The sequence below is a fragment of the Streptomyces sp. NPDC044061 genome (assembly GCF_056434305.1).
Genome location: NZ_JBWKFL010000018.1, coordinates 159,807 through 215,638, shown reverse-complemented (window position 1 = coordinate 215,638; position 55,832 = coordinate 159,807). Strand labels below are relative to the sequence as shown.

General features: G+C 69.9%; 50 protein-coding genes and 4 pseudogenes (1 of these 54 only partly in view). 29 read left to right on the top strand and 25 right to left on the bottom strand.

Annotated elements, in window-relative coordinates; all coding sequences use genetic code 11:
- Positions 1 to 55: 55 nt before the first annotated feature.
- The gene (locus tag AC07CM_RS28885) at positions 56 to 526 is read right to left on the bottom strand and encodes an ATP-binding protein (RefSeq protein WP_478879369.1); all 471 of its coding nucleotides are present in this window, start codon (positions 524 to 526) and stop codon (positions 56 to 58) included.
- Positions 527 to 790: 264 nt separating this feature from the next.
- Between AC07CM_RS28885 and AC07CM_RS28880 the strand changes: the two are divergent.
- From AC07CM_RS28880 to AC07CM_RS28865, 4 genes and pseudogenes are all read left to right on the top strand, one after another.
- A pseudogene (locus AC07CM_RS28880) lies at positions 791 to 1,261 on the top strand (IS5 family transposase); the annotation flags it as partial.
- Between the two features lie 11 nt (positions 1,262 to 1,272).
- Positions 1,273 to 2,029, top strand: a pseudogene (locus tag AC07CM_RS28875) (IS630 family transposase); the annotation flags it as partial.
- Positions 2,030 to 2,168: 139 nt separating this feature from the next.
- Positions 2,169 to 2,855, top strand: coding sequence for an alpha/beta hydrolase (locus AC07CM_RS28870; RefSeq protein WP_478879368.1), 687 nt, complete (start codon positions 2,169 to 2,171; stop codon positions 2,853 to 2,855).
- A 499-nt stretch (positions 2,856 to 3,354) separates the two neighbouring features.
- Positions 3,355 to 3,588, top strand: coding sequence for a hypothetical protein (locus AC07CM_RS28865; protein ID WP_478879367.1), 234 nt, complete (start codon positions 3,355 to 3,357; stop codon positions 3,586 to 3,588).
- A 211-nt stretch (positions 3,589 to 3,799) separates the two neighbouring features.
- On the opposite strand, the gene AC07CM_RS28860 is transcribed toward AC07CM_RS28865, so the two are convergent.
- The 3 genes from AC07CM_RS28860 to AC07CM_RS28850 all read right to left on the bottom strand — a co-directional run bounded on the left by AC07CM_RS28860 (position 3,800) and on the right by AC07CM_RS28850 (position 6,954).
- A complete protein-coding gene (locus AC07CM_RS28860) occupies positions 3,800 to 5,167 on the bottom strand; it encodes an autotransporter outer membrane beta-barrel domain-containing protein (RefSeq protein ID WP_478879366.1) in 1,368 nt (455 codons plus the stop codon).
- A 714-nt stretch (positions 5,168 to 5,881) separates the two neighbouring features.
- A complete protein-coding gene (locus tag AC07CM_RS28855; protein WP_478879365.1) occupies positions 5,882 to 6,298 on the bottom strand; it encodes a YeeE/YedE thiosulfate transporter family protein in 417 nt (138 codons plus the stop codon).
- A complete protein-coding gene (locus AC07CM_RS28850) occupies positions 6,298 to 6,954 on the bottom strand; it encodes a YeeE/YedE family protein (RefSeq protein WP_478879364.1) in 657 nt (218 codons plus the stop codon). The genes AC07CM_RS28855 and AC07CM_RS28850 overlap by 1 nt, the downstream gene beginning before the upstream one ends.
- A 1,761-nt stretch (positions 6,955 to 8,715) precedes the next feature.
- On the opposite strand from AC07CM_RS28850, the gene AC07CM_RS28845 reads away from it, so the two are divergent.
- The 5 genes and pseudogenes from AC07CM_RS28845 to AC07CM_RS28825 all read left to right on the top strand — a co-directional run bounded on the left by AC07CM_RS28845 (position 8,716) and on the right by AC07CM_RS28825 (position 13,002).
- Positions 8,716 to 9,732, top strand: a complete 1,017-nt coding sequence (locus AC07CM_RS28845) for a serine/threonine-protein kinase (RefSeq protein ID WP_478879363.1) — start codon at positions 8,716 to 8,718, stop codon at positions 9,730 to 9,732.
- Between the two features lie 176 nt (positions 9,733 to 9,908).
- Positions 9,909 to 10,283: pseudogene (locus AC07CM_RS28840) on the top strand (transposase); the annotation flags it as partial.
- A 117-nt stretch (positions 10,284 to 10,400) separates the two neighbouring features.
- Positions 10,401 to 11,171, top strand: a complete 771-nt coding sequence (locus AC07CM_RS28835) for a calcium-binding protein (RefSeq protein ID WP_478879362.1) — start codon at positions 10,401 to 10,403, stop codon at positions 11,169 to 11,171.
- 616 nt (positions 11,172 to 11,787) lie between these two features.
- Complete coding sequence (locus tag AC07CM_RS28830; protein WP_478879361.1) at positions 11,788 to 12,468, top strand: DUF4328 domain-containing protein; 681 nt, start codon at positions 11,788 to 11,790, stop codon at positions 12,466 to 12,468.
- Between the two features lie 315 nt (positions 12,469 to 12,783).
- The gene (locus AC07CM_RS28825; RefSeq protein ID WP_478879360.1) at positions 12,784 to 13,002 is read left to right on the top strand and encodes a hypothetical protein; all 219 of its coding nucleotides are present in this window, start codon (positions 12,784 to 12,786) and stop codon (positions 13,000 to 13,002) included.
- Between the two features lie 564 nt (positions 13,003 to 13,566).
- Here AC07CM_RS28825 and AC07CM_RS28820 read toward each other — a convergent pair.
- Positions 13,567 to 15,180 carry a YibE/F family protein gene (locus AC07CM_RS28820; protein WP_478879359.1) on the bottom strand — a complete coding sequence of 538 codons (1,614 nt, stop codon included), beginning with the start codon at positions 15,178 to 15,180 and terminating at the stop codon, positions 13,567 to 13,569.
- Positions 15,181 to 15,307: 127 nt separating this feature from the next.
- On the opposite strand from AC07CM_RS28820, the pseudogene AC07CM_RS28815 reads away from it, so the two are divergent.
- From AC07CM_RS28815 to AC07CM_RS28795, 5 genes and pseudogenes are all read left to right on the top strand, one after another.
- Positions 15,308 to 15,484 (top strand): annotated as a pseudogene (locus AC07CM_RS28815) (cobalamin biosynthesis protein CobW); the annotation flags it as partial.
- Between the two features lie 132 nt (positions 15,485 to 15,616).
- Positions 15,617 to 16,624 (top strand): permease, encoded by a 1,008-nt coding sequence (locus AC07CM_RS28810; RefSeq protein ID WP_478879393.1) that lies wholly within the window; start codon positions 15,617 to 15,619, stop codon positions 16,622 to 16,624.
- Positions 16,621 to 17,352, top strand: a complete 732-nt coding sequence (locus tag AC07CM_RS28805; protein ID WP_478879358.1) for a TIGR03943 family putative permease subunit — start codon at positions 16,621 to 16,623, stop codon at positions 17,350 to 17,352. Before AC07CM_RS28810 ends, AC07CM_RS28805 begins: the two co-directional genes overlap by 4 nt.
- 722 nt (positions 17,353 to 18,074) lie before the next feature.
- Positions 18,075 to 18,926: a YncE family protein gene (locus AC07CM_RS28800; RefSeq protein ID WP_478879357.1), complete on the top strand. Its 852-nt coding sequence runs from the start codon at positions 18,075 to 18,077 to the stop codon at positions 18,924 to 18,926.
- A 305-nt stretch (positions 18,927 to 19,231) separates the two neighbouring features.
- On the top strand, positions 19,232 to 20,095 hold the full coding sequence (locus AC07CM_RS28795) for an LLM class flavin-dependent oxidoreductase (protein ID WP_478879356.1): 864 nt from the start codon (positions 19,232 to 19,234) through the stop codon (positions 20,093 to 20,095).
- A 65-nt stretch (positions 20,096 to 20,160) separates the two neighbouring features.
- Here the strand turns inward: AC07CM_RS28795 and AC07CM_RS28790 are convergent, their stop codons facing one another.
- Positions 20,161 to 20,703, bottom strand: a complete 543-nt coding sequence (locus AC07CM_RS28790) for a hypothetical protein (RefSeq protein ID WP_478879355.1) — start codon at positions 20,701 to 20,703, stop codon at positions 20,161 to 20,163.
- Between the two features lie 101 nt (positions 20,704 to 20,804).
- Positions 20,805 to 21,824: a hypothetical protein gene (locus AC07CM_RS28785; RefSeq protein WP_478879354.1), complete on the bottom strand. Its 1,020-nt coding sequence runs from the start codon at positions 21,822 to 21,824 to the stop codon at positions 20,805 to 20,807.
- 123 nt (positions 21,825 to 21,947) lie between these two features.
- Here AC07CM_RS28785 and AC07CM_RS28780 point away from each other — a divergent pair, with 123 nt between their 5' ends.
- Entirely contained in the window at positions 21,948 to 22,520 is a 573-nt protein-coding gene (locus AC07CM_RS28780) for a TetR/AcrR family transcriptional regulator (RefSeq protein ID WP_478879353.1), read from the top strand.
- A 239-nt stretch (positions 22,521 to 22,759) separates the two neighbouring features.
- A complete protein-coding gene (locus tag AC07CM_RS28775; protein ID WP_478879352.1) occupies positions 22,760 to 24,319 on the top strand; it encodes a metallophosphoesterase in 1,560 nt (519 codons plus the stop codon).
- A 21-nt stretch (positions 24,320 to 24,340) separates the two neighbouring features.
- Here AC07CM_RS28775 and AC07CM_RS28770 read toward each other — a convergent pair whose 3' ends face one another.
- The gene (locus AC07CM_RS28770) at positions 24,341 to 24,880 is read right to left on the bottom strand and encodes a hypothetical protein (RefSeq protein ID WP_478879351.1); all 540 of its coding nucleotides are present in this window, start codon (positions 24,878 to 24,880) and stop codon (positions 24,341 to 24,343) included.
- 277 nt (positions 24,881 to 25,157) lie between these two features.
- On the opposite strand from AC07CM_RS28770, the gene AC07CM_RS28765 reads away from it, so the two are divergent.
- Together AC07CM_RS28765 and AC07CM_RS28760 are read left to right on the top strand one after the other, a co-directional pair.
- On the top strand, positions 25,158 to 25,409 hold the full coding sequence (locus tag AC07CM_RS28765) for a hypothetical protein (protein ID WP_478879350.1): 252 nt from the start codon (positions 25,158 to 25,160) through the stop codon (positions 25,407 to 25,409).
- A gap of 12 nt (positions 25,410 to 25,421) precedes the next feature.
- On the top strand, positions 25,422 to 26,606 hold the full coding sequence (locus AC07CM_RS28760; protein ID WP_478879349.1) for a flotillin family protein: 1,185 nt from the start codon (positions 25,422 to 25,424) through the stop codon (positions 26,604 to 26,606).
- 134 nt (positions 26,607 to 26,740) lie between these two features.
- Here AC07CM_RS28760 and AC07CM_RS28755 read toward each other — a convergent pair whose 3' ends face one another.
- Positions 26,741 to 27,181 (bottom strand): SHOCT domain-containing protein, encoded by a 441-nt coding sequence (locus tag AC07CM_RS28755; protein ID WP_478879348.1) that lies wholly within the window; start codon positions 27,179 to 27,181, stop codon positions 26,741 to 26,743.
- 131 nt (positions 27,182 to 27,312) lie between these two features.
- The gene (locus AC07CM_RS28750) at positions 27,313 to 27,897 is read right to left on the bottom strand and encodes a hypothetical protein (RefSeq protein WP_478879347.1); all 585 of its coding nucleotides are present in this window, start codon (positions 27,895 to 27,897) and stop codon (positions 27,313 to 27,315) included.
- 199 nt (positions 27,898 to 28,096) lie between these two features.
- Here AC07CM_RS28750 and AC07CM_RS28745 point away from each other — a divergent pair, with 199 nt between their 5' ends.
- Complete coding sequence (locus AC07CM_RS28745) at positions 28,097 to 28,924, top strand: slipin family protein (protein WP_478879346.1); 828 nt, start codon at positions 28,097 to 28,099, stop codon at positions 28,922 to 28,924.
- Here AC07CM_RS28745 and AC07CM_RS28740 read toward each other — a convergent pair.
- Complete coding sequence (locus AC07CM_RS28740) at positions 28,869 to 30,059, bottom strand: MFS transporter (RefSeq protein WP_478879345.1); 1,191 nt, start codon at positions 30,057 to 30,059, stop codon at positions 28,869 to 28,871. The two genes, AC07CM_RS28745 and AC07CM_RS28740, sit on opposite strands and share 56 nt — an antisense overlap.
- Positions 30,060 to 30,161: 102 nt before the next feature.
- Between AC07CM_RS28740 and AC07CM_RS28735 the strand changes: the two genes are divergently transcribed.
- On the top strand, positions 30,162 to 31,172 hold the full coding sequence (locus AC07CM_RS28735; protein ID WP_478879344.1) for an ArsR/SmtB family transcription factor: 1,011 nt from the start codon (positions 30,162 to 30,164) through the stop codon (positions 31,170 to 31,172).
- Positions 31,159 to 31,665 carry a glutathione peroxidase gene (locus tag AC07CM_RS28730; RefSeq protein WP_478879343.1) on the top strand — a complete coding sequence of 169 codons (507 nt, stop codon included), beginning with the start codon at positions 31,159 to 31,161 and terminating at the stop codon, positions 31,663 to 31,665. Before AC07CM_RS28735 ends, AC07CM_RS28730 begins: the two co-directional genes overlap by 14 nt.
- Positions 31,666 to 31,788: 123 nt before the next feature.
- On the opposite strand, the gene AC07CM_RS28725 is transcribed toward AC07CM_RS28730, so the two are convergent.
- The 3 genes from AC07CM_RS28725 to AC07CM_RS28715 form a co-directional block, all read right to left on the bottom strand.
- On the bottom strand, positions 31,789 to 31,980 hold the full coding sequence (locus AC07CM_RS28725) for a DUF397 domain-containing protein (protein ID WP_478879342.1): 192 nt from the start codon (positions 31,978 to 31,980) through the stop codon (positions 31,789 to 31,791).
- Between the two features lie 191 nt (positions 31,981 to 32,171).
- Positions 32,172 to 33,029 (bottom strand): helix-turn-helix domain-containing protein, encoded by an 858-nt coding sequence (locus AC07CM_RS28720; protein ID WP_478879341.1) that lies wholly within the window; start codon positions 33,027 to 33,029, stop codon positions 32,172 to 32,174.
- Between the two features lie 242 nt (positions 33,030 to 33,271).
- The gene (locus AC07CM_RS28715; protein ID WP_478879340.1) at positions 33,272 to 34,027 is read right to left on the bottom strand and encodes a GOLPH3/VPS74 family protein; all 756 of its coding nucleotides are present in this window, start codon (positions 34,025 to 34,027) and stop codon (positions 33,272 to 33,274) included.
- A 181-nt stretch (positions 34,028 to 34,208) separates the two neighbouring features.
- Here AC07CM_RS28715 and AC07CM_RS28710 point away from each other — a divergent pair, with 181 nt between their 5' ends.
- Together AC07CM_RS28710 and AC07CM_RS28705 are read left to right on the top strand one after the other, a co-directional pair.
- On the top strand, positions 34,209 to 36,623 hold the full coding sequence (locus tag AC07CM_RS28710) for a D-alanyl-D-alanine carboxypeptidase (RefSeq protein WP_478879339.1): 2,415 nt from the start codon (positions 34,209 to 34,211) through the stop codon (positions 36,621 to 36,623).
- Positions 36,624 to 36,809: 186 nt separating this feature from the next.
- Positions 36,810 to 38,747, top strand: a complete 1,938-nt coding sequence (locus tag AC07CM_RS28705; protein ID WP_478879338.1) for an MFS transporter — start codon at positions 36,810 to 36,812, stop codon at positions 38,745 to 38,747.
- A 27-nt stretch (positions 38,748 to 38,774) separates the two neighbouring features.
- Here the strand turns inward: AC07CM_RS28705 and AC07CM_RS28700 are convergent, their stop codons facing one another.
- Complete coding sequence (locus AC07CM_RS28700; protein ID WP_478879337.1) at positions 38,775 to 39,623, bottom strand: hypothetical protein; 849 nt, start codon at positions 39,621 to 39,623, stop codon at positions 38,775 to 38,777.
- A gap of 88 nt (positions 39,624 to 39,711) precedes the next feature.
- Here AC07CM_RS28700 and AC07CM_RS28695 point away from each other — a divergent pair, with 88 nt between their 5' ends.
- Both AC07CM_RS28695 and AC07CM_RS28690 read left to right on the top strand, forming a co-directional pair.
- Positions 39,712 to 40,497 (top strand): SDR family oxidoreductase, encoded by a 786-nt coding sequence (locus tag AC07CM_RS28695; protein ID WP_478879336.1) that lies wholly within the window; start codon positions 39,712 to 39,714, stop codon positions 40,495 to 40,497.
- A 159-nt stretch (positions 40,498 to 40,656) separates the two neighbouring features.
- A complete protein-coding gene (locus AC07CM_RS28690) occupies positions 40,657 to 42,216 on the top strand; it encodes a sodium:solute symporter family protein (RefSeq protein ID WP_478879335.1) in 1,560 nt (519 codons plus the stop codon).
- 5 nt (positions 42,217 to 42,221) lie between these two features.
- Here the strand turns inward: AC07CM_RS28690 and AC07CM_RS28685 are convergent, their stop codons facing one another.
- The 3 genes from AC07CM_RS28685 to AC07CM_RS28675 all read right to left on the bottom strand — a co-directional run bounded on the left by AC07CM_RS28685 (position 42,222) and on the right by AC07CM_RS28675 (position 45,067).
- Positions 42,222 to 43,337, bottom strand: coding sequence for an ADP-ribosylglycohydrolase family protein (locus AC07CM_RS28685; protein WP_478879334.1), 1,116 nt, complete (start codon positions 43,335 to 43,337; stop codon positions 42,222 to 42,224).
- 95 nt (positions 43,338 to 43,432) lie between these two features.
- Positions 43,433 to 43,909, bottom strand: coding sequence for a TetR/AcrR family transcriptional regulator (locus AC07CM_RS28680; RefSeq protein ID WP_478879333.1), 477 nt, complete (start codon positions 43,907 to 43,909; stop codon positions 43,433 to 43,435).
- 378 nt (positions 43,910 to 44,287) lie between these two features.
- Positions 44,288 to 45,067, bottom strand: a complete 780-nt coding sequence (locus AC07CM_RS28675; RefSeq protein WP_478879332.1) for a helix-turn-helix domain-containing protein — start codon at positions 45,065 to 45,067, stop codon at positions 44,288 to 44,290.
- Between the two features lie 428 nt (positions 45,068 to 45,495).
- Between AC07CM_RS28675 and AC07CM_RS28670 the strand changes: the two genes are divergently transcribed.
- Positions 45,496 to 46,029 carry a DUF2165 domain-containing protein gene (locus AC07CM_RS28670; protein ID WP_478879331.1) on the top strand — a complete coding sequence of 178 codons (534 nt, stop codon included), beginning with the start codon at positions 45,496 to 45,498 and terminating at the stop codon, positions 46,027 to 46,029.
- Here AC07CM_RS28670 and AC07CM_RS28665 read toward each other — a convergent pair.
- From AC07CM_RS28665 to AC07CM_RS28655, 3 genes are all read right to left on the bottom strand, one after another.
- Positions 46,022 to 46,585 carry a hypothetical protein gene (locus AC07CM_RS28665; RefSeq protein WP_478879330.1) on the bottom strand — a complete coding sequence of 188 codons (564 nt, stop codon included), beginning with the start codon at positions 46,583 to 46,585 and terminating at the stop codon, positions 46,022 to 46,024. The genes AC07CM_RS28670 and AC07CM_RS28665 overlap by 8 nt on opposite strands.
- 59 nt (positions 46,586 to 46,644) lie before the next feature.
- Complete coding sequence (locus tag AC07CM_RS28660; RefSeq protein ID WP_478879329.1) at positions 46,645 to 49,230, bottom strand: bifunctional FO biosynthesis protein CofGH; 2,586 nt, start codon at positions 49,228 to 49,230, stop codon at positions 46,645 to 46,647.
- 145 nt (positions 49,231 to 49,375) lie between these two features.
- Positions 49,376 to 50,221 (bottom strand): LLM class F420-dependent oxidoreductase, encoded by an 846-nt coding sequence (locus AC07CM_RS28655; protein WP_478879328.1) that lies wholly within the window; start codon positions 50,219 to 50,221, stop codon positions 49,376 to 49,378.
- Positions 50,222 to 50,349: 128 nt separating this feature from the next.
- On the opposite strand from AC07CM_RS28655, the gene AC07CM_RS28650 reads away from it, so the two are divergent.
- Positions 50,350 to 51,732 carry a CehA/McbA family metallohydrolase gene (locus tag AC07CM_RS28650; RefSeq protein WP_478879392.1) on the top strand — a complete coding sequence of 461 codons (1,383 nt, stop codon included), beginning with the start codon at positions 50,350 to 50,352 and terminating at the stop codon, positions 51,730 to 51,732.
- Here the strand turns inward: AC07CM_RS28650 and AC07CM_RS28645 are convergent.
- Complete coding sequence (locus AC07CM_RS28645) at positions 51,725 to 52,237, bottom strand: PadR family transcriptional regulator (RefSeq protein ID WP_478879327.1); 513 nt, start codon at positions 52,235 to 52,237, stop codon at positions 51,725 to 51,727. The genes AC07CM_RS28650 and AC07CM_RS28645 overlap by 8 nt on opposite strands.
- 131 nt (positions 52,238 to 52,368) lie before the next feature.
- Between AC07CM_RS28645 and AC07CM_RS28640 the strand changes: the two genes are divergently transcribed.
- Positions 52,369 to 52,938: a hypothetical protein gene (locus AC07CM_RS28640; protein ID WP_478879326.1), complete on the top strand. Its 570-nt coding sequence runs from the start codon at positions 52,369 to 52,371 to the stop codon at positions 52,936 to 52,938.
- Complete coding sequence (locus AC07CM_RS28635; RefSeq protein ID WP_478879325.1) at positions 52,935 to 54,248, top strand: carotenoid oxygenase family protein; 1,314 nt, start codon at positions 52,935 to 52,937, stop codon at positions 54,246 to 54,248. Before AC07CM_RS28640 ends, AC07CM_RS28635 begins: the two co-directional genes overlap by 4 nt.
- Here AC07CM_RS28635 and AC07CM_RS28630 read toward each other — a convergent pair.
- The 3 genes in view from AC07CM_RS28630 to AC07CM_RS28620 are tightly spaced (at most 26 nt apart) and all read right to left on the bottom strand, a layout consistent with a single transcriptional unit that may run on beyond the window.
- Positions 54,245 to 54,643 (bottom strand): hypothetical protein, encoded by a 399-nt coding sequence (locus AC07CM_RS28630; protein ID WP_478879324.1) that lies wholly within the window; start codon positions 54,641 to 54,643, stop codon positions 54,245 to 54,247. The genes AC07CM_RS28635 and AC07CM_RS28630 overlap by 4 nt on opposite strands.
- A gap of 26 nt (positions 54,644 to 54,669) precedes the next feature.
- A complete protein-coding gene (locus tag AC07CM_RS28625; RefSeq protein ID WP_478879323.1) occupies positions 54,670 to 55,158 on the bottom strand; it encodes a protease inhibitor I42 family protein in 489 nt (162 codons plus the stop codon).
- 12 nt (positions 55,159 to 55,170) lie between these two features.
- Positions 55,171 to 55,832 carry the 3' portion of a peptidoglycan-binding protein gene (locus AC07CM_RS28620; RefSeq protein ID WP_478879322.1) on the bottom strand. 919 nt of this gene lie beyond the right edge of the window, so the window shows 662 of its 1,581 coding nt (coding positions 920-1,581); its start codon lies beyond the right edge, outside the window; its stop codon occupies positions 55,171 to 55,173.

Here is a 55,832-nt window from a genome sequence, read left to right as displayed (position 1 = left end):
CAACGTGCCGTACAAGTCTCGGCTGCCGCTATCTCAGCGCACGGGGGCGTTGGGGCTACAACCGGCGACTGGCTACGTCATCCCCGAGGTCGTCTTCCAGCGCGACGGTGGCAGTGATCCGCTTGCCGACTGGCTCTCGATGCGCTTCGAAGCTACGGCACACCGCCATGATGATCTCTATTCCATGCTGACCGACTCGGCCCGGATCAGCCGCCCGAGCGATTGGAAGCGCCGGATCACTGTCCCAGACCGTCACCTCGACGAGGCTGCCGCGGATCTCCAACGTCAGCAGACAGGGGCCCGGAGCATATTTGCGGGCGTTCGTCACCAGTTCGCTCACCACGAGCTGTGTCATGCCCATCACCCGGCCGGACACGGGCAGACCATGAACCGCTTGTGCGTCGGTGAGGAAGGATCGGGCAAGGTCTCGCGCGAGGGCGATCTCTTCGCTGCCCTCGAATGCGGCAGCGACGACGATCGGGCGCTCCTCTTGGGCTTCACGCTCCTTGCTGCTGTCCGGCTCCATTCGGCCTGCCTTGGTCTGAACCAGGTACCTGTCCGTGCGCGCGTACCCCGAAAGCCTCATCCCACGCAGCGAGCGAGGGCGGTGGTGTCTCAATGACTGAGTCAAGGCGACGGGTGCCGGCCGATGGTGTGGTCGGCGCCCGCATAGGCCAAGGCTTTGAGGTCTGACCTCATCCTTGTCAGGTCGATCACGGAAGACCTGAGGGCTGGAGAGATCTCAGCCCTACGACGGTCCACCGACCTTTGAGGGCCGCTCTCGTGCGGTCGTGTTCGCCTGGCCGCCGACCGGCGCTGCCGGCCGATGGCGCTCCTTCTGACCGCCGGGCAGGCCGCCGACAGCCCCCAGTTCATCCCCGTCCTGAACAAGGTACGGGTCCGCCTGCCCGTCGGCCGCCCCCGCACCCGGCCGGCCGCCGTGGCCGGCGACAAGGCCTACTCCTCCCGCGCCAACCGCGCCCACCTGCGCAAACGCCGCATCAAGGTGGTCATCCCAGGGAAGAAGGACCAAGCCGCCAACCGCAGGAAGAAAGGCAGCCATGGCGGCAGGCCCGTCACCCACAACGCTGATCTCTACCGCGACCGCAACACGGTCGAGCGGGCCATCAACAGGATGAAGGACTGGCGGGGCATCGCGACTCGCTACGACAAGAAGCCCGCGAGCTACCTCGCCGGACTCCATCTCCACGCAGCCACCATCTGGATCAGCAGCCTCCTGAAGCCCATTGATCACAACTGAAGACAGACCCTAGTCGCGTGAAGACGGTGATCGGGCGGCGTTTCCACCTGGCCTACACGATTCAGGGCGTTCGGAAACTCCTGCTGCGTAACGGCTGGTCTTGCCAGGTCCCGGCCCGACGCGCGATGGAGCGGGACGAGGACGCGGTGGCTGGGTGGGTCAAGGAGGTGTGGCCCTGCGCGGAAGACTCGCGGTGGCCCGTGGAGCCTGGCTGGTCTTCGAGGACGAAGCCGGATTCTCCATGACGCCGCCGCGGGCCAAGACCTGGTCGCAGCGTGGGCGGACCCCGGTGGTGCGGGTGCGGGGCCGTTCCCGCAGACGGATCTCCATCGCGGCGCTGACCTGCTACAAACCCGGCCACCGGTCCCGGCTGATCTACCAGCCGCGCCGGGACGACAACCGACGCGACGGGCGTAAGAGCTTCTCCTGGCGCGACTACCGGGACCAGCTGATCGCAGCCCACCAGCAGTCGGCGGCCCGATCGTGCTCGCCTGGGACAACCTCAACGTCCACAAGGCCGCCGGGCTGCGGGAGTTCGCCGCCTCGCGCGACTGGCTGACCATCTACTACCTGCCGCCTTACGCGCCCGACCTCAACCCCGTCGAAGGCATCTGGTCCCTGCTGCGGCGGGGCTGGCTCTCCAACGTCGCTTTCAGCACGCCAGAACACCTCATCCAGCGCATCCGACGCGGCCTGCGCCACATCCGGTACCGCGGCGACCTCATAGACGGCTGCCTCGCCGAAACGGGCCTGATCATCAACACATGACCACCACGACATCACGTTCAACCTCGTAGGCCCAACGATTGGTATGGGGCGACACGCCTGGCCATCACGCAAGAATATGCACTAAACGTGCAATATGGTGCAATATTGCATATTCGATCTTCCTGCAGGAGGAAATGCCATGGCGGGCAAGCCCAGCATTGTCTTCGCCCACGGACTCTGGGCGGATGGGTCGTGCTTCAACAAGCTCATCCCCACGCTCCAGGCTGAAGGGCACGAGGTTTTCGCCTCACAGCACGGCCTCGACTCGCTCGAAAGCGACGTCGCGTGCGTCAACTTCACGCTCAACCACGTCCCCGGCCCGATCGTGCTAGTCGGTCACTCCTACGGTGGGACCCTGATCACCAAAGCGGGCACCCACGACCGCGTCGGCGCTCTGGTGTACATCGCCGCGCTCGCCCCAGACGAGGACGAGACGTCGCAGGAACAGCTGGACAAATTCCCCGGCACGCCCATCTTCGAGCACGTGGACGTTGCTGACGGCCGCGTCTGGCTCAAGCCCTCGGGCGTCCCGCACTTCTGCGGCGACCTCCCGGAAGCGGAGCAGAAGCTCGTCCTGGCGACGGGCGCTGTGCCAGTGGCGGACCTGTTCAACCAGCAGGTTCCCGGCACCGCCTGGCGGACGAAGCCAAGCTGGTTCATCGTCGCCAACAACGACCGTACCGTGCACCCCGACCTGGAGCGGTCCGCCGCCGAGCGCATGGGCGCCAATGTCCGTCCCGTGGACAGCAGCCACGTTCCCATGCTCTCGCATCCCGATTTCGTCCTCGATGTGATCCGTGAGGCCGCGGAGTCCCTCGACGCCTAGGCCAAGCCGGCAACGACCGGCCGCAGCGCAACACGCAAGGAGGCGGCCCCGGACCGACCGGGCCGCCTCCTTGCAACGACATCACGCTTTAAAGCTCAGTAACCAACGGTCGGGCTTCGTCGATGGCCAGGAGATGACCTGCCAGCGCCGGCCGCGCACCACCCCTCGCGTAGGCGTGGGCAGGCGCACACTTTCCAACTGTGTTGGTGGTGCGGTGAGTGTTGTATGGGCTCGTTCGCCTGGGTTCATGGGCGGCTGATCGCCGCTGTGGGGACGGCTCCGGGTCCTGTCTGTACCGCCGTGAACGGGCCTGAATGAGACGGGAACTGAGACGGAGGACCCTGGGGCTCGTGCGTGGGCGCCCTGCCTGGACGTCGAGTTGGCAGGCCTCTCTCGACGGGACCCGCCGGCCGACATCCGAGTCTCTTCGTGCAAGCCATGGCTGAACTGGGCCGTCCCGTTCCCAGGGTCTCGGAGGCCTGGTGGGAGCGAATGTTCGATGCGGCGCGGGGGATGTTGCGGCTCCCTGACCCACTACGAGGCCAGCAATGAGATCTACTGGTGCGCCTGCCATCTGGAACGAACGGATGCCGCGATCGAACTGGTCGACCTTTTCTGCGGGCTGTGGAGCAACTGGGAGGACTGGCCGGATGAGCGTGCAGCCATCGAACAGGACATGCGCCTGGCTGCTGCCGACCTTCTCCGCAGCCATGGCGAGCAGGCGCCTGAGTAAGCGCGACTGCTCGCCCGGCAAGCTGACCTTCTGATCCGTAGCTCTATAGAGATCGGTCGATGAGGGTCGTACAGGCCGCCATTCGGTCCATCAGAGTGGCCGTCAGTCATAGTCGTTTGCTGGGGTTGCTGTACCTCGTTGCTGTACAACACCGGCGATGACTACCGCGCTACGACTTCGATCCGGGGCTGCTCCATGTTTCCAGGCTGACTCAGTTGGTGCAGCCGGGGACGCTGCCGGGCGGAGCGCAGTTGTTCGGGTGGTTGCGCTTGACGAGGGTGGCGTTGAGCGTGACTGTGCCGGACGCCTTGAAGATGCCGCCCCCGTCACCGGCTCTGTTGTCGGTGACGGTGCTCTTGTTCAAGGTGGTGGAGCCGATGGCGTTGAAGATGCCGCCCCCCTGCGCGGTTCCGCCGCCCGGGGCGCTGGCGGAGTTCTTGGTGATCCGTGACTGATCGGTCCTTACGGTGCCGCCGAGGAGGTTGCTGATGCCGCCGCCTCGGGCAGTGCCACCGGAGGCCGTGGCAGCGTTGTCGCGCACAGTGGTCCGATTCAGGGTGAGGTCACCGACGGGGCTGACGCTGATGGCGCCGCCCGTGACGGTGCCGTCCTTGGCGGTCGCGGTGTTGCCGGTGATCAGGGAGTCGGCCAGGGACATCGTGCCGCCGTTCGCGACTGCTCCTCCGTTGGCGGTGCCGTGCGGCGCATCAGCGGTGTTGTTGCGGAAGGTTGTGTCGGTCACGGTCACCGTGGCGGAGTTGTTCACGGCACCGCGTGCAGTACCGCCCGGGGCGCTGGAGCGGTTGTCGCTGATGGTGCTGCCCTTGATCGTCAGTTGGGCGAACACTGCGATGGCGCCAGTCGCGAAGCTTCCGGTGTCCGCTCTGACGCTCGTGGTGTTGTGGTGCACTCTGCTGCGGTTGATCGTCACCGGACCGTCGTTGGCAATCCCGCCGCCCGCCGCAACGCTCACCTCGGTGCCGGTGTACTGGACGGTGTTGCCGCTGACTTCGGTGTCGTTCAAGGTCGCCGAGGGCCCGTCACTGTCGATGCCACCGCCCTCGACGTAGACGGCGGAGCTGGCGGCGTTGTTGATCACCCGGCTGTGATTCACGGTCAGGATGCCTTGGTTGTCGATACCGCCACCGCAGACGATCCCGGGAGGGAACGGAGGCGAAGGGGCCCCAGGGCAGTCTGTGGCCACCCCGCCGCTGATGGTGGTCTTGTTGAGTGTCAGGTTGCCCGCAACACCCACGTGGAGGATGCGGAAATCCGGAGCGGACCGGGCTCGCGTGATCGTCGCGCCGTTGCCGTCGATAGTGATCCGGCTGGTGATGGTCGGCAGGCCGTTGCCGGCATTATTGGGGGTCAGCAGCCGGTAGGTGCACTTGCGCTCCAGGCGGAGAGTGTCGGCGCCCGGTGAACCGTTGGCCGCACTGATCGCCTTTACGAGGGCCTGGACCGAGCACGGCACATGCGTGCTTCCGGCGTAGGCGGGCAAAGCCGGGAACAGCATCCCAGCGATAGCCGCCAAGCCGACCACGGCCAGGAGCCCGCCCCGGCCACGATCTCCGGACACCAGAGACCGCATCCTCCGCTTGAATGTTCCGCCAGGACATCAGGGGCTCCTCTCACCGCGCCAGGACACGCCACGTCGAGCACGCTCCACCAGCGGCCCCGTGAGCCTGGGGCCGGCCACCGACAGAGCCGAGGGGACCCAGCCGAACACGCATGACGGGCGCGGCTACGAACACGCGCCGGGCCACCAGCCGCGGCTCGCTCAAACGGACCATGTCAGGGAGACATGCGGCGACGATCTACTTTCGGGGGCCCACCGGACCGGGGGAGCCTGCACCGCGCGGCCCTGGAGCTCGTACCCGCACCACAACCTTCCCCAGCTCCCATCCCGTCCGCCGTCGACCCACACACCGTGGAGCGGGCGTGGTTCATGGCGTCCAGGTGGAGCGCGCCACTGTACGAACGACCTGGACGCCATGGGCCGCGTCTGCTCGGCTCTGCCTGGGTCGACGGCGGATGGGATGGGAGCTCCCTGCGCACGCCACTACGGCCCCGCAGTCGGAAGCGGCGCCCGCACTGGCAGGAGGCGATCCGCACCGTGACGTTCGGGATGCGGGTCAGGGCGTCTCTGTTCGCTCACGACGCAGACAAGAGAGCCCAGGAAGAACCAGCCCTCATTCGCGGGCAGTTGGTTCGCGAGCGAAAGGCCGCGCTGCACGCAGCGACCGCGGTCCGCAACCGCGCCGCCCGGCTCATCGCATCCTCGACTCCCTGATCACAGGCCGCAGGAACCGCGGTCGAGATGGAAGTAGCGGGCGTTGGCCCAGCGGCACAGCCGGATACCGACGGTGACGCCCACGATGGTGACCAGGGCGGGCAGGTATCCGCCGGCGACCTGAATGATCGGGATTGCCGGGCACCCCCCGGAGATCGCCCAGCCCGTACCGAACAGCACTGCGCCGGGAATCACGCCGGCGTGGATACGCCCCGGGGTACGGCGGACCCTCAGCAGAGCGAATGCGCACGCGATGATCACGACGGCGCCGGCGAAGGAGAGGAGCATGCGCAGGTCCTGGAAGGTGAACATGCGGTTCAGCTCGGTGTAGTCGCCAAAGCCGATATTGGAGACGGTGTAGCCGAGAGCCAGTCCGGTGGTGATGTTGGCCAGCAGAATCGCACCCCGAGTACGCATCAGATCACCTTCCACAGCAGGAACGACACCGCGACGGCGGTGCCGAAGAACACGGCGGTCGCGACCAGGCTGACCGGGCGTAGACGGCCGCAGCCGTTGAGTCCGTGGCCGGAGCTGCACCCACCGGCCAGCCGAGTGCCGAAGCCGACCAGCACGCCTCCGACGAACAGCAGGACGATCATCGTGGTCGGATTCGCGGTGACCACATTCCGAAAACCCGGGCCCATGTCGAAGCGGAGGTGGAACCGCCCGGAGGTGACCGCGGCGATCAATCCGCCGAAGAAAATCGATACCAGCAGGGCAGCCTGGGTGACCAGCGGGGCCGGGCCCGGGCTCGCCACCGGGGTGTCCTCACCCGCCGTCGGTTCGACGTCCGTTTCGAGCAGCTGTGAAGTCCCGTACGGAACCGGCGGCACGGTGGGCGTGATGGGGCTGGTGCCGAAGTGCTCCGCAGTTGCTGCGGCGAGAGCGTCAGCGAGAGCACGCTCGTCGGTGAACTCCTCGTCCATCCGCTCGAGGCGGCGCTCCCTGCGCCAGTGCAACACGCGATCCCACGCGGACGACACCCCGAAAGACCGATCCGTGGTGAGGGCGTAGTTGATGGTGATCAGAGCGAGCCCGGCAGCGCCGGCCCACCAGTGCCAGTAGCCACTCATGCGGGGCCTCCCATCCATTCGGTGAATCGAGCCCACCAGCCGCGCGGTCTGGGCCCTTGCCCCGCGGTACGAGATGGACGGTCTAGAGGCTGGGCAATCTGTGGGGCCGGGGACGGTCGGTAATGCGAGACCGGTATTGTCGGAGATGTCGGCCTGAGCTGAGTCACAGTCTCCGATGCCGCAGGCACAGGTTCTGACGGCTCTGGCGGCCGAGTCGGTGTCGGCTGCGACCAGGACGCGTTCTCCGGTGGCCAGGGATTGTGTGGTGGTGGAGGGGCCTGCTGTGGTTCCTGCACCGGGTTGGGGGCGCCGGACCAGTCGGCGCCGGTGGCCGCGCCTTCAAGGTGTCGCGCGCGGGCCCCGTTGGGCAGCAGACTGATCGGTACGCGCTCGCCGGTGAGTGACACCTGGTAGCGCGCACAGCCGAGCCACTGATCCTCGCTGTCGCAGTAGTAGTCGCGCCAACCTTGCAAGCTCGCCCTGAGCAAGGGGAAGAGGGGGCATCCTGCGGCGTGCGAGCAACTCACGTTGCTCCCTTCTGACCGGCGCACACCACCCGTTCCGTGAGGGCGGTTGCCGTTCTCGGCCTCTTGCCCTCTCCGCGCCCGGGTCGACGAACTCAAAGGCGGCGCGGTGACGGCCTGTCACATCCCGGAACAGTGCCTCCATTTCTCGACCGGGCGAGATGGAACCACTGTTTCGGTGTTTCGAGCAACCTCGGGAGGATTCGCTTGGCAGCGCTGAGTGAGGTGTGCCACGCAATATTGGGGCGTACTGCGACCTCATGGACGTCCCCACCGGCGACGGAGTCAGTTGTTCGTGGAGACCGTGCACGTATGGAAGTTGTTTGTGGCGGAATCGTGAATTTGGCTGTGACGAAACTGTTGATATTACTGGTCGTTAACACGGGCGCCAATGAAGGGGAATCATGTGCCGACGAACTGTCTGCCAGTCATGCCGAAAGGCGACCTATGAGGGCTGCGGGAGACACGTGGAGCAAGTGCTCGCCGGCGTGCCAACACCTCAGCGGTGCGTGTGTGAGTCGGCGGAGCGCAATGGTGTACATACACAGGGGCCGTTGACTCGAACGGGGCCGGATCCGGTCCGACCGGGCGGGACGGTGTGGCGCACACGCGTTCCTCGACGCCGGGACGGTGCACCTGGCCGATCGAAGGATCGCTGGTGGGCCCGGCTCGTCGCTTGGATGAAAAGCCCAGCATGAGGCACGTGGATGCAAAGCGCTGTGCTCGCCGGACGGGTGACCGGGCAGGATGCCAAGCGGCCACGCCTTCCGCCAAGAGCACATGTGGCCTCCTCGCTTCCCCTCGCCTGCGGCCGTCGAGATCGCCGTCGGCGGTCGGCGCGGTCGGGCCTGCGCCTTGCAGGATGCTGTCCGCGCCTCCACGGAGGGCAGACTCCCAGGCCCGGCTCGCCCCGTAACCGGGCCTGCCCCTGCTCCGCATCACGGCGCACGGCCCGACAGATGTCCCTTGAGATATCCCTTGGATATGTGCCGTCTGTGACAGCGACGGACGCCAGTGCGCTGTATGAGGTGGACCCCAGGGTCCCGTGGTGCTCATTCGCCCCCCTTTGAGTGAGCAGTCGCGAACAGGGGGCAGGCAGCGCCCCCCTCGTCTGCCTGCCCCGTACGCGGTGCTGACGAGGGTCGGCCAGCCCAGCAGGGACCCCAATCGGCCGGCTGTCTACGGCCGAACGATCACGAACCTTGAGGGGCGGGTCTGAGGGGGTACGAGCGCTGTGATGATCGGGGTGGGTGTGCAGGGGCTGCTGGCGGACCGCTATCAGTTGGAGGAAAGGCTGGGGCGCGGTGCCATGGGGAAGCTGTGTCGGGCCGCCGACCAGTTCCTCGGGCGTTTCGTGGCGGTCAAGTTCCTGCATGCCGAGCAGGCTGCGGACGCCGAGCGCTTTCGCCTGGAGGCGCAGACGGCGGGTCGGCTCAACCACCCCAACGTCGTGGGCATGTATGACTTCGGCTCGCACCAGGATCAGCTCTACCTGGCCATGGAACTCGTCGACGGCTGGAGTCTCGCCCAGGACCGATCCTTGCGTGGTGTCCTGAACCCGCAGGACGCGGCAGCCATCGCCGCCCAGGCGGCCGCGGGTCTGGCCGCGGCGCATCAGCGGGGGGTGATCCACCGGGACGTCAAGCCCGCCAACGTGATGTTGACCGGCGACCGCACGGCGAAGATCGCCGACTTCGGGATTGCGCCCTTCGCCGACGAAGCGGCCAGTGCTCTGACCGCCACCGGAAAGACTCTCGGCACTGCCGACTACCTCGCCCCCGAACGCGCCCTCGGGCGCCCCGCCCAGCCTGCGTCCGACGTCTACTCGCTCGGCTGCGTGCTGTACGAACTGCTCGCAGGCCGGCCCCCGTTTCGCGGTGCCACCTCGTTGGCCGTGGTGCAGCAACACGTCGACGCCATCCCAGACCCACTCAGTCGTCTGCGCCCCGGTATACCGCAGCAGCTTTCCGACTACGTGCTGCTCCTGCTTGCCAAGGACCCGGCTCACCGGCCGACAGCCGAGCAGGCGGCCGACTGGCTCGCCAGGTACCACCAGACGCCGCCCCGAACCGAGTCGGGCAGCACCACGACCATGCCCGCACCGCTCACGGATCCTGCTCCCGGCCCGCAGCTCCATCAATCCCGTAGTGCGGCGCACTCCCCTCCGCGCGGCCGCCGCAAACAGCTCACCCAAGCCACTGTCTGCGGCATCGGCCTGACCCTCTTCGCTGCCGCAGCAGCATTGGAGGTGTAACTCAGCCGCGTGTCAGGCTGCTTGGCCAGGATGTCGAGTGCGCGGGCGACCGTCTGGACAGAGCCCAGCGGCTCGATCATCAGCTTGCGGAAGTCCTCGACGGTCCATTGGACGACTGGGAGCTTGCCGTCGTCCGGTGAGTCCGTCTTCGAGCCCGTGCCCACCAGCGGCCCTGGCGGCAGCTGGGCCGGCTGTTGGGCGTCTCCTCCTCCACGGTGTGCCGTGTCATCCAGCGGCTGGGACCGCTGCTCGCACTCGAGCCCGTCTCCCGCTCGGCCGATGCCCCGGAGCGGACGTGGATCGTGGACGGCACGCTCGTCCCGGTCCGCGACCGGGGTGTGGCTGCCTCCGGCCGCAACTACCGGTTCTCGGCGAATGTGCAGGTCATCGTGGACGCGGACACGCGGCTGGTGATTGCGGCAGCCCGTCCGGTGCCGGGGACCACGGCGGACGCGCACGCCTGGCGGTCATCCGGGCTCAGCGAGCACTGTCGGGGCGTGACCGTGCCCGGTGACGGCGCTCTTCTCAACTGCGGGATGGCCGTGCCGCACTCGTGGGACACGCCTACAACAACTTGAGGTGTACGTACAACCAACCCCCCATGCGGATGGTCTTCTGCACGCCCGGACTCCAAGAGCGGAGATCCGGCTCACCGTTCCTGGAGAACCATGCACATCCGTACGGCCGCGGCCGCCACCGTCGGCAGCCTGGCGCTGCTCGCCCTCCTCGCGCCCGGCGCGCAGGCGGACGACCACAAGGGCGACACCGTCTTCACCTCGGTGACCTTCAGCAAGACCACCGTCAACGTCGGCATCAGCGAGCCCCAGAAGCTGACCGTCACAGCCACCGCCAAGGACAATTCCGGCATCAGGATGATGGCCGGCCTCAAGCTGGTGAGCTCCGACAGCCGCATCCAGTACGCGACGAAGTCGGCCACGTGCACGCGCCCCACGTCGACGACCATGAAGTGCACCTGGTCGTACAGCCTGGAGCCCGACCGCACCGACTACGCCGACCTCCACAACAGCTCCGCCGGCACCTGGCACCTCGACATGGAGGCCGCTGCCTACGACGGCGACTTCTACACGCTCGACAGCAGCGCCACGATGAAGATCAAGCGCTACGCCAAGCTGACGACGACCCAGGCGACGCCCGAACCGGTCGCCAAGGGCAAAACGCTGACGGTGACCGGCGCCCTGACCCGAGCCGACTGGAACACCAACACCTACACCGGCTTCGCCGCCCAGAAGGTCGCCCTGCAGTTCAAGAAGTCCGGCGCCTCGACGTACACCACCGTCAAGACGGTTACCACCGACAGCGCGGGCAAGCTGAAGACGACGACCACGGCGAACGCCTCCGGCACCTGGCGCTGGCACTTCGCGGGAACGGGCACGACCAGCTCGGCGACGGCGGCGGGGGACGGGGTCGCACTGAAGTAGGGCTCTTCCAGTCAGGTCTCCGCCGCATGGGCGGCAAGCGAGCACCCCCGCACGGCCCAGAGATGGCCCGAGGGCGGGTGTCGTGCGTTGCACCTCGATGCGAACTATGGGCGCGATGGTCGCTGAGGGCCGCGGGGCACGTCAGACGGTCGCTCGGGGCCGGTGGTGGTCGGGGCTGGTTGCGGTGGTTGCTGTACTTCCCTGCTGTACAGCAACCACGCTGACCACCGCTTTAGGAGCGAGGTCGGGTGGCCTCGGGCGCGGGCCTGCGGATTCCAGACTTGGGCAGAAACCGTGGGGACCCCCCTGCCACACCTCGGTTCCCCGTGAGTCCCCGTCCGTTCTGGCACGCGAGTTGCGCGGGCATGGCCTCGTCCTTGTCAGGTCGATGACGAGGACTCGACTGCCTTCGTCTTCTCTTGGTGGTCGCAGGATGGGCGGTCGTGCGGGTCCGGCGTTGACCGCCGAAGTTCGCGCTTGTTGGTGTCAGCCGCTGGTGTCAGCTCCCTGTGGCGGTCTTGACCTGCCAAGGCGCTGTGCCAGCGGCTTCCCCGGGGGTTAGGATCCGCTGCCGACCTGCGGGAAGTCCGAATGGGCGGCTTCCAGGAGGTGTGAAGTGGCTGGAGCAGTCAGGCTGCCGCGCGGGCAGGCTCGGTTCGCCTGCGGCGCGCTCACCGCCTTCGCGCTGGCGACTGCCGCGGCCGGGCTGGCGGCTTGGTACAAGTACCAACTGCTGGCGGGACCGCTGACGCCGGGGCCGTACGTCGACAACCCGCTGGTCGAGGTCGACACGTATTTCAGAAACCTGACGGGCTGGCGGTCGGGGCTGCTCCTCGTTGCCCTGCTGCAGTTCAGCATCTGGCTCGCCAACATGCGCGACGTCGCGGAGGTGCTCTGGCGTCAGGGACAACGTCGGCGTCGGGCGTGGCTGTTCTTTGGCTGGGTGATACCGGTTGCTCAGCTCTTCGTGCCCAAGATGTTCGTCAACGATCTGTGGGCCGCCAGCCGGCCGGAACCGCAGCGTCGACGCGGACATCCTCTGCTGACGGCGTGGTGGCTGTCTGTCCTGGCCGCTGGGAATGCGAATGCGTTCAGCGATGCATCCAAGGATTTGAAGAAGGCCGTCACCACGACCCAGGCTCGTCACGCCCTACGGCAGATCATGTTCAGTGACGGCTTGGACATCTGCGCCGCTGCGCTGTCGACCGTCGTCGTCTGGCAGCTCATCCACAGGCTGGAACGCGCCGCTGCGACAGCACCCGCCGAGGTCTGGGCGACGGGCCAGACGACATCATGAGGTCCCAGCGCATGCATGCCCACGCGGGCAGTGGAGTCTCATTGGGCGAGTCAAACTCGTGAGGGGTCTTGAAAACCATCGTGGCGCGAGTCACCGTGGGTTCAAATCCCACACCCACCGCCAGGTGAGCGGCCCCTGACCAGGTAAATCGGTCAGGAGCCGTCGTGTTGGGCCCTGCCCATGAGTGGCCGCTGTTTCCCGCGGCTCCCCGTTGGATCGGGCACGACCGGGGCACGGCTTCCCATTGCGAGACCGCCCCCCGACGTGAAAGCAGCGGATCTTGTGCACCGTCCGAGTGTTCGATACAACGGCCCTGTGAAGAGCGATTCCCCGAAGGCACGGTGGACCAAGGACGAGGCCGGAGCATTCTTTGCCGCCACAACCGCCTTCCTCTTCGTTTCCGAGCCGGTTCAAGATGCCGCGGATCAGCTGGACCACGTGGAGTACCCCCACGTCGCCGCCGCTCTCGTCAGCTTGGCGGTTGCAGTCCTCGCGTACTGGCTCGGGCTGCGCGCAATGAGGAAGCGTCCGTGACGGTTGCCCGCGTCGGTTGAGCGGTGCTGGACGTGCCAAGCCCGTGAAGGTGACCGCGAACATGCGAGGTCGACGTAGCGACTTTGGCCGGGAGCTGCTTTGGCGCGAGTGATCATGGCCCCGTAAGCTTCCGGCGCGTCGGGCAGTCTGTTGACCTGCCCGCCAAAGCACGACGTTGGAGCCATGATCTTCGAGGCTCGCGCCAAAGTGGCTCGCTGACTGGCTGTTCTCTATCCACTCGCGTGGCCGGTGGCGCTCGAACACGCTGTTGTCGACGAGGTAGCGCACCGCGTCGATCACCTGCCGGTGGCAGTAGCCCTCCGGACACGCCGCGGCCTGCCGGCCATCCCGGTACCGGCAGCAGATCCCGCACCGGCATCGCTCATGTCCGAGCCATACCCGGGCCGGCGATCTGCTCGGTCGGCTGCGTTACCGGACTTGTGGGCGAGGCGGTCACACCCACCAGTGGACGAACTGGACCCGGCAAACCGCGCCTGCCCGGGTTCGGGAAGTCGTTCCTCGCACTCCCCAGTGGCGGTTTTCCGCGTGAGCGCCGACGGGTGCTCAGCGCTTGCGGCGTCGCCCCCGACTGCTCCGTGCCGGAGCCGGAGCCGGAGCCGGAGCCGGAGCGGAGTCGACCGTCGCCGGTGCCGGCGCCCCCTGCGGGCGGTCGGCCGAGACGACCAGAGCGGCGAGGAGCGTGGTGACCGGCACCGAGGCCACCAGGCCGATCGAGCCGACCAGCGTGCGCACGATCTCCTCGGCGACGAGCTCACTGTTGGCGACCGTGCTCACGCCGCTCTGCGCTATGGAAAAGAGGAGTAGCAGCGGCAGGGCGGCGCCCGCGTAGGCGAGGACGAGGGTGTTGACCACGGAGGCGATGTGGTCGCGGCCGATGCGAATGCCCGCGCGGTACAGCCCGCGCCTGCCCATCGTCGGGTTGGCCTCGTGCAGCTCCCAGACGGCCGATGTCTGGGTCACTGTGACGTCGTCGAGCACGCCCAGGGAGCCGATGATGACGCCGGCGAGCAGCAGACCGCTCATGTCGATCTTCGGATACAGGCCGTGGATCAGGCCGGTGCTGTCATCCGTGTTGCCGGTCAGGGCGGCCCAGCCGATGAACTGCGAGCCGAGGATGCCGATCAGCCCCAACGAGACCAGCGTGCCGAGCACGGCCACCGAGGTGCGGGCCGACAGGCCGTGGCACATGTACAGGGCGATCAGCATGATGGCACTCGACCCGATCACCGCCACGAGCAGCGGGTTCGAGCCCTGCAGGATCGCGGGCAGGATGAAGAAGTTGAGCACCCCGAAGCTGATGGCGAGCGCGACCAGTGCCATCACGCCGCGCAGCCGCCCGACGACCACGACGGCGAGCGCGAAAATGCCGGCGAGCAGCGCCATGGGGAAGCGCCGGTTCACGTCGGCCACCGAGTACTGCAGGTCCTTGGGGGCGGAGGGCTCGTAGGCGACCACCACCTTCTCGCCCTGGTGCAGCTGCCGGGTCTGGTCGGGCTGAACGATCTCAGTGAACGTACGGCTCTTGTCCTTGCCGGTGTCGATCCGGATCGTGGCCTTGTGGCAGGTGCCGTTGGCCTCCTGCTGTGCGGAGGTGCCCTCGGCGGTGGAGGTGTCGCCGGTCGGGGTCTCGCCGGAGGCGTTCACCGACTTGCAGCTCACTTCGAGGACTCTGGTGACGGTGGCCTGCTGGGTCTGCTGGTCGAAGCCGACGCCGGAGCGCTTGTGCGGCGGCGCGCTGCCCGGCCACAGCACCACGAGTCCCACCACGACGGCGGCGGTGAAGGGGATCAGGATCGCCGCGATGACCTTCCGCAGGTGCCGGGAGACCGGCGCGGCCGGCCCGTGACTGTGACTGTGGCTGTGACTGTGTCCCTGACCGCCGACACCCGCTCCAGGGCCGTGGTCGGGGTGATGTCCGGTGTCAGTCGCTGTGGTGCGTCCACTGCCCGTCGCAGGGGTGTGGTCATGGCGTGCGGCCGCAGAGGAGGGGACATGGCCCGCGCCGGCATGGTGTCCGTAGTCGGGATGAGGTGCCGACCCGGGAGCGCCCCCGTACCCGTAGCCGTGTGCGTACTCGCTCGCGTGTCCGTCCCTGGCCGCGGGCGGATTGCCGGCGCCGTCCCAGTCCCCGGCGTTCCGCCGGTCAGCCGCTCCCATGCCGTCTCCCTCGCGATTGTCCGTGCCCCCTCCCGAGCCGGGCCTGCGCGGCGGCTCCGGGGAAGAGTACGGGAACGGCCGTGTCGTGGTCTCAGCCACGATCGCCGCGAGAACATCGGGAGCCTTCGGGGTCGCCTCCGCAGTCGATCCGGCACTCGTCCTGCCCTACCTGTCCAACGGCGACGACCTGGCCGACGTCGGCCTCGCCGCTGCTCCGACCGACCGGCGCACCGTCGCCGACGCCTTCGCCCGTCAGCTGGAGTACCCCACGCTGATCGCCCTCGTCGAGAACGGCTCCGGCGGGGAGCTGATTATCGGTAATTGTCAGCTTCGTAGCGGCGTGTGCCTACCGCTGCCATCGGGCCCCTGATCTATCGTCAGTCAGAAACCGACATCCGGAGTGATAATGCAAAAATCGGATGAATTGGTTGACGTGATGGATGGGGTGGCGGCCGTCTCTGCCGGACCGCCGGTGCGTCGCGTCCTGCCGTGGCGGATCGGCTCGGCACTCGCGACCGCCGCGGGTTCGGTCGCCGTGCTCCTCCTCGCGGGTACGCAGTGGTTGAGTCAGCCGGCCGTTCAAGCATGGCGCACCGTCTGCCTGGCCATCACCGTCCAGGCGCTTCCCTTTCTCCTGCTTGGCACCGTCCTGTCCGGCGCCATCAACGCCTTCGTGCCGACCGAGCTGTTCACGAGGGTGCTGCCGAAGCGGGCTGCCTTCGCCGTGCCGGTGGCCGGCGCGGCGGGCGCGGTGCTGCCGGGCTGCGAGTGTGCCTCCGTCCCCGTCGCGAACAGCCTGATCCGCCGGGGTGTCACTCCGGCCGCCGCTTTCGCCTTCCTGCTTTCCGCGCCCGCGATCAATCCCGTCGTGCTGACCGCCACCGCCGTCGCCTTCCCGGGCAACCCCGCGATGGTCGCCGCCCGGCTGCTCGCCTCGCTCGCCACGGCCGCCGTCATGGGCTGGTTGTGGCTCTGGCTGGGCAAAGAGACGTGGCTGCGACCTGTCCTGCTGCATGGGCCGACGGGACACCAGGGCGGTCACAGCCGCTGGACGGAGTTCCGGCTCGGCTTCCAGCACGACTTCCTGCACGCCGGTGGGTTTCTCGTCCTTGGCGCGATGGCCGCCGCCACCTTCAATGTCACGATGCCGCGCTCGGTCCTCGACACCTTCTCCGGCTCGCCCTGGCTGTCGGTGCTCTTCCTGGCGGCACTCGCCGTACTGCTGGCGGTCTGTTCGGAGGCCGACGCGTTCGTCGCGGCCTCGCTCACCGGCTTCTCGCCGACCGCCCGGCTCGCGTTCATGGTGCTCGGCCCGATGGTCGACCTGAAACTCATCGCCCTGCAAGCGGGCACCTTCGGACGTGCCTTCGCCTGGCGCTTCTCCGCCGCGACCGTCGTCGTCGCGGTCGCCACGAGCGTTCTGATGGGAGGCGCACTGCTGTGAAACGCCCCGCACAGGTGCTCCTCCTGGCCCTGACCGGCATCGGTCTGCTGCACGTCGCCCTCTTCACCGACCTCTATCTGCGGTACGTGAAAGAGGGGTTGCGCCCTGCGCTGATTGTGTCCGGAGCCCTGCTGGTGCTGCTCGGCCTGGCCGGCGCGGCCTGGGACCGGCAGCGGCCTGAGCACGACGGCCACGCGCACGGCCATGACCACTCCCGCGCGCCGCGCACTGCCTGGCTGCTGTTCCTCCCGGCTGTCAGCCTGCTCTTCTACGCTCCGCCCGCTCTGGGCGCGTACACCGCGGCACGCTCCAACGACAAAGTGGTCACAGCACAGAAGAAGGGATTCGACCCGCTGCCCGCGACCTCGCCTCTGCCATTGACGCTGACGGGCTTCACCACCCGCGTCCAGCAGGACCGCAGCCTGGCCATCAGGAACCGCACCGTTGAGCTGACCGGCTTCGTCACCCCGGCGGGCCAGGACGGCGGCTGGTACCTCACGCGGATCATCTTCACCTGCTGCGCCGCGGACTCACAGTCCGTCAAAGTGCGCATGTACGGGACCGACGCGCCACCGGCCAACACATGGCTGGCCGTGACCGGCACCTGGCATCCCAAGGGCACACTCGGCACGAGGACCGCGGCGGCCGCCCTCGACGTCCGTGGGACCAAGCCCATCGCACAGCCGGTCAACGCCTACACCGACGATCTGCCTCTCACCCCGTCCTGACCCGCGTCACCAGGCTGACGTGATCCCGGCGACGACCGGCCCGAGCGCAGCACAGATGCCGAGCAGGCGCAGGACGCTCCACCGGAGCCTGAAGATCACGAACAGGGCCCCTGCCGTGATCGCCGGTGCGGTGGGGCGCACCGTGGCCGCATCAGGGAGGGGGAGGTGCAGCGGGCCCCACGAGGCGTCGTCGACCGTCGCGAACAGGATGTGGAGCGCGAAGCACTGGGCGAGGTTGGCGATGACGGAGCGGTTGCCGCGGAGCCGCTCGATGCAGGGAGCTGCCTCGGGCGCAAGTGATCACGGCCCCGTAAGGGATCCGGCATCCGCTCGCGGGGACGGTCCTCCCGGACCGGCCCTTTGCTGTGAGCACGTCCGTGCCGCACCCGTGCCCCCGAGTAGAGACCTGGACGGGCAAGGCCACGGTCAGAACGATGCCTCCGGCGGGGGATCGGCCCGCACCTGGGTGGCGAGGGCGCCGTTCCCGACCGCGGGTCCGTTGTGGCGTGCGCGGGGTGCTCCCATCCCGTACGCCATCGACCCGGGCACTGCACCTGGACCTCATACGGCCGCGTCCGGGCGCGCCTCGCTGACTTCTCGCCAAAGCGCGCCATATATGTCATTTGTTTTGATTCCCCCAGTTCACGGTTCTTCTGATCCCCAGAGCTCCCCGTTCGCTGTTGGGGTCGCAGGGCCGTGGCGCCGGCTGCAAGGAGAAAGCGATGCATCTAGCCGACCCGACCGACCCGGCAGGTACATCTGCACGTCGCGGTCCGAGGCTGAAAGGGAGCGGGCCCCGGGCGTGGCTGCGGGCGGGCGTCGCGGGACTGGCCGTGCTGGCGGGACTGGCCCTGCCGGCCGTCTCCTCATCCCCTGCCTGGGCCGACCCATCCCCGACCGCGTACGTCGCCGACAACGGCTCGAGCGATGTTTCGGTGATCGACACCACCACCAACACCGTCGAAGGCACCATCCCCGTCGGCACCATGCCGGTCGGTGTCGCGATCACCCCGAACGGCCGGCGCGCCTACGTCGCCAACGACGGCTCGGACAATGTGTCGGTGATCGACACCACCACCAACACCGTCGTAGACACCATCCCCGTCGGCACCGCCCCGGGCGGTGTCGCGATCACCCCGAACGGCCGGCGCGCCTACGTCACCAACTTCATCTCGAACGATGTGTCGGTGATCGACATCTCCACCAACACCGTCGTAGGCAGCACCATCCCCGTCGGCACCCACCCGTTCAGTGTCGCGATCACCCCGAACGGCCGACGCGTCTACGTCGCCAACGACGCCTCGAACGATGTGTCGGTGATCGACACCACCACCAACACCGTCGTAGACACCATCCCCGTCGGCACCCGCCCGCTCGGTGTCGCGATCACCCCGAACGGCCGACGCGCCTACGTCACCAACTTCACCTCGAACGATGTGTCGGTGATCGACACCACCACCAACACCGTCGTAGACACCATCCCCGTCAGCACCAACCCGGCCGGTATCGCAATCACCCCGGGGAAGGGCAAGCTCCACAAGCCCGAGAAACCGAAGAAGCCCGGCAACCACTGATGACAGCAAAGAAGGCCCTGCTCGGGGGTTACGGGGGCGTACACCAGCGTCTTGGTCCGGCTGTCGCACCAGCCGACGACCGCAGCCGGAGCGGGCTCGGATCGAACTTCTGAAGCGGGTGTCGCAGGCTCGAATCCTGCCGGGGGCACACGATGAAGGGCCGGTCCAGAGGCGTGATCCTCCAGGACTGGCCCTTTGCTGTGATCACAGCCGTGCCACACCCCGTGCCACAAAGCCCGCTGGGCGTCTCGCGCCCATATCCGAATCCGGTTGCTGCTCCCCGGCCGACTGCGCATCCTGCTGGGATGCGCTTCTCCGTCAACATCCCGAACTTCGGTGACTTCGCCGACCCCCGTAATGTCGCGACCGTTGCGGCTGCCGCCGAACAGGCCGGCTGGGACGGGCTCTTCGTCTGGGACCACGTACTGCACCGACAGCACCAGGGGCGTCCCTTCGGAGACCCCTGGATGCTGCTGACCGCGGCCGCGCTGGCCACCTCCCGGATCCGGCTGGGCACACTGCTGACGCCGGTCCCCCGTTACCGTCCGCAGCAACTGGCCCGCCAAGTGGCCACTCTGGACCACCTCAGCGGCGGCCGGGTGATTTTCGCCGCCGGTCTGGGCGGCCCGGTCGAGGACGAATACCGCAGCTTCGGTGACGCCGCCGAGCCACGTCTCCTCGCCGAGCGGCTGGACGAGGGACTGGAGCTTTTGGGCCGCTTCTGGTCCGGCGAGCCGGTGAACCACCGAGGCCGGCACTACGAGGTCCGGGATGTGACGCTGCTGCCCGCCACTGTGCAGCGGCCCGCTCCGCCGGTGTGGATCGGCGGGTTCTGGCCGCGTCGTGCGCCCATGCGGCGGGCAGCGCGGTGGGACGGCGCGGTACCGCTCTTCGAGTCCGCCCGGCACGGTCATGTGCCGGACGTGGCAGAGGTACGCGAGCTGGTCGGCCATGTGCGCAAGCACCGTACAGCCGAGGCCGAGCGCCCCTTCGAGTTGGTACTCGGCGGTGCCACGCCCCCGGAGGCAGCGAAGGCCAGGGATGTGATCGGTCCCCTGCGCGACGCCGGTGCCACCTGGTGGGACGAACGACAGGTCCAGACCGGCCCCGACCTGGACCGCCTTCCTCCGGTGCTGCGCCGCATCGAAGCGGGACCGCCGGTGGTCTGACCCGGACCGCAAGCGCGGCCGGCGGCGATCGGCGCCGGACCTCACCGGACGATCGCTCGCGCCGACTACGCGGGAGGGGCGTAAGGGCTCCCGTCGGACGCCGGTGGGCCACCCCAGTGCACCCCCGGCGGCGGGACAGGAGCCCAGTCCGGGCCGCGGTGATGCAGCCACCACCTGCCGATGGTGTGGAACTTCTCCTCGAAACCGCGGTCCCAGCTGAGGAACCCGGTGATCGGCGCCCGCAGGCGGGTACGGCGGCCGCCCGCTTCGTAGATCACGACGGTCCGGCTTCCGAAGAGAGACTCGATCTGGACGGCTTGGACGTTCGACCACGGGATGGTCCGGCGGCGGAGGTTGTGCACGACGGCCGCCGATGGCGTGAGCGTGACACCGAAGGCCCGCGAGGTGATCAGCGCCACGGGCAGCAGGACACTCCATATGAGCAGTCCTGCGACCAGTGCGGGACCGGACGGCCCCCTGTCCAGCCAGAGCAAGGCCTGGGAGGCCATGACGGTGAAGCCGGGCAGCACGGGCAGCAGGCGTTGAGGACGCGTCAACCGGTACCGGATGCGCTCCTGCGGCACAGCTGTGACCTGCGATTGCTCCATCAGTCCCCGCCCCTCACACGATGCGGCCGACAGTGGCCCCTCATCGCCAGGGCAGCATGGCGGACCAGGGGTGCGCTGTCCATCCGCCTGCTCTGACCGTGTCAGGTGGTCACCCGCGTGCGTCGCCGCCTCAGGTGGGGGCGCAGGCTCACCAGGAGGGCGGCTGTCCCCGCCCACAGCGCGAGGGTGGTCAATGGCTGCACCGCCTGCGCGCCGTGGAAGTAGCTCAGGTCGGTCACGGCGCGGACGGCCGCGCCCGGCGGCAGCAGGGCGGAGACGGTGCGAGCGGCGGAGGGCAGGAGGTCCGGGCCGATGGTGGCTCCGCTGGTGGAGTTGCCGACGGTGAGCAGCAGAAGGGTGGCGACGGGCACGCCGACCGGGCCGAGGTAGGTGCCCAGCAGCTTGGTGGTGAACGCGGCTGCCGCGGCAAGCAGGGTCAGGGCGAAGGCCAGCGGCATCACCGGCGCGGGCACCGCCCCGAGGACGGGTCCGGCGATGACGGTGGCGACGATGCCGATGGCCACGGAGACGCCTGACAGCAGCCGGAACCGGTGGCGCAGATGCAGATGGTTCGCGAGGCCGAGGGCGTTCTGGGCGAGGACGAAGCCGGCCAGGGTGACGCCGAACGCCATGTAGAACCCGGCCAGTCCACGGGAGTCGAAACGGGCGAACGGCACGACGTCCACCGTGGTCAGGCGCCGGCCCGACCCGTGGGCATAGGCGCCGATCAGGGTCTTGACGGCCGTCGTCGTCGACTGCCCGTTGGCCCCGCCGACGTCCAGGCGCAACCGGCCGGAGTCCGCACGGCCGCTGAGCGCGGCCACGACATCGCGGCGCTCCACCTCGGCGCGCCCCATGGCGGCGTCGGCGACGGGATGGACATCGACGCCGTCACCGAGAACCTGGCGCACCTCGCCCGAGAGCTCCTGCCCGGCGACAGCCACCAGCACCCTGTGCGGCTGGGGGTCGCGCTGCAGACCGACGTAGCAGCCGACGAAGGCCGCCACGACGACCAGGGCGATCACGGTCGGCTGGAGCCAGAGCCGGACCGGTGGCACGGATGAGGAGGTGGCGGCGGTGGTCAGGTCGGCTTCGGCGGCCGGGCCGAGGCGAGTGGCCATGAAGTGTCTCCAGTAAAGGGGCGCGTCCTCGGATGAGGGGAGGGGCGCCTCAAATAGATGATGTAGATAATCTAAATAGACCGTACGATAGATGTTGTCCGACATCCAAAAGGGAGGTGCCCCATGGGTCGCGTCTCACAGGCGCAGGCACAGGCGAACCGCCGGCGGGTCGTGGAGCGGGCCTCGCAGCTGTTCCGCGAGCAGGGCACGGGCGTGAGCGTCGCGGATCTGATGAAGGCGGCCGGCCTGACGCACGGCGGCTTCTACAAGCAGTTCGCCTCCAAAGAGGCTCTGATCGACGAGGCGGTCACCCACGCGTTCGGCGAACTGGCCGAGCACCACGCCACCACGCTCGAAGAGCACGAGGGGCACCGTGCCGAGGCCCAGCAGGCCCTGATCGACGGGTACCTGTCCGCCCGGCACCGGGACGACCCCGCCTCGGGCTGCCCCGTCGCCGCGCTCGCCACCGACATGGCCCGGGACAGTGGCGACCACGGGGCTCACCGCACCTACGCCGAAGGGGTGCAGGACTTCACCCAGTGGCTCGCCACCGACGACGAGGACGGCATCGCCCGGCTGTGCACCATGCTCGGCGCCCTTCTCCTCGCCCGCGCCACCAGGGACTCCCCACTGTCCGAGCAGGTCCTCTCCGCCGCCCGCACCGCACTGTCACCCTCCCCGCGACCACGTGTCTGACATGCGCTGCTGAAGCGGGTGCCGCGGGTTCGAATCCTGCCGGGGCACGAGCTCAAGGACACGGACTCCAAGGGGTCTCACCTGCCGAGTTGGTAGGTGGAGGCCCCTTGGAGCACCCGGCCTAACCCGTTTGTCCTCGTGCTGGTGCGCAGGGTGATGGCGTCGGTGACGATTCCCGGTGTGGCCCTCGGCGATGGGACGTGCCGGTGCCCGGGGCTCTCCGACGGAGGAACCAGAACATGATGCATCGGATCGTCGCCCTCGCCGTGGCCGGCGTGCTGGCCACCGCGGTCTCGGCCACGGCCACTCCCGCACGGGTGCCCGACAGCGCAGGGGCACCTGCGCCCGGGCAGACGCCCCCACCCGGGCACCCACCGCCATACGGGCAGACGCCCACCCCCAGTCCGACCCCTCCCCCCGGGGCGGGAGCCAACGGTGAGGCCTGGGCGTGGACCCAACTGACCAGCCACGGCACCAAGATCCGTTACGTGTCCACCGACACGAGCCAGACGTGTCCCACCCTGCAATACACCGCTGCCGGGACGCAGACGACGGTCCACCTGCGGCGGGTGAGCACCCCCTCGACGTCCCAGTTCCCCACCACCGTCTGCGAGTTGAGTGACCAGACGCCACTGCCCCTCGGGGCGTCCGGCGCGCACTTCGTGTCCACGACGGTCAACGCGGCCACGCTCCATCCCAAGGGCGACCTGCCCTTGCCGAAGTGGACCGCGACCACACGCCCCCGCACGATCGACGTCATCGGCGACACCGGCTGCGACCTCCCGGACACGCCAGCCCCGGCGCAGCACTGCGCGACCGCCTGGCCCTTCGAGCCGATCGCGAACAAGATCGCCCAGGGCACGCCGGATCTCGTGATCCACACCGGCGACTATCTCTACCGCGACAACCCCGGCAGGGCGGACGACAAGGCCAGGAATCCGGGCTGCACGGTTCGCACGGATGCAGCCGGCTGGGCCTGTGTCGTGGCCGACTTCTTCAGGCCCGCCGAAGCGCTACTGGCCGCGGCTCCCGTCGCGTTGACCCGTGGCAACCACGAAGAGTGCACCCATCCGACAGGGAGCTTCGGCGGCGCGTGGTTCCGCTACCTCGCCGACGTACTCCGCAGCGACGGATCGTGCGTGACCTACCCTCCGCCCGCGACGATCCGCGCGGGGATCCTGAACATCGTCTCCGTGGACTCCTCGTTCGCCAACGACACAGCGACACCGCCGCCGCCGCAGGTGACCACCTTCGCCCAGCAATTCGACGCCGTGAACCACGCTGCGCAGCAGAGTCCTTCCGAGGACTTCTTCGTGCTCACGCACAAACCGGTCTGGATGGTGAAGGAAGCCGGTCAAGCTCAGGGCTCGGTGGAATGGGCGACTCACGTCCTCGACGCGGCCGTGGCCAACACCAGCCTGCACAGGCTGGCGAGCAATGTGCGCCTGGTGCTGTCGGGGCACGTCCACCTCTACCAGATGCTCGACTTCAACACCCTCCGCCCGCCCCAGCTGACCGTGGGCTCCTCGGGCGCGGCGCTGGACGACCTCGGCCCGGTCGACGGCAACGTCGTGGGCCAACCGGTCGGCACACCGCCGCAGCCCGTCCACACGTCACTCACCCAGGAACAGAACCCCACCGCGAACCCTCCGGACCGCACGCCGGTCTTCGGGTACGGGGAGCTTGACCGCAACAACGGGACCTGGGATCTGACCTTCCACCGGACGGACGGTACGGTGCGCGGTCAGACCTGCACATTGAGCACCGGCCTCGCCAAGAAGGCGTTCACCTGCCACTGAGCGACCCCGCCGGCCGACGTCCTACGAGGGGCCGACCCGGGTGGTGCACCTGAACGGCTCGTCGATCCAGTAGGTGTGGTGCTGGCCGTCGTAGACGATCGGGTACCTGGTGGTCGGATCGCAGAGTCTGCCGATCTGGGTGCGGTCCGCGGAACTGATGGTGAACCAGTACTGGTTGGTGTCCGGGCGGACCTTCTGGCACTTGTGGAAGAAGCCCTTCACGCCGGGACCGAACACGTCGCTGCGGAAGTCGGCGGCCAGCTTCTTGTTGAGGTTGATGTTGACGCAGTCGGCCTTCATTCCCTCGACGTCGACGGTCCTGGCCGCCTTGGTCGTATAGCCCTTGGCCGTGTGGGTGCCCGACGCCGTCCAGGTCTTCGCCGGCAGGGCGATCTGCCGGGCGACCTCGGCGAGCAACGGGCTGCCTTGCGCGGTTCCCTCGGTCTCTGCCGTGGTGCGAGCCTCCGCGGAGCATCCGGCGACGAAGGCAACGGTGCCCATCGTCGCCAGCAGAAGGGGTGCGATCCGGATCCCGCTTCGGGCCGGGGACGAGGATGTCACGCTGCTCTCCATTCCGGGCGCGCCCGGCGGACCGGCCACTGCCCGGGCGCCGCTTCGCACCCTAGCCGCTCCGTCGAGTGGCGGGTGGGATCGGCGGCCGGTCGGCATTCCTCGTCATCCCGGTCGCGACCCGGACGGGCGAACGTTTCCCTTTGCGTACGCGTCCGGCCCGAGCCCGCGGGTTCGGATCCTGCCGGGGGCACCCTGGCCGTTGGGTCCCGGCCCGACTGGGTCTATCGTCGGAATCCTGGGGTCGGAAGTAGGAGGACGGCCGGTGATGCCGCAGGACGAGGCCGTGATCGGCTGCACGGGGAAGGTACTCATCGGAACCCGCGGATCCGCGGGCCCCGGCGAGGTCCTGGTGCGGGTCAGAGGCGGCTCCGAGACCTTCCTCGCCTGGTCGGAGGAGCCCCTGCCCGCGGGCGCGACGGTGCTCGTGATCGAATCACGTGGATGCCGCGAGGTCGGCGTCATCGAGTGGGTGGATCCATTGGACGCGCTCGGCGGCGACACCGCCGACGCCGGCTGAGGAGTTGCAAGCATGTTCGGATACCGCGTCCCCGCTCCCGACGAGGCGATGTTGATCTCGGGGGGCAGGCGGGGACTGGGGGGCGCGCCGTTCCGAGTGGTGACGGGGCACGGCAAGTTCGTGCTGCCGGTCTTCCGCAAGGTCCGCTTCCTCACCCTGTCGATGTGCGAGTCCGAGGTCACCGAGACCTGTGTGACCAGGCAGGGCATCTCGCTGCACGTCCGCGCGGTCATCGCATTCAAGGTCGGCAACGACCACGAGAGCATCATCAACGCGGGTCAGCGGTTCCTCTCCGACCAGGAGCAGATGTCGGTGCTGACCGGTCGCATCTTCGCCGGCCACCTGCGGGCCATCATCGGCTCGATGACGGTCGAGGAGATCGTCACCGAGCGCCAGAAGCTCGCCGCGGAGGTCCTGGACACCTCGAAGACGGAGATGGCGAAGATCGGCCTGATCGTCGACTCGCTGCAGATCCAGTCGATCGACGACGGCGACACCGGCTACATCGACGCGATGTCCGCGCCGCACAAGGCGGCGATCCAGCGGCAGGCGCAGATCGCCCAGGCGCAGGCCACCCAGGCCGCGGTCGAGGCGGAGCAGGCGGCGGCCCGCAAGCAGGCCGAGTACGCCCGGCAGACCGCCGTCGTCAAGGCGGAGTACTCGGCCGAGGTGGACCGGGCGCAGGCGCACTCCTCGCAGGCCGGACCGCTGGCGCAGGCACACGCCCAGCAGGAGGTGCTCGCCGCCCAGACGGAGCTGGCCCAGCGCCAGGCCAAGCTGCGCCAGCAGCAGCTGGTGGCCGAGGTCGTGAAGCCCGCCGAGGCCGAGGCCGAGCGGGTCAGGATCCTCGCGGCCGCCGAGGCGCAGCGGATGAAGATCCAGGCGGAGGCGGCGGCCTCGCACGACCGTGTCGCGCTCGACCGCATGCTGATCGACCAGCTCCCGCAGATCGTCAAGGAGGCCGCCGGCGGCCTCGCCGGCGCCAATGTCAACGTCCTCAACGGCGCGGACGGGCTCGGCGAGATCGCCGCCGGCCTGGTGTCCCAGGGCCTGACGATCCTCGACTCGGTCCGGCAGAACCTGGGCGGCCAGGGCTCCGACGGTCACCGCCCCGAGGAGGGCCAGGGCAACGGCCTGCTCCAGCTGCCCGGCAGCAAGGAGAAGAAGTCCAACGAGGGTCCGGTGGACATCGACTAGGTGCGGCGGCCTCTGCGAGGCGCGCTCGGACACTGGGCGAAAGGCCCCGGACAGATCCTGTCCGGGGCCTTTCGGCCGTCCACTGACGTTCAGTGACACCCACTGCGTCGTGGTGGTGTCCCGGCCTCGAGGTGTCAGACGTGGTGGCTCTGGGCGGACCGGTCCACGGGAGCGCTGTCGGTCAGGACCAGGTTCTTCGCCCTCTGGAACTCCTCCTGCGTGATGTCGCCGCGCGCTCGCATCTCGGAGAGCTTGACGAGTTCGTCGGTGCTGCTGGGACGGCTGCCGGCCGTCTCACGGACGTAGGAGTCGAACACCTGTCGCTGCGCCCGGGCCTGTTCCACGTCACGGCGCCCCATGTCCTTGCCGCGGGCGATCAGGTAGACGAGGACGCCGAGGAACGGCACCACGACCACGAACACCAGCCAGCCGGCCTTGCCCCAGCCGCTCAGCGAGTCGTCACGGAAGACGTCGAAGACGATCTTGAAGAGCAGGAAGAACCACATGACCCACAGGAAGAACCACAGCATGGTCCAGAAGGCGCTCAGCAGGGGATAGTCGTACGCGAGGCTCATCTGCGTGTTCCCTTCGTCTGCCTCCCGGACCTGCGTCCGGACGGCGTCCTGCGTCCACAGTGCGCCTGGCGGGGGCCGGCTTCCTCACACCGTCCGGGTGAGCCTGCGGGGCGGGAACCCCGACGCGGCCGCTACCGCTCCCGTGCGGCCGTACCCGTCAGCAGTACCACCGCGGCGGGTCCGCCGGCCGCCCAGCACAGGACGCCCAGGACGGTGTAGCCGAGGCATGCCGCCGCGATGAAGGCGCCGGCGGCGACGGTCAGTGCCAGGCAGGCTGTTCTGGCCAGGGGGCTGCCGGTCTGCCAGGCCGTGCGCAGCATGCCCTTGCGCCGCCAGTGCTGGGCGGCGGCGAACACCATGGCCAGCAGGATGCACACGGTCAGCGGGAGGGGCAGTGTGCCGTGCCGCTCCAGGACACCGCCCGGGCCCTGCCGGGTCAGCTCGACCATCCCCAGTACCAGGATCGGCAGGCCCGCCACGGTGAGCACGCCGCCCACCAGGCGCGCCGCGCGGACGGACCGGCCGGTGGCGGGGGGCCGCCGGACCGTGGACCGCTGCTGCTGCAGCGCCGTCAGACGGGTGGCCGCGCCGCGAAAGTCGGTCAGCAGGGCCGGGCCGATCGCGGTCGCGAACACGCCCCAGGCGAGCAGGTGGAACGGGTGTGCCGTCGGGTGCTCGTCCATGGCCCGCTGGGCCGCCGCAAGCGACAGCGACATGTACATCCCCGCCCTCGTGACCCTGTCCGTCCTCACCGGTGTGGCCGAAAGTGTGCCCTGGCCGCCCTCCCGTGTCGCGGTTTCTTTACGTTTCCCTGACGCCCGCCGCGCATCCGGTGTGCCCTGCCGGAGTGTCCTCCTCATTGTCCGGATCAGGACGTCCGGACAGAGCGGTAGTCGCGTCGGAGAATGGAGTGCCATGGAAGGCACCGTCGTCGCAGTCGTGGTCGTGGTCCTGCTGGCGCTGCTCGTGCTGAAGAGCGGCATGCGGGTCGTCAACCAGGTGGAGCGCGGGGTGGTGTTCCGCTGGGGCAAGGCCCTGCCGGGCCACCGGCAGCCCGGGATCACCTTCCTCATCCCGTTCGCCGACCGGATGCGCAAGGTGAACGTGCAGATTGTGACCATGCCGGTGCCCACCCAGGAGGGCATCACCAAGGACAACGTGTCCGTGAAGGTGGACGCCGTCGTCTACTTCCGGGTCACCGACCCGCAACGGGCGGCCATCGAGGTGCAGGACTACGTCTTCGCCGTCGGGCAGGTCGCCCAGTCCTCGCTGCGCTCCATCATCGGCAAGAGCGACCTGGACGATCTGCTGAGCGACCGGGAGCGGCTGCACGAGGGACTGGCCCTGATGATCGACAGCCCGGCCGCCGGGTGGGGCATTCACATCGACCGCGTCGAGATCAAGGACGTACAGCTCCCCGAGTCGCTGAAGCGGTCCATGTCGCGGCAGGCCGAGGCCGAGCGGGAGCGGCGGGCCCGGGTCATCACCGCCGACGGTGAGTTCCAGGCCGCGCAGCAACTCGCCAACGCCTCCCGGATCATGTCGGACACCCCCGAGGCCATGCAGCTGCGCCTCCTGCAGACCGTCGTAGAGGTCGCCGCCGAGAAGAACTCCACGCTCGTGATGCCGTTCCCGGTCGAGCTGCTGCGGTACTTCGACCGGGCCGCACAGCAGATGGGCACCGACCTCACCGCGAAGAAGGTGCCGGTTCAGCAGCCGCAGGAGAGCGCCGAGCAGCCGTAGCCAGCGCGAGGGTGACGGACACCGAGGCCGCCGCCATGGCGGTGATCGCCCAGGCTGGGGTGGCGAGTTGGGCCACTGCTCCCGCCAGCGCCGCGCTCACGCCCTGCAGGGTCAGCATGCCCGCCGAGTGCAACCCCAGGGCATGACCGGCGAGTTCGTCCGGCGTCAGCGTCATGAGCCGTTCCTGCTGGACCAGGCTCGCGCCGAACCCCGCAGAGGCCAGCGTCACACACACCGCCGCCAGGGGCAGCGACGGCCGGGCGAAGAAGAGCAGGTACGGCGTCGCCAGCAGCAGCAACAACGGCGTGGCCAGGCGGGAGCGCACGGCGGGCGGGAGCAGCCGGCCGACCGTGACGTCCCCGGCGAACATGCCCAGCGCCCCGCACGCGAAGAGCGTGCCGGCCGCGTCGGGAGCGTACGACACGTACAGCGACTCGCAGCCGACGACCAGGCCGTTGGGCAGCCACAGGCCCAGGTAGGTGAGGCGGCGCGGGCGGGCCGACCACAGCAGGGCGTTGGTGCGCCAGGTCGCCGCCGGTGAGGGGCGTCCCGCGGCCCGGGGCGGGCGCGCGGTCAGGCCCAGACGCAGGACCAGCGCGGCCGTCAGGTACAGGGCCGAGGACAGCAGCAGGCAGGTACGCGGGGACAGCGCGGTCAGCAGGGCGCCGCCGGTGGCGTAGCCGGTGATCTGCATCAGCCCGCTCATCATGTTGAACAGCGAACGCCCGGGCAGATAGCCGTCCTTGGCGAGGATCTCGTTCAGCAGGCCCCAGCGGATCCCGCCGCCCAGCGAGGCGACCAGGCCCAGCAGCAGTACGACCGCGAAGAGCGCGCCGGTCGGGAGGCCGGGCAGCGCCTGGACCGCCGTACCGGCCGCGAAGGTCAGCGCGATCGCGGACAGGGCGGTCCGCGGGGGCAGGCGGTCGGCGCCGGAGAGCAGGAAGGTCGCGCCCAGCACCTGGGCGAGCGACGGGCCGAACATGCTCACCGCCGACAGCAGCGGGGAGCCGGTCGCCCGGTACACGAGCGTGCCGAGGGCGAGTCCGCCGACGGTCTGGGCGGCGGTCTGGGCGGCGGCACCGAGGAACAGCGGGGTGAACTCCGGGGTGCGGAGCAGGGATCGGTAGCTGGGCATGCCCCGGAGTCTCGGCCGGTCCGGGCGGGCCTCGTTATTGTTTCGCGGTCACGCGAAAGGTGGCACGCGGCGACAGGTGGTACGAGGAGGGGGAAAGGGCCCGTGGGATGGTGGCAGCTCAACGCGGACACGCTGGCCCGCAGCCGGTTCGTCCTCTCCCCGCTCGCCGAGACCTTCGCGAGCCTGAAGCTGCTGCACGCGGGCGCGGGCTCGCACCACGGTGAGCGGCAGTGGCTGCGCACCCATCTGCCCGGCTACCGGGCGTTGCTGGAAGCCGACCCGGTGACGGCGCGGCTGGTGCGGGCGGGGCTGGGCAGGAATTGGATCGCGGACTTTCTCACGCCAACGCCCCGGGACGGGGAGGGCTTCGCCGACGAGATCGCCCGCGTGCGCGCCACCCGGCCCGACGACGCCCGTGCCCATCTGCGGCTCTCCCTCGCCGGCCCGCTGCCCGCCGTACTGGACCGGGACGACCTGCCGGAACGGGCGGCCGCGCTGCTGGAGTGGGTGTGGGAGGCGACCGTGCGGCCGTACTGGGAGCGGCGCCGGCGGTCGCTGGAGGCGGACGTCGTGGCGCGGACCGCGCAGGTGAGCCGGGGCGGCTGGGTGAGCGTGCTGGACTCGTTGCGGCCGGGCGGGACGCGGTGGCTGGGGGACAACCGGTTCCAGGTGAACGCGCACGAGTATCCGCCGCGCGAGATCTCGGGCGCCGAGCTGGTCTTCGTGCCGGTGACGCCGCAGCGGGTGGGGTGGGTGGCCTGGGAGGAGCGGGAGCGGTACGCCGTGATCTATCCCTGCACCGGTCCGCTCGCCGGGGACGGCGGCCGGGCGTTGCCGGCCGGGCTGAGCGCGCTGCTCGGGCCGGGCCGGGCGGCTGTGCTGATGCTGCTCGCCTCCCCGCTGAGCACCACCCAGCTGACAGCCGTGACCGGGCAGGGGCTGGGCTCGGTGGGGCGGCATCTGAAGGTGCTGCGGGAGTCCGGGCTGGTGGAGCGGTGCCGGGCGGGGCGGTCGGTGCTGTACACCCGGACGGCCGCGGGGCAGGTGCTCGTCGAGGCCGGACGAGGGACCCGTGACCCGGCGGGGCTAGCATCCGCTCATGACCACTACTGACCACAACGGCTCCGCGCTGGACGTCGAGATCGGGGCCCTCCAGGGCGGCTCCGCCAACCTGCCGGGTTACGCCGGCAAGACCGTGCTCATCGTGAACGTGGCCTCCAAGTGCGGCCTGACCCCGCAGTACACCGGGCTCGAGCGGCTGCAGGAGCGGTACGCCGAGCGGGGCTTCACCGTGCTCGGGGTGCCCTGCAACCAGTTCCTCGGGCAGGAGCCCGGCACCGCCGAGGAGATCGCCGAGTTCTGCTCGGCGACGTACGGCGTGACCTTCCCGCTGACCGAGAAGGTCGAGGTGAACGGGGAGGGCCGGCACGCGCTGTACGAGCGTCTGGTGGGCTTCGCGGACCCCGAGGGGCACAGCGGGGACATCCGCTGGAACTTCGAGAAGTTCCTGATCGGCCGGGACGGTCGGGTCGTCGCGCGCTTCTCCCCGCAGACCGAGCCGGAGTCCGCCGAACTCGTCGCGGCGATCGAGGGCCAGCTGGCCTGATCGGCCGGCGGAGAGGAAGCCGAGCCCTCTCGGCTAGGACGGCGACTGGTCGAGAGGGCTCTGGGGTGGTGCTTGTGCAGTTGTCGTCGGACGTGTCTACGCGGGAGGGCCAGGGAAGGCCCCCTACGCCTTGACCGAAGCCACGAAGGCGTTCCACGCGTCGGCGGGGAAGGCGAGGATCGGGCCCTCGTGGACCTTGGAGTCGCGAACGGCGAGTTCCGCGGTGGTGGGCGACTTGACCTCGACGCAGGCGCCGTTGCCCGCGGAATAGGAAGACTTCATCCACGTCTCCGAAGCGCCCTGAATCAGTGCCATGTCCACTCCTGTTGCGAGTTGCTGGTGGTGCGGTTCACGCCAACCTTGGTGTCTGATTGGCGTGATCGACGCTACCGGGCAACCGCCCTTGCTGGAGTATTCGTTCACTCAAGCGGATGGCATATTCCAAGTGAGCCTTCCGCTGGAGCGGAACAACGGTGTACGATCCGGCACTTCCTGTGGAGCGGGCCTCAGTCGGCGTAGGTTTTGGCTACGTCCGAGATGTATTGCCGGGATTGCTCCACATTGAGGGACTGTGCCCGCAGATGCTCGTACATCACGGCGTACTTCTGCACGTCCTGCGCCTTCTCCAGGTACAGGTCGCTGGTGACGCCCTCGAGGTAGACCACGCTCGAGTCGGCCGCGTCGGTGAACTCCAGGATCGCGTACTGCCCGTTGAGCCCCGGGTGGGCGCCCACCTCGAAGGGCAGCACCTGCACGGTGACGTGCGGCAGCTGGGACATCTCGATCAGGTGCTCCAACTGCTCCCGCATCACCAGCCTGCTGCCCACGACCCGGCGCAGCGCCGCCTCGTCCAGCACCACCCACAGCCGCAGGGTGTTGGTGTCGGCGGTGATACGTTCCTGTCGGCGCATGCGCACCTGCACGCGCTTCTCGATCTCCGCCGTCGAGGTCTCCGGCAGCGCGCCCTGCACCAGGGCCTCCGCGTAGGCACGGGTCTGCAGCAGACCCGTCACCAGCTGGGGTTCGTACACCCGCAGCGACTCCGCGTCGGTCTCCAGGCCGATGTACACGCTGTACGGGATGTCCCCGAACGTGTGCCACCAGCCCTGCTGCCGCGAGTCCCGGGCCATCTCCATCAGCGAGTCGACGATCCGCTGGTCCTCGACCTCGTACACCCCGCAGAGGTCGCGCACGTCGCGCTGACTGATGCTCCGGCGGCCGTTCTCCAGCCGACTGATCTTCGACTGCGACACGAGCAGCCGCTCCGCCACCTCTTCGGCCGTCATGCCCTTGAGCTCACGGAGCCTGCGCAGCTCCTGGCCCAGGCGGCGTCGCCTGACGGTGGGATTGACACTGGACGCCACGGGACGTGCACCTCCGGCTGCCTGCCTGTTACCTGACACTTTGCGTATCTGCTGTTGAGCAGACTGCCACCAAGGTGCTTTCTACCGCTGGCAAACGGTGGATATGCAGCGCGTACGCGTCGGTTCGGGCACGGATTTACGGTTCCGGACGCGGTCGAGCGGGGCGGTGGGACCACAGGGGTCTCACCGCCCCGCTCGAACCAGCGGCTCCCGTACCGGGCCTTGGGGACCGGCGGTGCGGCTCAGTGGGCCACGGCGCGTGCCATGGACCCGTGCCGCGGCTGCATCGGAACCCCGCGTGCGGGTTCCGCCGCGGTCCGGGATCCGGGACCCGCCTGGCGGCCGGCCGCGGCCGGACCGCGCCGTGGCTGGGTCGCCGCGCCGTTCTGCACGTCCATCACGGCATGCGCGACCAGCCCGCCCATGGGGTCGTGCCGGATCAGGTCCCGCAGCCGGGAACGCGAGGAGCGGCCCTCGTTGCCCGGATACAGGTGCTTGCCGAGTCCGACGGCGTGGGCCAGGGCGGCGAGCGCCGCGGTCCGCGGGTCCGGCGGTACGCCGGTGCGGATCGCGGAATCCAGCCGGGCTCGGATCTCCCGGCTGATGGCGGTGTCCGTCGCCTGGTACCGCGTCGTCGGCAACACCCCGCACATCTGGCCCGGTACGGCGGCGACCATGCCGCACCGCTCCAGATGCGAGAGGTAGACCTGGCGGAGCCCGAGACGGGGCCCGCCGATCCAGTGGACAGCACGTACCGGAGCGCCGCGCCTTCGCAGCAACTCCAACGCGCAGTCCAGAGTCGGATCTCCTGTCGGCCGTGGTACGACCACGGCGATACGATCCCCGTCTGGGGCTATCCGTCCGGCCAGCGCCAGCTCCACTAGCTGTGCTCCGGCCAGACCGAGGTCGAGCGACTGCGGCTGTGCGGTGGTACCCGTGGCCGGGTCCAACGCCAGCAGCAGAAGCTCCTCCGGAATTGTTCTGCGGCTCCTGCCCATCCATGCCTCCCCGCGTGGATGAATGACAGGGTGACCCCTCTCACATTGGTCTGTCGAGAGTGCGTGACCGGTTCGTGAGGGAACCGGTAGGTATGTCGTTCTCGTCTACCACAGGGGCCAAGCCCTCACACAGGACACTGGTACATGGTTCGGACAGGGCGCGCGAGTGGGCGTGCGGCGCATGGAGGAGGCACCGGTGGCGGGCGAGTCCCCCGACAGGTCGAAGCAGAACGAGTCGTCGGCGGAACCGACGTCGGGGAGCGGGGGTACGGTTCCCGCGGCTCGTGATCCGCGCCTCGCGGTATCCCGCGAAAAGGATTCCTCGGGCGGCACGGCGGACACCGCGACGAAGGTTCTCTCGTTCCGGGACGTGAAGGCCGCGACCGTTCCCGAGACTCCCGAGCCCGAGTCCTCCGAGCACTCCGAGCCCGCGTCCCCCGAGCCCGAGGCTCCCGCCAAGGACGAGGACGCCGATCTGCGCGAGGCCGTCTCGGCATGGATCCGCTCGGCCGGCGGCCCGAAGAAGCCCGAGACCGAAGCCGACGCGACTGCAAAGGCGTTGGAGGAGCCCGAAGACGCCGAGGACGAGGCCGACTCCGGGAACGAGACCGACGTCGAGGACGCCGGGGCCGCCCGGGACGCCGAGCCGGAGGAGTCCGAGGAGGCGAAGACCGAGGCCGAGGACGAGACCGACTCGGCCGCGAAGACGGACGCGAAGACCGAGCCGAAGACTGAGCCGGACGCGGACGCCGACGCGAAGTCGGAGACGGACCGGGAGACCGACGAGGACGCGGACGCAAAGCCCGAGTCGAAGTCGACTTCCGGGTCGGAGCCGCAGTCGGAGCCCGGGCAGGAGTCGGAAAAGGACGCCGCCGCGAAGTCGGAGGCGGAATCGGAGCCTGAGCCGAACACGGACTCGGAGCCGGAAGCCGACGAGGACGCGGACGCGAAGGCCGCCGCCGAGGACGCCCCGGTGGCCGGCGACGGCGCGGACGACTCCCAGGAGTCACCCGCGGCCGAGGACGGGAAGCCGGACGAGACCGACGCCGAAGGCACAGCCGAAGCGAAGGGCGCCGCCGAGGACACCCCGGACGCCGAGGCGAAGGGTGTCGATCAGCCCACCACCGTCTTCAAGGCCGTACGCCCGAAGAAGCCCGAGGTCGATCAGCCGACGACCATGCTCAAGCTCGGCTCCAAGCCCAGGCCCGCCGAGCCCGAGGCCGAGCGGACCAGCAAGTTCGTCGCGCTGAAGCCCGATGTCACGACTTCCGTCCCCCAGGTGGGCCCGGAGCGCACCACCCAGCAGCCCCTCCCGCCGAAGCCCCCGCTGGACCTGCTGGCGGAGCTGACGAACACGCCTCCGCCCCCGGAGACCCCGGTCCGCACGCTCCTGCGCCGGGTCAAGATCTGGACCCCCCTGGTCCTTCTGCTGGCGATCGTCCTCGCGGTCGTGCAGAACTTCCGCCCCCTCCCCCAGCCCACCCTCGACCTCACCGCGCAGGACACCTACACCTTCGAGGGCGCCAAGGCGGACATCCCCTGGCCCAGCGCCGGCCAGGCCGCCCTCGACGTCCAGGGCATCGGCTCCTTCGGCTCCTCCGGCGCGCAGAAGCCCGTACCGATCGCCAGCCTCGCGAAGGTGATGACCGCGTACCTCATCCTGCGGGACCACCCGCTCAGGAGCGGCGAGGACGGCCCCAAGATCACGATCGACAAGCCCGCCGAGGAACAGTCGGACGCGGGCCAGGAGTCCACCGTCCCCGTCAAGGCCGGCGACCGGATCTCCGAGCGTGAGGCCCTGGAGGCCATCCTCCTGCCCTCCGCCAACAACGTGGCCCGGCTCCTCGCCCGCTGGGACGCGGGTTCGGAGAAGGCGTTCGTGACGAAGATGAACGCCGCCGCCAAGGACCTCGGCATGACCAACACCACCTACACCGACCCCTCGGGCCTGACGGACTCGACGGTCAGCACGGCCGTGGACCAGGTCAAGCTGGCCAAGAAGGCGATGGAGAAGCCCGCCTTCCGCGAGGTCGCGGCGATGATGTCGTACGTCGACTACAAGGGCGTCAAGCACAACAACTACAACCGGCTGGTCGGCTACAACAACGTCGTCGGCATCAAGACCGGCACCACCACCTCCGCCCTCGGCAACCTCGTCTTCGCGGCGAAGCAGCAGGTCGACGGTGAGACGCGCACCATCATCGGTGCGGCGATGCGCCAGCCCGCGGGGGGTTCCGACAACACCATCATCAGCGGGGTCCTGGACGCGGGCGACAAGCTGATCCGGGCCGCGCAGGGCGCTCTGAAGTCGGCGACGGTCCTGAAGAAGGGCGATGTCGTCGGGTACGCCGACGACGGGCTCGGCGGCCGTACGCCGGTCGTGGCCACGAAGGACGTCACGGCGGCCGGCTGGTCGGGTCTGAAGGTGAAGCTGTCCTTCGCGGCCGGCGTCGTGCCGCACACCGCGAAGGCCGGAACCCAGGTCGGCACGCTCACCGTGGGTGACGGTTCGGCCGGTGCGGTTAAGGTTCCGGTGGCCCTGGAGAAGGACCTGGCCGAACCCGGCTTCACGGACAAGCTCACCCGTCTCGGCTGACCCCCGCCCCCCGGTTCAGCGCTGCCGCACCCCGCCGACGGAGCCCCGCGGCGGGGTGCGTGCTAGCGTCACGAATCGGGGCAGCTCGCCGGTCACGGGACGGGGCCGCGAACTGGACGGGAAGCGGCCGCGAACACCGAGGAAAGCGGCCGAGAACAGAAGACGGGACACGGGGAGTGCCTTCAGGTGGCCACAACCGAGCCGACACGCGCCGACGACGCCGATCCGGACCCGGGATCCGGCCCGCGAATACGCCTGTCCACGGCTGACACGCACGGTCATCACGACGACCGCGCGGGCAGCCGTACGGACACGCGCACGGCCGTCCGTGCCCACAGCCGTGCCGACGACCACACGGACGGCCGTACCGATGGCCGCACCGACGTCCCGACCGAGGCCCGCCCCGGCCCGCTCGCCCGTCTCCTCGCCGCCGCCGAGCCCCTGCGCCGGCGGCTCCTGCTGCACCCCGTGCTGTCCGTGACCGCCGTCGCCGGCGCCCTGCACATCATCTGGTTCTTCACCTTCGCGAACAGCGGCGGCGACCTCGCGGCCCAGGACGCCTGGGCGGAGTTCGTCGGCCGGCACCCGGACTCGGCGTACAACCTCGCCTGGTACGGGGGCATGCACCCGGTGTCGTACAGCGTGGTGTCCCCGTACCTGATGTCGGTCCTCGGCGTGCGTACGACGATGATGCTCGCCGGGACGGTGTCGGCGGGCCTGCTGACGCTGGTGCTGATCCGCAGCCGGGCGGTGCGGAACCCGCTGTGGGCCTCGCTCGCGGGGGTCTTCGCGCTCCTGTGCAACGCGGTGTCCGGGCGGGTGACCTTCGGACTCGGCACGATGTTCGCGCTGGGCGCGGTCGCCGCCGTCTTCTGCTGGCCGCACCGGTGGCGGTACAAACGCTGGGCGAAGGCGCTGGTCGCCGCCCCGCTGGCCGGTCTCGCCACGATGGCTTCCCCGGTCGCGGGGCTGTTCGTGGGCCTGGTCGCGGCCGGGCTGTTCCTGCAGAAGCGGCGGCCGGGCGCCTATGCGCTGGGCCTGGCGCCGACGGTCGTGGTCGGGGCCTCGGCCTGGCTGTTCCCGTTCTCCGGCACCCAGCCGATGACGATCGGCTCGGTGATACTGCCCCTGGCGTCCGGCCTGCTGTGCCTGTTCCTCGTGCCCCCGGAGTGGAAGACCGTGCGGCTGACGGCCGCCGTCTACAGCCTCGGCGTCGTCCTGGTGTGGCTGATCAGCTCGCAGATCGGCTCGAACATATCGCGGCTTCCGATGCTGTTCGCGGGTGCGACGCTGGTCGCCGCGCTGCCCTACACCGTGCCCCGCTCGCGCAAGTGGTACGCGACCGTGCTGGCGCTGCTGGGCTTCGTCGGCTGGATAGGCTTCAAGTCGGTCGACGACATCGTGCACACGACCCCGGCCGCGTCCTGGGCCCGTGAACTGGCCCCGCTGGTCAACCAGCTGCAGAAGGTCGGCGCGGAGAAGGGGAGGGTCGAGGTTGTCCCGGCGCGCTCCCACCGCGAGGCCTCCGCGCTCGCGCCGTACGTGAACCTGGCCCGCGGCTGGAACCGGCAGGCCGACATGGAGCGCAACCCGCTCTTCTACGACGACACCCTCAACTCGGCGAACTACCACGAGTGGCTGCAGCGCTGGGCCGTGCACTTCGTCGTGCTGCCGAAGGACAACCCGGACGGGGACGGCGGTCAGCGCGAGCGGGCGCTCCTGCAGCGCGGGATGCCGTATCTGAAGCAGGTCTGGGGCGACGCCAACTGGCAGCTGTTCCGGGTGACCGACCCGGCGCCGCTCGCCGAGCCCGACGCGGTGGTGGACCGGGCCGAGCAGGGCGAGATGACGCTGGAGGTGCGCAGGCCGGGGCGGATCCTGATCAAGATCCCGTACTCGCCCTGGCTGAGCATCGTCGACGGGCAGGGCAAGAGCCTGAAGCCGCCGCAGAAGGCGTCCGGCGCCTTGACGTACAACAACGTCAACGGGTGCCTGATGGAGTCGCCGGAGGACTCCAAGGGGGACAAGTGGACGATGTTGCTCGCGCCCAGGGCCGGGACGTACCACTTGGCCGCGCCGTACCAGCTGCCGCGCGGCACTCCATGCCCCGACGAGCTGAAATGAGCTGCCCCACCCGCCCGCCGGTCCCGGTCAGCCGCGCAGCTCCGTGACGTACGTGTCCGTGCCCGGGATCGTGGGGATGAACGGTGCCACCAGTTCGACCCGGCCCAGGCCCGACTCCCCCACCTGCTCGTCCAGCCCCGTGAAGTGCTCCTCCCAGCACTCCCGCGGGTCCTTCTCCAGGAACCACAGCAGGGTCAGCCGGGTGTCGACGCCCTCCACCTGCTTCACGTACGTCATGCGGTCCCCGGGCAGGGGCGTGGGCCGGAACACCGTCACCATCGCGGACGGGGAGCCCGCGAGGAGGCGGGGCAGATGGCGGGTGCGCAGCCACTCCGCCAGCTCGGCCCGCCGCTCCCCCGACTCCGCGTCGATCACCTCCACCACCAGCCCCGCATAGGGATGGTCGAGGGCGTGGAAGTCGCGCGGACCCCCCGCGCCGTCCCGGTACACCGTCGTCTCGTGGTCCTGGAAGGCCGTGAAGACGTGGGTGCGGTCGTGGTGGACGCGGGCGTCGCGGTTGAGGCGTCTGTTGATCGCGACGGTCCACTTCATGTGGTCGGCGTAGCGGCCGTCGGTGATCCAGTACGTGGAGATGTAGCAGCCGGCGGTGACGGGCTGGGCGACGGCCGACTTCTCCGGGTAGCGCAGCAGTTGCAGGTCGCGGGTGGCGACCCAGCGGCGGCCGGCGTACATCCAGGGCATGGCCATGGCCCCGGCGTAGTAGTGGTCGTCCTCGTACCAGCGGTTGTAGGCGTACTCGTGGCCGGGGTGCGGTTCGACCATGGTGATCAGGGCATGGCCGGGGTGGACGCCGTACGGGCCGACGGCGGCCAGTTCGGCGTACGTCTCGCTGCGGGTGCCGGTCTCCTCCGACATGACGCTCCCCTTCCGTCCTCCTGCGCTCGCCCATACTCTGACGCTCCGTCAGATGATGCGCCAGAGCCAGGACAGCTGGAGGTCCGCCATGTCGCTGCTCGCAGGCAAGACCGTCGTCGTCTCGGGGGTCGGGGCCGGCCTCGGCCACCAGGTCGCCGCGGCCGTGGTACGGGACGGCGGGAACGCGGTGCTGGGGGCGCGCACCGAGGCGAACCTCGCCAAGAGCGCGGCCGAGATCGATCCGGACGGCGGGCACACGGCGTACCGGGCGACCGACATCACCGACGAGGGGAGTTGCGAGGCGCTGGCCGCGCTGGCCCGGGAGCGCTTCGGCGGGCTCCACGCCGTGGTGCACGTGGCGGCCTGGGACTCGCACTTCGGCGGGGTCGAGGACGCGGACTTCGCGACCTGGCAGTCGGTCATCGACGTGAACCTGCTGGGGACGCTGCGGATGACCCGGGCGTGCCTGCCTGGGCTGAAGGCGGGCGGCGGCGCGGTGGTGTTCATCGGGACGCAGTCGGCGGTGGCCGCGCCCTCGCAGGTGAAGCAGGCCGCGTACGCCGCCTCGAAGGGGGCGCTGACCAGCGCGATGTACTCGCTGGCGCGGGAGCTGGGGCCGTACCGGATCCGGGTCAACACGGTGCTGCCGGGCTGGATGTGGGGGCCTCCGGTGCAGGCCTACGTCCAGTTCACCGCGTACACCGAGTCGGTGCCGGAGGCGGAGGTGCTGGGACGGCTGACGGAGCGGATGGCGTTGCCGGAGCTTGCGACGGACGGGGACGTGGCGGACGCGGCGGTGTTCCTGGCCTCGGACCGGGCAAGGTCCATCACGGGGCAGTCGTTGCTGGTCAACGCCGGTGAGCTGATGCGCTGAGGTGGCGCAGGAGTCGTTTTACTGTTCACGTAGGTGAACGAAGGTCACTACAACGAACATTTTTACTCGCTCTTGACCTTCCCCTTCCTTGCCGTGCGTCCATGTTCGAAACCAGAGTTCACATGCCTGACCCTGGCTGCGAACCCTGGAAGGGGACACATGAACGGTCTCGACTGGGCCGTGCTGATCGGCTACTTCGGAGTGATGGTCGCGATCGGCGTCTGGTCGCACAAGCGCGTGGACAACGTCTCCGACTTCTTCACGGCCGGCGGCAAGATGCCCTGGTGGCTTTCCGGCATCTCGCACCACATGTCGGGCTACAGCGCGGTGATGTTCACCGGATACGCGGGGATCGCCTACACCTACGGCGTCACCTCCTTCATCACCTGGTCCTTCCCGATCGCGCTCGGCATCGCCATCGGCTCGAAGCTGTTCGCGCCGCGGATCAACCGACTGCGCTCCCGGCTCCATGTGGCCTCCCCGCTGGAATACCTGAAGAACCGTTACAACCTCCCGACGCAACAGGCGCTCGCCTGGTCGGGCATGCTGCTGAAGATCGTGGACGTGGGCGCCAAGTGGGCTGCGATCGCGACCCTGTTGTCGGTGTTCACGGGTGTGTCGCTGAACCAGGGCATCCTCATCACCGGCGCGATCACCGCCGTCTACTGCACGATCGGCGGCCTGTGGGCGGACGCGCTGACCGAACTCGGCCAGTTCGTCATCCAGTTGCTGGCCGGCGTCTCGATGTTCGTCGCGGTCGTGCTGAAGCTGAGCGACAAGGACATCGGCTTCTTCGGCGCCTGGGACGAGCCCGCGCTGCACGGCCACGGCAAGCCGCTGGTCGGCCCCTACGGCACGGTCTTCCTCCTGGCGTTCCTGTTCATCAAGCTCTTCGAGTACAACGGCGGCATGCTGAACCAGGCCCAGCGCTACATGGCGACGGGCAGCGCCCACGAGGCCGAGCGCTCGGCCCGGCTGTCCTCGGTGCTGTGGCTGGTGTGGCCGGTGGTCCTCTTCTTCCCCATGTGGATGTCCCCGCTCCTCGTCCACGCCCGGAAGCCGGACGGCTCGGACTCCTACGCCCTGATGACCGAACAGCTGCTGCCGCACGGCCTGCTGGGCCTGGTGATCGTCGGCTTCTTCTCGCACACCATGGCCATGTGCTCCTCCGACGCCAACGCGATCGCGGCGGTGTTCACACGTGACGTGGCGCCGGTGCTGTCCGAGAAGGCACGGTCGTGGGGCGAGCGTTCGGGCCTGATCGCGGCCCGCGTGACCACGGTCGTCTTCCTCGGCCTCTCCATGGCGGTCGCGACCCAGGTCAACTCCCCCGCCTTCAAGGACATCATCACGGTCGTCATCAAGTGGGTGGCCGGCCTCATGGGCCCGATCGCCATCCCGATGATGCTGGGCCTGCTCCGCACGTTCCGCCGCTCCGGCCCGACCGCGGCCCTCACCAGCTGGGCGGCGGGCCTGCTGGCCTTCTGGCTGGTCAACTACCCCATCAACTGGAACGTCGACGGCGGAGTCCCGCTCCAGTACCAGGTCTCGATCCCGCTGGCGGTCTCCCTGGTCCTCTACATCCTGATCGGCTACCTGAAGCCGGAGGACACACCCGAGCGCCTGGCGATCATCGAGCGGGTCAACTCGGACGGCGACGCGATGGCGGCGGTACCGGTGCCCGCGGGGGCGGGGGACGACGTGGTGGGGGCGCCGTAGGCGGCTCACGCCCGCGGATAGCGGGCCAGCCACCCCGGGGACGACCCGGCGGGGCCGTGCAGAGCGGGGCCCTGGGTCATCTCCATCGCGAAGTCGTCGGCGAGTTCGAGGATCGTGGGGCGGCCCTCCAGTTCGGCCAGCCAGGCCGGCGGGAGGGCCGTTTCGCCGTGCAGGGCGCCGAGGAGGCCGCCGGTGAGGGTGCCGGCCGCCGCCGAGGGACCGCTCTGGTTCACCGCGAGGCACAGGCCGTGCCGTACGTCCTCGCCCACCAGCGCGCAGTACACGGACGCGGCCAGCAGCCCGTCCGCCGTGCCGTCGCCGGCCAGCTCCTCCACCCGGGCCGGGCCGGGCAGGCCCTGCCGTACGGCGCCGAGCGCGTGCTGGAGGGCGTCGGAGACCGGCTGGTGGCCGGGGCGGGCGGCGAGCAGGGAGAGGGCCCGCTGCACGGCGCCGTCCAGGCTCTCGCCCCGGGCGAGGCCGTGCACGATGACGGCGTACGCGCCCGCCGAGAGGTAGGCGATGGGATGGCCGTGGGTCTGTGCGGCGCACTCCACGGCGAGCTGGGCGACGAGTTGCGGCTCCCAGCCGACCAGGAGGCCGAAGGGCGCGGACCGGGCAACGGCCTCCGGGCCCAGCTCACCGGGGTTCTTCGGGGTCTCCAGCGTGCCCATGGTGTCGTCCCCGAAGCCGGCCAGCAGCGACCGGGTCGGCTCGCGCCGGGCGTACAGCCACTCCTCCCGCGCCAGCCACCCGTCGTCCTTGCGGCGCTCGTCGGGCCCCCAGTCCCGCTGCGTGGCCGCCCACCGCAGATAGGCGCGGTGCAGATCGGTCGGCGGGTGCCAGGCGCCGGTGTCGCGGCGCACCTGGGCGCGGATCAGCCCGTCCACCGTGAAGAGGGTGAGCTGGGTGTGGTGCGTGACCGTACCGCGCCGGCCGTGGCCGAAGGCCGGGTCGAGCAGCCCCTCCGGGCCGTGGACGGAACGGATCTCGTCCAGGGCGAGCGCGTCGGCGGGCCCGCCGAGCGCGTCGCCGACGGCCACCCCGAGCAGGGTGCCGCGCACCCTGCTGCGGAAGTCCTGCTGCTCGGCGCGGCCCCAGACGGCACCGGTTGTCGCACCCATCCAGACCTCCTCCCGGCACCGCCCGTACGTACGACGCCCAGCACTGTAATCGACCACGGACGGTCGGTTCACGGGGGCAAATCGACCGTGCGGGGTCATTCCCGTACAGCTATGAGCGCATCGACTCCGTCGAGGATCCGGTCCAGGCCGAAGTCGAGCGGGTCGACACCGGCCGGATCGAAGGCGCCCTCGGAGACGGCCTTGGTGAGGGCCGGGAAGCGGTCGGCGTGCCGGGCGAGCAGTTCGCCGGTGAGCCGGTTCCACTCCCGGTCGTGCTCCTCGTCCTGGTCACGCCGCTGCTGGGCGAGATTGCGGACGTGACCGACGAGGAGCAGGAAGATCTGGTGCCGCTGGGCGCCGCCCAGTCCCGTCGGCTCCAGGGCGGCGAGGGCCGTGTCCAGCCAGCTCCACTCCCGCACGGCCGCCCGCCAGTCCGCCTCCGGCACGCCCGAGAGGACGGGGGCCTCGGCGAGCACCTCTTCCACCATCAGCTCGACGAGCTCGCTCTTGCCGGGGACGTAGCGGTACAGCGCCATGGCCGACACCCCGAACTCGCCCGCCACCCTGCTCATGGACAACCCTCATCAGCGACGCCGGCCACTTCGTGGCCTTCCGCCACCCCGACCAGTTCCTGAACCTCATGCTGAAGAAGGTGCGGCCGGTGGTGACAGGGGGAGCGGTGGGACGCTGAAGGGCGTCGGTGCGGGGCAGCCGTACCAGGTGATGTTGCAGACGTGGACGCGCTCGTGGCGAGGCACGGCGAGAAAGCTGGTGAAAGCCGCGCCCGCCGAGGATGTCGAACTCGCGCAGGCCGCCCTCGCGACCAGTTCGACCGCGAGTCGCTCCACTTCTGCCACCACGCCCTGTGGCAGCCCTCCCGTGACATACTCGGCACTCGGGTGTCCTCGTACGGTACCGATGGACTCGCCGGTACGCCGGTGACGCAGCACTCATGCCACGGCCGTGGACGACACTCGGCAGTCGCGGCACCGGCCCGGGTGAGGGGCGCGGAAGGCTCGGTCACAGCCGTCGCAGGTCTGGAGCGGGGCAGGGAGCGGCTGTGCCGGACGGGGCGTGGGGACGGGCAGGTGCGGGGGCAGTTGGGTGGTCAGACGGTGGGACAGGAAGGCCGCGGGGTGCTTGATCGGGTCCTGCGGCAGGCCTGTCGTCAGGGTTCGTACCACGGCGGTGGGCGGTACGCCCCGGTCCAGCCACTCGGAGACGGACGGTGCCAGGCGGCGTACGTCCCGTTCGGTGAGGAGCAGGCGGGAGTCGTGGGCGCGCAGGCCGGCCAGCAGGTCGGTCACGTCCGTGCGGTGCGGTGACGGGGTGGGCCCGTCGGCCTCGGCCGGCGCCGGTGGAGCGGCTGCGGCCACGGCGAGACGAGGCTTGTTGAAGGAGGTCGTCCGGGTCGTCACTTGTCCGGATTGAAGACGCTCCTTGGTGCGTGAGAGGTACCCGTACTCCTCGAGCTCGCGCAGCGCCGCCGCGATCCGGATCTCGCCCTCGCGGAACTTCGCCGCCAGCGCCTTGATGCCGATCGGGGTGCCCTCGGGCAGCGACTGGATGTGCGTCGCCAGGCCGATCGCCGTCAGCGACAGCTCCGGGTGCTGGGCCAAGTGGTTGCCGATCACGGTGAAGTTGTCGTGGTGGGGCTCGTTCACGTGGGTGACGCCGGAGGAATGCCGGGTCTTCGGGCGCGCGGGCGCGTTACGCTGCTTCTCAGTCACGGGAAGGTGCTTTCTTCCTTGGTGATCAGGCCCTCGCAGTGGGATGGCAGTCCCGGCGAGGGCCGATTACATGTCTGCGGTTGTTGCGGCTGACGTTGCACCACAACTGCCCCGCCGCGCCAGTTGCGTTGGGCATATTCACTCCGGCGGGTGATCGACGGGGGCGGTGGGGGCGGGTTCGGTTCTTTCCCCGGTTCTTTGGTCTTTTGCGTCGGGAGCCACCGGGTCGTGGCCCGCCGCGTCCCGGTGCCGGTTCGCGCAGGCGGCCACGACCGGTCACCTACGGCCGGCGTCCCGTCCACCGGGTCCGGGACGCGCGGGATCCGGTCGACCCGGGCGTCGGCCAGGGCGAACTCGGCGTGAAGCAGGTGTGATTCTGGCGCAATGCGCACGGGAGAAGTCGGGTTCCCGCGGGGGAGAATCCAGCCATGACCACCACCCCCACTCCCACCACTGCCGACACCAGCCGTACCTCGGGTAGCGCCGTGCCGCTCGCCGCCGGTGTGCTCACCGGTGTCCTCGCCCTCTACATAGCGCTCGTCGCCCTCGGGAACATCACCGACTTCGGGACGAACCAGCAGTTCGTGCGGCACGTGCTGGCGATGGACACCACCTTCAAGGACGACGACCTGATGTGGCGGGCCATCACCGGTACCGTGCTCCAGGACACCGCCTACGTCGCGATCATCGTCTGGGAGACCGTCTCGGCCCTCGTCCTCGGCTGGGGAACCTGGCTCTGGGCGCGGCGGGACCTCGACCGGGCGCGGCGGTTCTCCACCTACGGACTGCTGATGCTCGTGCTGCTCTTCGGCGCGGGGTTCATCGCCATCGGCGGGGAGTGGTTCGCCATGTGGCAGTCGAAGACCTGGAACGGGCTGGACGCGGCGACCCGGGTGTTCCTGCTCAGCGGGGTGGCACTGATCGTGAACCAGCTGCCGGGGGCGCGGCGGGACGCTATTTGACCACGGTCACCCTGGTGCCCCGGTCGCCGAAGGACCACAGCGCGGCTCCGTCGGCCTTGTGGAGGCGGATGCCGCCGGTCCTCAGGCCGTTCGCGGGCGGCGGCGAGGAGCCGTCGAGGGCATTGGAGAAGGCTATGTTCACGCCGGACACCAGGGTGAAGTACATGACGTGCTCGATCTCGACGCCGTCGGAACCCTTGATGGACTGCACGCGCTGGATGACCGAGTAGCGGCCGGGCTGCGGGCTCACCGTGCCCGGCCACACCGTGAAGCTGCGGCCTGCCCTGCCGGTCGCGTCGACCAGCCACACCCGCTTCTCGCCGAGGGAGTACACGATCCGGCGCCCCGTGCCGGACTGCCCGGGCAGTCCGGGCGGCGCCGAGGGCTTCGGGGAGGCGGACGGGTGCGCGGTCGCCGAGGCCGACGCGCTCGGTCGCGCCGTCGCGGCCGTGGGACGCGGCCCGTGTTCCGCCTGTACGGCGAGGGCGACGACGGCTGCGGTCGCCCCCGCCGTCAGACCGGAGACCCAGGCCCACGAGGGCAGTCGGGCAGCCACGGGTACGCATCTCCTCCGCTACGGGGCCCCGGCTCGGATCGGGGGTCGGATCATCGTACTCAGTCCAGGACGGGCAGCAGCTCCGGCAGGTGCCCGTCGGAGGCCTCCGCCGCCCGCCGCCGTTCCCCGGGCACCTCGCCGTACAGGGTCGTACGGGGCTTCGCCGGGCGGCCGGCCGCCTCGGCCACGGCCACCAGGTCGCGGATCGACTTGTAGGAGCCGTACGAGGAGCCCGCCATGCGGGAGATGGTCTCCTCCATCAGCGTGCCGCCCAGGTCGTTCGCCCCGGAGCGGAGCATCTCCGCCGCGCCCTCGGCGCCCAGTTTGACCCAACTTGTCTGAATGTTCGGGATGTAGGGGTGCAGGAGCAGCCGTGCCATCGCCGTCACCGCCCTGTTGTCCCGGGTCGTGGGGCCCGGGCGCGCGATGCCGGCCAGGTACACCGGGGCGTTGGTGTGGATGAAGGGGAGCGTCACGAACTCCGTGAAGCCGCCCGTCCGCCGCTGGACACCGGCCAGCGTGCGCAGGTGGCCGAGCCAGTGGCGGGGCTGGTCCACATGGCCGTACATCATCGTGGAGGAGGAGCGGATGCCCAGCTCGTGCGCCGTCGTGATCACCTCGATCCATGTCGCCGCCGGCAACTTGCCCTTGGTCAGCACCCAGCGGACCTCGTCGTCCAGGATCTCCGCCGCCGTACCCGGGATGGAGTCCAGGCCGGCCTCCTTGGCGGCGGACAGCCACTCCCGGATCGACAGGCCCGTCCTGGTCGCGCCGTTCACCACCTCCATCGGCGAGAAGGCGTGGACGTGCATGCCGGGGACGCGCTCCCTGACCGCCTTCGCGATGTCGAAGTACGCCGTCCCGGGCAGGTCGGGGTGGATGCCCCCCTGCATGCACACCTCGACCGCGCCGACCTCCCAGGCCTGCTGGGCGCGGTCCGCCACCTGCTCCAGGGACAGCGTGTACGCGTCCGCGTCCGTCCTGCGCTGGGCGAAGGCGCAGAAGCGGCAGCCCGTGTAACAGACGTTGGTGAAGTTGATGTTGCGCGTGACGATGTACGTCACGTCGTCGCCCACCGCCGATCGCCGCACGTCGTCCGCGACCCGGCACAGCGCGTCCAGCGCCGGGCCGTCGGCGTGGAACAGGGCCAGGGCCTCGGCGTCGGTCAGGCGGGTCGGGTCGTCGGCCGCCGTGCGCAGCGCCTGCCGTACGTCCGTGTCGATCCGCTCCGGTGCCATGCCGGGGGCCGCCGCCTCGCGCAGCGCCTCCCAGTCGCCGTACACCTCGTCGAAGTCGTCGCGCCGGTCGGAGGTACGGCCCTCGGTGTCGACGGTGTGGTGGAGGTCGGTGCGGCCGGTGGCCACGAACGCCTCCTCGGGCTCCTGCCACGGGCGGCCCTCGACCACCGCGTCCGGACGCGCGAGACCGGTCTCCGGGTCGGCGAGCGCGCTGACGTGCGGGCGCAGGCGCGGGTCCAGCCACGGCTCGCCGCGGCGGACGAACTCCGGGTAGACGCAGAGCCGTTCGCGCAGCTCGAAGCCGGCGGCGCGGGAGCGCTCGGTGAGTTCCTCGATCTGCGGCCAGGGGCGTTCGGGGTTGACGTGGTCGATGGTCAGGGGCGACACCCCGCCCCAGTCGTCGATGCCGGCGCCGATCAGCCGCTCGTACTCGGCGTCCACGAGGTTCGGCGGCGCCTGGAGGCAGGCGCTCGGGCCCATGATGTGCCGGGCCACGGCCACCGTCGCGACCAGCTCGTCCAGTTCGGCGTCCGGCATGCCGCGCATCGCCGTGTCCGGCTTGGCGCGGAAGTTCTGGATGATCAGTTCCTGGATGCCGTGGTACGCCCGGGAGACCTTGCGGAGGGCGAAGAGGGACTCGGCGCGCTCCTCGTGGGTCTCGCCGATGCCGATCAGCAGTCCGGAGGTGAACGGGACGGAGGAGCGGCCCGCGTCCTCCAGCACCCGCAGGCGTACGGCGGGTTCCTTGTCCGGGGAGCCGTGGTGGGGGCCGCCGGGCTGCGACCAGAGCCGCTCGGCGGTCGTCTCCAGCATCATGCCCATGCTCGGCGCGACCGGCTTCAGACGCTGGAAGTCCGTCCAGGTCATGACGCCGGGGTTGAGGTGGGGCAGCAGGCCCGTCTCCTCCAGGATGCGGATGGAGACGGCGCGGACGTAGGCGATGGTGTCGTCGTAGCCGTGCGCGTCCAGCCACTCGCGCGCCTCCGGCCAGCGGTCCTCGGGCTTGTCGCCGAGGGTGATCAGGGCTTCCTTGCAGCCGAGGGAGGCGCCCTTGCGGGCGATGTCGAGGACTTCGTCGGGGGACATGAACATCCCGTGGCCGGCCCGGCGGAGCTTGCCGGGGACGGTGACGAAGGTGCAGTAGTGGCACTTGTCCCGGCACAGCCGGGTGAGGGGGATGAAGACGCTCTTCGAATAGGTGATGACACCGGGTCTGCCCGCCGCCCGAAGGCCCGCGTCCCGCACGCGGGCGGCCGACGCGGCGAGGTCGGTGAGGGCTTCGCCGCGGGCCTGGAGGAGCACCGCCGCCTCGGAGACGTCGAGGGCGACGCCGTCCCGGGCACGTTTGAGGGCGCGACGCATGGAGTTCTCGGTGGGGCCGGTTCCGGAGGTCGCGGAAGTCGTCATCTCTTGAGCATACGTAGGGGCTCCCCGCCGGTTCAGCGAGGTCGGGGAGCCGGCTCGGGGGTGCGGTGCGTTGCCCGTCGCGGGTCCGTCCCGGCTGGTCGCGGCGGTTCCCCGCGTCCCTGAGCCGGCTGTCGGCACCCCTCGCCTACAAGTACTCGGCGTACCCGTCCAGCACCCGCAGCACCTCCTTCTCCTCCGCCGACGGCAGCTGGAGCACAACCTCTCCGATGCCCAACTCCGCATAGTGCGCGAGCTTGCCCGGGGTCGGCAGGACCGCGTACGGGACGATCTGGAGCGCGGCCGGGTCGCGGCCGGCGTCCGTCCAGACGGATCGCAGCACCGGCAGCGACTCGGTGAGCCCGCGTCCGCCGATCGGCAGCCAGCCGTCGGCGGACTCGGCGATGTGCGCGAACAGCTTGGGCCCGGCCGCACCGCCGACGAGGGTGCGGGGGCCGACGACCGGTCCGCGCGGCTTCTGCGTGGGCTTGGGGAAGGCGAAGCTGGGCCGCACGCCCGCGAACTCGCCCTCATGGCCCACCGGTTCCTCGGACCACAGGGCCCGCATGAGGCCCATCCGGTCCCGGACCAGCTCCCGGCGGCTGCGCCACTCCACCCCGTGGTCGGCGGCCTCCTCGACGTTCCAGCCGAAGCCGAGTCCGAGGGTGAAGCGGCCACCGGAGAGATGGTCGAGGGTGGCGATCTGCTTGGCCAGGGCGATCGGGTCGTGCTGGGCGACCAGCGTGACCCCGGTGCCGAGGCCCAGCCGCTCGGTCACGGCCGCGGCCTGGCCGAGCGCGACGAAGGGGTCGAGGGTACGGCCGTACTCGCGCGGCAGCTCGCCGCCGACCGGGTACGGGCTGGTCCGCTCGACCGGGATGTGGGTGTGTTCGGGCAGGTACAGCCCGGCGTAGCCGCGCTGCTCGAGTTCGCGGGCGAGACGGGTCGGGGCGACCGTCTCGTCGGTGAGGAAGATCGTGACGGCGATGCGCATGGGTCATCTGTACCGGGTGCCGCCTCAACTGTCGATACCGACCGGTCGGCACTTCGCAAGTGCGCCATGGCTTGTCTCCGCGGTTCCCCGCGCCTTGGCGATTGGCCTACGTTGACGGTGTGACGACGATGCGCGGCACCCTGACACCGGGCTCCCCGGACTATGTCTACCTTCCCTTCGAAGTGACGCCCGGAACCGGCGAGTTGAAGGTCTCCTACACCTACGACAAACCCTCCGTGCCGCCCGGCGCCACCGGCAACGCCCTCGACATCGGGCTGTTCGACGAACGCGGTGTCGAGCTGGGCGGCCGGGGCTTCAGGGGCTGGTCGGGCGGTGCCCGCACCGAGTTCTTCGTGCGGGCGGACGAGGCGACGCCCGGCTATCTGCCCGGTCCGCTCACCCCCGGCACCTGGCACATCGCGCTGGGCCCCTACACGGTCGCGCCGCAGGGGCTGTCGTACGAGGTGACGGTCACGCTCACGCGAGGGGATCCCGGTACGTCACCGGCGCCGGTGTACCCGCCCTCCCGGGCCCGCGGCCGGGGCCGGTCCTGGTACCGGGGGGACTGCCACCTGCACTCCTGGCACTCCGACGGCCGCCGCACCCCGGCCGAGATCGCGGCGCTGGCCCGCGCGGCCGGCCTGGACTTCATCAACAGCTCCGAGCACAACACGACGTCCTCGCACGCCCACTGGGCCGACGCGGCGGGCGACGACCTGCTGGTCATGCTGGGTGAGGAGGTCACCACGAGGAACGGCCACGTGCTGGCCCTCGGGACCGAGCCGGGCACCTTCGTCGACTGGCGCTACCGGGCCCGGGACAACCGCTGGGGACACTTCGCCCGGGAGATCCGCCGGGCCGGCGGCCTGGTCGTGCCCGCCCACCCGCACGCCACCTGCGTCGGCTGCGCCTGGAAGTTCGGATTCGCGGAGGCGGACGCGGTCGAGGTGTGGAACGGGCCGTACACACCCGACGACGAGGTCGCCCTGGCCTCCTGGGACGCCCTCCTCGTCGCGTCCGTGCGCCGGAACCGGGCGTGGCTGCCGGCGATGGGCGACAGTGACGCCCACCGTGACCCGGACACGGTCGGCATGCCCCAGACGGTCGTCCTGGCCGAGGACCTGACCCGCGAGGCGATCCAGGACGGGCTGCGCGCGGGCCGCTCGTACGTGGCCGAGTCCCAGCACGTGACCCTCGCTTTCACCGCCATCGGCGCGGACGGCCGGCGGGCCGGGATCGGCGAGCGGCTGGCGGCCCCCGGCGACACCCCGGTGACGGTGCGTCTGGAGGTCTCCGGCGTCCCGCGCTGCTCGGTCCGGTTCGTCACCGACCAGGGTGTGCTGTTCACGAGCGAACCGCTGCCGGTGTCGGGCGCGGGCGTGGTCGAGTGGCGCACGACACCGGCGTACGCGGCCTACGTACGGGCGGAGGTGCGGCACGAGACGGCGCTGGGCCCGGTACCGGGAGCCATGGCCGCGTTCACCAACCCCGTGTTCCTCGGCGCTACTTGATCTGGGCCGCCGCCCACTCGGCCCATTCCTGCCGCATCGCGTTGAAGCGCAGGCCGTACTCCAGGGCGATGCGGCCGTAGACCGAGAGGTTGTCGTCGTCCCAGTCGATGGAGTCGGCCAGCTGCCGCAGCTGCTCGTGGCCCTGCCGGGACATCTCGGTCAGCTCGGTCAGGTACGAGCGCGCCTGCTCGGGACGCAGCACGCCGAGGAAGAAGACCCGCAGCAGGATGTCGCTGCGCGTGTTGCGCTGGGGCCTGGTCTCGGTCAGCCAGTGGCGCAGCTCGGCCAGTCCCTCGTCGGTGAGTGCGTACTCCTTGCGGCCGCGCGGGCCCTCGGCGGCCACCGTGATCAGTCCGGTGCCCGCCAGCTTGGTCAGCTCGGTGTAGATCTGGCTCTGGGTCGCCGGCCAGACGTTGGCCAGCGAGGTCTCGAACGTCTTCAGCAGGTCGTAGCCGCTGGCGGGACGCTCCGAGAGCAGGCCGAGCAGTGCGTGCTTGAGACTCATGCGCTCCACTCTACCTTCCACTGTTGACATGTCACGAGACGACCTTCTACTTTTGACATGTCGAGAGGGGAAGCTCGACAGCGACCAGAGCACAACGCGACGCACCACGACCAGAAAATCGGGGAACCCACATGTCGTACCTGCGCACATTCCTGCCGTGGATCGTCTTCGCCGTCGTCCCCTCGGGGAACTGGCAGTGGGGCGCCCTGGCCGCCCTGGTGGCCGCCGTGGGGATCACCGCCCAGGAGAGGCGGTCGGGCACCGGTTTCGACGCACTCGTCATCGAACTCGGCTCGGCGGTCTTCTTCGCCGTCCTCACCGCCGTCGCCTTCGCCGACCCGCACTCGGGAGTGCACGACTACTCCGCGCCCCTGTCCTCCGCCACGCTCGCCCTCATCGCCGGCGTCTCGCTGGCCATCGGCCGGCCGTTCACCCTGGGCATCGCCAAGCGCACCACCCCGCGCGAGTTCTGGGGCCTGAAGCCGTTCATCCGGACGAACGTCGTCATCACGGCCGTGTGGACCGCCGCCTTCGCCCTGACCGCCGTGGTCCTCGCCGTGCTGGCGCACGCCGGGCACGCCCACTCGACGCCCGCGACCCTCGTCCAGATCGCCGGCTTCGCCGTCCCGATGGTCTTCACCGTCCGCTACGTCGCCCACGTCCAGGCGAAGGCCCAGGCCGCCGGGCAGGTGACCCGGTGACCGCCGCGCCCAGGCACCTCTCCGGCAACTACGCCCCCGTGGCCGAGGAACTGACCGCGCACGACCTGCCGGTGACCGGCACGATCCCGCCCGAGCTGGCCGGCTGGTACCTGCGCAACGGCCCCAACCCGGCCGACGCCGCCTCCGGGCACTGGTTCTTCGGCGACGGCATGGTGCACGGAGTCCGGCTCGAGAACGGGCGCGCCGTGTCCTACCGCAACCGCTGGGTGCGCACCACCCGGTTCACCGGGGGTGCGCGGATGTACGACGACCAGGGCAGGCGGGACCTCACCGCCGGAGCGGCCAACACCCACGTCGTCCGGCACGCCGGCCGCACCCTCGCCCTGGTCGAGACGGCCCTGCCCTACGAGCTGACCTGCGACCTCGACACCAAGGGCCCCTACGACTTCGGCGGTCGGCTGGGAACCGCGATGACGGCCCATCCGAAGACCTGCCCGGCCACCGGCGAACTGCACTTCTTCGGCTACGGGATGGTGGAGTCCACCCACCTCACCTACCACCGGGCCGACGCCGGCGGCGAGTTGGTGATCAGCCGGCCCGTCGAGGTGCCCGGGCCGACCATGCTGCACGACTTCGCGCTCACCGCCGACCACGTCGTCTTCATGGACCTGCCGGTCGTCTTCGACGTCGAACTCGCCCTGAGCGGCGGGACGATGCCGTACAGCTGGGACGACGGATACGGCGCCCGGCTCGGCGTGCTGCGGCGCGACGACCCGTACGGCGAGGTCCGCTGGTTCCCGGTCGACCCGTGCTACGTCTTCCACTCGCTCAACGCCCACGACGCGCCCGACGGCACGATCGTGCTGCACGTGATGCGCTATCCGGAGATGTGGCGGCGCGACGCGGACGGCGGCACCGTGCCGCAGCAGGCCGTCCTGTGGAAGTGGACGGTCGACCCGGCCGCCGGCACGGTCCGCGAGGAGCAGATCGACGACCGCCCGGGCGAGTTCCCGCGCGTCGACGACCGCCTCACCGGCCTCGACTCCCGCCACGGGCACGTCACCTGCGGCACCTCACTGGTCCGCTACGACCTGGGCACCGGCGCCGCCACCGCCCACGACTTCGGCCCCGGCCGCACGCCCGGGGAGGCGGCGTTCGCCCCCGCCGACGGGGCGCCCGGCGGCCCCGGCTGGCTGCTGACGTACGTCCACGACGCCGCCACCGACCGCAGCGACCTGGTCGTCCTGGCCGCAGACGACCTCGCGGCGCCCCCGGTCGCCACGGTCCACCTGCCGACCCGGGTCCCCTTCGGTTTCCACGGCAACTGGCTGGCGGACGGGGAGGGCTAAGGGGCGTCCGAGGGCCGGGTGCGGGCGTCCCGGCGCAGGCCCTGGATCTCGGCGACCGTGTCCAGCCAGCGGGCGGTGCGTGTCTCGCCCTCGGGGGTGTCCGCGAGCTGCAGGGCTGTCTCCAGCCAGTCCCGCAGCAGCGCGGACGCCTCCCGGGACGGCAGCGGCTCGGGCAGCTCGGCGGCGTAGCGCAGACCGCCGGCGCGGACGACCTTCGCGACGTACGACACCGAGCGCGGCACCACGCCGAGCCGGTCCAGGGTGACGGCGGCCGCGACGGCGCCGTCACCGAACAGGGCGGTGCGGAAGGCGTCCTGGGTGAGGCCGTAGCGGAGCAGGACGGCCACGTCGGTGGTGGCGAGGACCTCGTCGTCGGTGCGGGGTGCGGAGGGCATGGGGAACGCTTCCGGTTCTCGGGTGGTCAGCGGACCGTGATCGTGTAGACGAAGAACGCCGGTCTGTCGTCCGGTGTGCCCGTCGCGGTCGGGTACGGGCTCGTCGAGGCCTTGCCGGAGGCGGTCGCGCTCGGTAGCGGAGCCGCCGACTCGGTGCCGCTGTGGCAGCTGCCCATGGGGCAGTGCAGGAGCCTCACGGTGGCCTTGCCGGGCTTGCGTGCCGTGAAGTCGAAGAACTGGGTGCCGTCGCCACCGCCGGTGTTGTCGCTGCCCTCCTCCTCTTCCCGCTTGCCCCGGTACTTCAGCACGTTCGCGTCCGGCCGGGGCTCGGCCAGGTACCAGTTCTGCCCGAGCGCGGGATTCGCCGGCACCTTCAGGGTGAACTCGTCCCCCACGTCCACCGTGACGGCACGCTTCTCGGTGCCGTACTCATCGGCTCCCCCCGAAGAGCCGCAGCCGGTCAGGAGGAGGACTCCGGCCGCGGCGGCGGCCAGCGGGGTCAGTACGGTGCGCATGTTCACGGTCGCTCAGTTCTGCTGGATGTAGACGGTGTCGACGTTGCCCTTGTGTGCGGCCGCGTAGCGGTCGTCCGCGGCCGCGCTGAGGTCACCGCTGATGAAGTCCTCTTCGCTGACCCAGGTGGTGACGCCCCACGGGTTGTAGATCTGGAGCCTGTCCCCCTCCTGGCCGATGATCATCATGCTGTGGCCGTGCCGGTCGCCGTTCTCGTCGTACCGCTCGATGTTGATGGGCACGGGCTTGCCCTCGGCGACGGACTTCTCGATGTCGGGCAGCACGTCGCGCCGGTCGTCCTGGCCGCCCATGTTCTGGGCCTCGTAGTGGTCGCCGGTGTGCGGGCTGAGCTCGTCGTTGGAGATCTCCACCTGCCCGTCCTTGTCCATGCCGTCCGGATGCTCGTCCCACCACCAGCCGGCGTTGTCTCCGTCGCCCTCCTCGTGCATGCGCAGCTGCTCGTCGGTCAGGCGCTTGCGGAAGTGCTCCGGGTCGTCGTCCGTGCCGTCGGGGCCGCCGGTCAGCGACAGGGCGTACACGGGGTCCACGATGGCACGCGCGGTGACGGTGGAGGAGGGCACGCAGGTCTCGCCGTCCTGGTCCCACAGCTTGCCGCGGAAGTCCTGGCTCTCCTGGCCGGTGTCCGACGGCTTGTTGTTCGTCGACACCGGCGCCA

Excerpts from the sequence above, each read along its gene's own strand:
- AC07CM_RS28885 (WP_478879369.1), bottom strand. The coding sequence starts at position 526 with ATGGAGCCGGACAGCAGCAAGGAGCGTGAAGCCCAAGAGGAGCGCCCG.
- AC07CM_RS28870 (WP_478879368.1), top strand. The coding sequence starts at position 2,169 with ATGGCGGGCAAGCCCAGCATTGTCTTCGCCCACGGACTCTGGGCGGAT.
- AC07CM_RS28865 (WP_478879367.1), top strand. The coding sequence starts at position 3,355 with ATGCGGCGCGGGGGATGTTGCGGCTCCCTGACCCACTACGAGGCCAGC.
- AC07CM_RS28855 (WP_478879365.1), bottom strand. The coding sequence starts at position 6,298 with ATGCGTACTCGGGGTGCGATTCTGCTGGCCAACATCACCACCGGACTG.
- AC07CM_RS28850 (WP_478879364.1), bottom strand. The coding sequence starts at position 6,954 with ATGAGTGGCTACTGGCACTGGTGGGCCGGCGCTGCCGGGCTCGCTCTG.
- AC07CM_RS28845 (WP_478879363.1), top strand. The coding sequence starts at position 8,716 with ATGATCGGGGTGGGTGTGCAGGGGCTGCTGGCGGACCGCTATCAGTTG.
- AC07CM_RS28835 (WP_478879362.1), top strand. The coding sequence starts at position 10,401 with ATGCACATCCGTACGGCCGCGGCCGCCACCGTCGGCAGCCTGGCGCTG.
- AC07CM_RS28820 (WP_478879359.1), bottom strand. The coding sequence starts at position 15,180 with ATGGGAGCGGCTGACCGGCGGAACGCCGGGGACTGGGACGGCGCCGGC.
- AC07CM_RS28810 (WP_478879393.1), top strand. The coding sequence starts at position 15,617 with ATGGATGGGGTGGCGGCCGTCTCTGCCGGACCGCCGGTGCGTCGCGTC.
- AC07CM_RS28800 (WP_478879357.1), top strand. The coding sequence starts at position 18,075 with ATGCATCTAGCCGACCCGACCGACCCGGCAGGTACATCTGCACGTCGC.
- AC07CM_RS28795 (WP_478879356.1), top strand. The coding sequence starts at position 19,232 with ATGCGCTTCTCCGTCAACATCCCGAACTTCGGTGACTTCGCCGACCCC.
- AC07CM_RS28790 (WP_478879355.1), bottom strand. The coding sequence starts at position 20,703 with ATGGAGCAATCGCAGGTCACAGCTGTGCCGCAGGAGCGCATCCGGTAC.
- AC07CM_RS28785 (WP_478879354.1), bottom strand. The coding sequence starts at position 21,824 with ATGGCCACTCGCCTCGGCCCGGCCGCCGAAGCCGACCTGACCACCGCC.
- AC07CM_RS28780 (WP_478879353.1), top strand. The coding sequence starts at position 21,948 with ATGGGTCGCGTCTCACAGGCGCAGGCACAGGCGAACCGCCGGCGGGTC.
- AC07CM_RS28775 (WP_478879352.1), top strand. The coding sequence starts at position 22,760 with ATGATGCATCGGATCGTCGCCCTCGCCGTGGCCGGCGTGCTGGCCACC.
- AC07CM_RS28765 (WP_478879350.1), top strand. The coding sequence starts at position 25,158 with ATGCCGCAGGACGAGGCCGTGATCGGCTGCACGGGGAAGGTACTCATC.
- AC07CM_RS28760 (WP_478879349.1), top strand. The coding sequence starts at position 25,422 with ATGTTCGGATACCGCGTCCCCGCTCCCGACGAGGCGATGTTGATCTCG.
- AC07CM_RS28755 (WP_478879348.1), bottom strand. The coding sequence starts at position 27,181 with ATGAGCCTCGCGTACGACTATCCCCTGCTGAGCGCCTTCTGGACCATG.
- AC07CM_RS28750 (WP_478879347.1), bottom strand. The coding sequence starts at position 27,897 with ATGTCGCTGTCGCTTGCGGCGGCCCAGCGGGCCATGGACGAGCACCCG.
- AC07CM_RS28745 (WP_478879346.1), top strand. The coding sequence starts at position 28,097 with ATGGAAGGCACCGTCGTCGCAGTCGTGGTCGTGGTCCTGCTGGCGCTG.
- AC07CM_RS28740 (WP_478879345.1), bottom strand. The coding sequence starts at position 30,059 with ATGCCCAGCTACCGATCCCTGCTCCGCACCCCGGAGTTCACCCCGCTG.
- AC07CM_RS28730 (WP_478879343.1), top strand. The coding sequence starts at position 31,159 with ATGACCACTACTGACCACAACGGCTCCGCGCTGGACGTCGAGATCGGG.
- AC07CM_RS28725 (WP_478879342.1), bottom strand. The coding sequence starts at position 31,980 with ATGGCACTGATTCAGGGCGCTTCGGAGACGTGGATGAAGTCTTCCTAT.
- AC07CM_RS28715 (WP_478879340.1), bottom strand. The coding sequence starts at position 34,027 with ATGGGCAGGAGCCGCAGAACAATTCCGGAGGAGCTTCTGCTGCTGGCG.
- AC07CM_RS28710 (WP_478879339.1), top strand. The coding sequence starts at position 34,209 with ATGGAGGAGGCACCGGTGGCGGGCGAGTCCCCCGACAGGTCGAAGCAG.
- AC07CM_RS28700 (WP_478879337.1), bottom strand. The coding sequence starts at position 39,623 with ATGTCGGAGGAGACCGGCACCCGCAGCGAGACGTACGCCGAACTGGCC.
- AC07CM_RS28695 (WP_478879336.1), top strand. The coding sequence starts at position 39,712 with ATGTCGCTGCTCGCAGGCAAGACCGTCGTCGTCTCGGGGGTCGGGGCC.
- AC07CM_RS28690 (WP_478879335.1), top strand. The coding sequence starts at position 40,657 with ATGAACGGTCTCGACTGGGCCGTGCTGATCGGCTACTTCGGAGTGATG.
- AC07CM_RS28685 (WP_478879334.1), bottom strand. The coding sequence starts at position 43,337 with ATGGGTGCGACAACCGGTGCCGTCTGGGGCCGCGCCGAGCAGCAGGAC.
- AC07CM_RS28680 (WP_478879333.1), bottom strand. The coding sequence starts at position 43,909 with ATGAGCAGGGTGGCGGGCGAGTTCGGGGTGTCGGCCATGGCGCTGTAC.
- AC07CM_RS28670 (WP_478879331.1), top strand. The coding sequence starts at position 45,496 with ATGACCACCACCCCCACTCCCACCACTGCCGACACCAGCCGTACCTCG.
- AC07CM_RS28660 (WP_478879329.1), bottom strand. The coding sequence starts at position 49,230 with ATGACGACTTCCGCGACCTCCGGAACCGGCCCCACCGAGAACTCCATG.
- AC07CM_RS28655 (WP_478879328.1), bottom strand. The coding sequence starts at position 50,221 with ATGCGCATCGCCGTCACGATCTTCCTCACCGACGAGACGGTCGCCCCG.
- AC07CM_RS28650 (WP_478879392.1), top strand. The coding sequence starts at position 50,350 with ATGCGCGGCACCCTGACACCGGGCTCCCCGGACTATGTCTACCTTCCC.
- AC07CM_RS28645 (WP_478879327.1), bottom strand. The coding sequence starts at position 52,237 with ATGAGTCTCAAGCACGCACTGCTCGGCCTGCTCTCGGAGCGTCCCGCC.
- AC07CM_RS28640 (WP_478879326.1), top strand. The coding sequence starts at position 52,369 with ATGTCGTACCTGCGCACATTCCTGCCGTGGATCGTCTTCGCCGTCGTC.
- AC07CM_RS28630 (WP_478879324.1), bottom strand. The coding sequence starts at position 54,643 with ATGCCCTCCGCACCCCGCACCGACGACGAGGTCCTCGCCACCACCGAC.
- AC07CM_RS28625 (WP_478879323.1), bottom strand. The coding sequence starts at position 55,158 with ATGCGCACCGTACTGACCCCGCTGGCCGCCGCCGCGGCCGGAGTCCTC.